Raw genomic sequence first — 52,840 nt, forward strand, 5'->3', positions numbered from 1 at the left:
GCGCCGTCGGTCAGCACTTCGATCCGACCGATGCCGGCCATTGGAATGAAGCCGAGGTCGGCGGCGGCGGCGCCTTGGTAGACGCCGGACAGAACGGCGAGGTTGCCCGTGGTGTGGCGGCGCTTGCCGTTGACCAGCACCAGGGCCTGGTTGGGCGAGAGGCCGCGCAGGCGGGCCGAAAGGGTCAGGTTGGCGGTGTCGCCGCCGAAGGCCTGGGCGTTGAAGGACGGCACCAGATTGGCGAGGCCCAGGCGCAGGTCCACCTGGCCGGTGCGTTCAAGCGTGCTGGTGTCGACCACCTGAACGGGGGCCGGGCTGTCGACGACGCGCAAGCCCGTCTGGCGCGTGCCGGTGACAATGACGGTGTCGACTTCGGTCCCCGGTGTCGGGGCCGCGGCTGGCGCGGCGGCGGCCAGAGCGCTCGCCGAGTATCCGAGAGTAATGGATAGAACGGAAATACCCGCCAACAGCGCGGGTTTAAAGCCTTGAGTCATTAATAGCCCCCTCATTGTGTTTATTGGCGCATGCCGGATTCCTTCTCCATGACGTTTTTCTCCCCGAGTTTATCGTTTTTAACGCGGGCACTAAAAATACATCGGGTACTGTCCGATCTATTCATGGGATCAGAGTTTCGGCGTTCGGCAATGGCGGGCTGTCAGAAAAGCGCCACAGCCGCGCGAGCGCCCAATGGGCGCCCCTTTGCGCGGCGATCGGTCTCGGATTTTAGGCAGAAGCGTGGCCTTGGCCGCGCGCTGAGGTGGCGAAGGCGGAGGCCGCGACGTCCGCGTCAGGCGACCAGGCGCATCGGTTCGGCCGCTTCGTCGGTCTCTTCGGTCTCGAACAGGTCGAAAGCCTCTTCCCAGGCCGTCAGGCGCGACTCGCGCAGTTCGGCGTCGTCGATGACGCGGACGATCTGATCCTCGCGGTCGTTCCAGACGAGACCGATATCGGTGACCCGTTCCACGTCGCGACCCAGCAGCAGGAACATGTCGGCCTTGGCGGCCCGCTCGTGGCTGATCCGGCGAAGGGTGCGGCCGCCACCGAGTTCGCGATGGATGTCGGCGAAGTCCATCACGGCCGAGATCAAGGCCTGGCTGACCGGCGCGACCGCCCAGGCGGGGCAGGCCCAAGAGGGGCTGGCGAAAGAGGAGCGGGCCAAAGCGGAGCGGATTTCGCGGGACATCGGGTTCTCCAGTGTCGATGCCTGAAGAATGTGCGGGTCTTGCGACAGAAACGGTCGTATAGAGTGCCGCTCATGAGACACGAGAAAGCAACCCGCCTGCTGGACCTGGCCCGTATGCTGGCTGGCTCGGCCGAGGGCATGACCCTGGACGAGATGGCGCGCGCCCTGGACGTCGGCCGCCGCACCGCCGAGCGGATGCGCGACGCGGTCTGGGCGGCCTTCCCGCAGATGGAGGCGATCGACGACCCGCCGACCAAGCGTTTCCGCATTCCCTCGGGTCTGGACGGCGTGTTCCAGACCCCGACCGCCGAGGAGCTGGCCGCCCTGCGCACCGCCGCCGACGGCTACAAGGCCTCCGGCGCCGAGGCCCGCGCCGCCTCGCTGTACGCCCTGGAGGGCAAGCTGTTGTCGGCCTTGCGCGGCGCGGCGCGTCGGCGCGTCGCCCCCGATGTCGAGGCCCTGGTCCAGGCCGAGACCATCGCCGTCCACGCGGGTCCGCGTCCGTTCGAGGACCAGCAAGTGCTCAGCGCCATTCGCGCGGCGATCAAGGGCCTCTCGGGGCTGTCTTTCCGCTACGAGGGCGGCAGCACGCCGGGACGCCGGCGCGAGGTTACGCCGCTGGGCGTCTTGTTCGGGCGCAGCAACTATCTGGTCGCGCTGGAGGGCGCGGGCGGCAAGCCGCGCTCTTGGCGCCTGGACCGGATGAGCGACTTGAAGGTGCTGGACACCCCCGCGCCGCCGCCCGAGGACTTCTCGCTGCAGGCCTTCGCCGACGAGAGCTTCGGCATCTATCACGACGAGATCCAGGACGTGGTCCTGCGCATCAAGCCCAGCCGGGCCGAGGACGCGCTGCGCTGGCGCTTCCACGCGACCCAGAAGGTGACCCAGGATCCGGACGGCTCGGTCACGGTGACCTTTCGGGCCGGCGGGATGCGGGAGCTGGCCTGGCATCTCTTCACCTGGGGCGGCGACATCGAGATCGTGGCGCCCCAGACCCTGAAGGACACGATGATCGCCGAACTGCGCGAGGCTGGCCGCGCGCACGGGGCGTGGTAGGGAGCGGGCCATGAACTACCGCCACGCCTTCCACGCCGGCAATTTCGCGGACCTGCACAAGCACGCGATCCTTCTGGCCCTGCTGTCGGCGCTGCAGGCCGAGAGCGAGGCGCTGGCGGTGATCGACACTCACGCCGGCGCGGGCGCCTACGACCTGGCCGGCGAGATGGCGCGGCGATCGGGCGAGGCGCAAGCGGGGATCTCGCGCCTGCGGCGGGCGACCGACGCGCCGGCGGTGTTCGCGCCGCTCCTGGCGGCGGTCGCGACGATCAGCCGATCGGACGCCGACCTCTATCCCGGCTCGCCGTTACTGCTCGGGGGGCATCTACGCAAGAGCGATCGCTACACCGGCTGCGAGCTGCGTGCGGACGACGTCGCGCTGCTGCGGCGGACCTTGGCGACCCTGCCGACCTGCGCGGTCGCGCAAGCTGATGGCTTCGAGACCGCCGCGCGCCAAGCGGGCAAGGGCGGCCGCGCCTTCGTGGTCATCGACCCGCCGTTCGAGCGGCCAGACGACTATGACCGCATCGTCGCCACGACCCGCGAGGTTCTGAGGCGCGCCCCGGACGCGGCCCTGGCCATCTGGCTGCCGATCAAGGATCTGGAGACGTTCGACGCCTTCCTGCGAGACATGGAGACCGTCACCGGAGACCTGCTCGTCGCGGAACTGCGCCTTCGGCCCCTGATCGATCCCATGAAGATGAACGGCTGCGCGATGGTGATGATCGGCGCGCCGGCCGCCGTCGACCTAGCGGCGGGCGAGGCGGGAGACTGGATCGCCGCGCGCCTGGGCGAGCCCGGCGGCCGATCGTGCGTCTGGCGGACGTAGGGCCGTGCGCGAGCGTTCGCCGCCCGCCTTCGGTGAAGCCCTGCGGGTCTGGCTGAAGATCGGCCTGCTCGGCTTTGGCGGGCCGGCGGGCCAGATCGCCCTGCTGCATCGCGAGACCGTCGAGACCCGCGCCTGGATCGACGAGGACGCCTTCGCCCGCGCCTTGAGCTTCTGCATGTTGCTGCCGGGTCCGGAGGCTCAGCAACTGGCCACGTGGATCGGCTGGCGGCTGCACGGGATCCGGGGCGGCGTCGCGGCGGGCCTGCTATTCGTGCTGCCGGGCCTTGGGGTGATGCTGGGCCTCTCGGCGCTGTACGTCGTTCACGGCCGGTCGAGCTGGGTCGGGCCGGTGCTGCTGGGCCTGAAGGCGGCGGTGGTCGCCCTGGTGCTCCAGGCGCTGCTGCGCATGGGCAAGCGCGCGTTGAAGGACCGGATGGCCGTCCTCGTCTGCGCCGCCGCCTTCGTGTTGCTGGCCTTCAGCGGCGTTCCGTTTCCGCTGGTGGTGCTCGGCGCGGGCCTGCTGGGCTGGCTGACCGCGCGAGGCGGCGAGGGCGAGGCGCCCGCGTCCGATGGCGCGCCGGTCGCCGGACGTCGCCGCACGGCGCTGGTCTGCCTGGCGTTGTGGCTGGCGCCGATCGCCTTGGCCTGGGTCCTGGCGCCGGGCTCGCCGCTGGCCTGGATGGGCCTGACCTTCGGCGGACTGGCGGCGGTCAGCTTCGGCGGCGCCTATGCGGCGCTGGCCTATCTGGGGCAGGCGGCTTCGGTGTTCGGCTGGCTTACGGCGAGCCAGATGCTGGATGGCCTGGGCCTGGCCGAGACGACGCCGGGACCGCTGATCCTGGTCTTCGTCTTCGTCGGCTTCGTCGGCGCGTATCAGACCGCCGCGCCCGAATGGGCGTGGACGCTGGGATTGCTGGGTGGGCTGATGGCGGCCTGGACGACCTTCGCGCCATCGTTTCTGTGGATCTTCGGCGGCGGGCCGCTGTTCGAGCGCTGGGGCCGCCGGCCGCGACCGGCCCGGGCCTTGGCCCTGATCTCCGCCGCGTCCGTGGGAGTGATCGGCCAGCTGGCCTTCTGGTTCGCCGTCCACCTGTTGTTCCGCAGCGGTCGGACGGTGACGCTGGGACCGCTGCGCGCGCTGGCGCCGGACTTCTCCAGTCTGGACCCCGCGGCGGCGGGTCTGACGATCCTGGCCCTGATGCTGACCTTCGCCACGCGGCTGCCGATGCTGGGTCTCGTCGCCGCGCTGGTGGCGGCGGGCGTCGCCCTGAAGGCCGTCGGACTGGCTTGAGGTCGCGAGTTGCCCTTACGGCAATATTTTTGCACTCGCGAACGTATTTTCCGTGTTATGCTGCACCGCAATAGATCGGGGTTTCACCTATCGCCTGCGGAGCGCGCCATGGTTTCGATCTTCAGCTTTCTTCCTGAGTATTCCAGCGACAAGGTCCAGCCCGAGACCGCGCCGCGCGTGGCGGTCGGGGCGATCTCGCCCCTGTGGGCGATGTTCGGCGGCGCGGCGGCGGCCGGCGCGGCCTATTGGTGGTGGGCGTCCCGCTGGCGCGAGGCGGTGAACCTCGAGGCGCTGATGGCCGTGGCCCCCGAACCCGTGGCGCCGCCGGTCGAGGCTATGCCGCTCGCCGAGCCCGAGCCGGTGATCGAGGCGGCCGCCGCGATCCCCGAAGCGGTTCACGAGACTGTCGAGCCGGTCGCGGAGCAGGCCGTGGAAGCCATCGCCGCCGCCAATGAAGATGTCGCCGAGGCGGTGGTCGAAGCCGCCGAGACGGTGGAAACGGTCGCGGTCGAGCCGGTCGAACCGGCCGTGGAAGCCGCCGCCGAAGCGGTTCAGGCCGCCGTGACCCAGGTCGGCGACGACCTTACGCGCCTGGTCGGCGTCGGCCCCAAGCTGGCCGCTTCGCTGGGCGAGCTTGGCGTGACGACCTTCAGCCAGATCGCCGCCTGGACTCCCGACGAGTTGGCCTCGTTCGACCAGTTGCTGAACCTCAAGGGCCGCGCCGAGCGCGACGCCTGGATCGCCCAGGCTAAGCGCTTCGTCGAGGGCGTTGAAGCCTAGCCGTTAAAGGCCGGCCGGAACGCCGTTGCTGACCGGCGGCGGCTTGCAGCGGCCGGCGCGGGCCTCGACCACATAGAGCAGGGCGCGGCCCTGGGCGAAGGCGTTGTGCTCGGCCAGCGGGTTGGTCGGCTGGCCGGTGGTCAGGCTGAGAGCCTGCTCGGCCCCCGGCGCGGTCTGGCCCAGCGAGGCCTGGTTCCATTTGCCGAGCGCCGGCGCGCACGCGGCGACCACGGCGTCGGCCACCACCTCGGCGCTGTCCTTCGAGCCGGCCAGGCTATAGGCCCAGCGGCGCGCGCATTCCTCGACCGGGGTCGAGGGATCGGCCGCCGCCGACGCGCCGGGATTGGTCTTGAAGTCGGCGCAGATCTTGGGATTGGCCATGGCTTCGTGGCGGTCCTCGCAGGCGGCGAGTCCTAGGGCGGCGATAGCCAGGGCGGCCATCACGGGCTTGCGGATCATCTGGGTTTTCCGTGGCGGTTGAAGGTCAGCGGGGGCAGATCTGGACGTCGCGATGGTCCAGGCGACCACGATCGTCGTAATAGGAGATCGTCGCGTTGCGGCAGGCGCCGCCCGGCGGGCTGGTCGAGACCGTCTGATAGGTCCCGCCGTCGGCGGCGACCGGATTACCCCGGGCGTCATAGTAGACTTGGCGCACGGGCCGAGGCTCGACGGACCTCGCGGCCGGGCGCGGCGCGGGCGCGTAGTAAGCCGTGCGAGTACGGCAGCCGCTCTTGCCGATCTCGCGACCGACCAGCGCGCCGCCGACGCCGCCGATGATCAGGCCGCCGCCGCCCTTGGAGACGGCGTTTCCGAGCAGAGCGCCGCCCAGGCCGCCCAGCACCGTGCCGGTGGCCTTGCGTTCTCGGCACGAGGCGGCGTCGGCCGCGGTGGGCGCCATGACGGCGGGCAAGGCCATGGCCGCGACGGTCAGGCCGACGATGATGAGACGGGGCATGTTGTCCTCACCGGTTAAGGTCCCTCGAGCGACACAACGCCGTTGTGTCGGGAAGGATGCTTAAGCGGCCACGGATGTGATCTGGAGCAAGCCGCGGGGGCTTGCTCCAGACTTTTGTTTTCGCATCGCTTTGGCTGAAAGCCGGCGGCCGCGCGTTTCCGCGCGTTGTTTCAGCCGCCCCGCTTCAGGCTTTCTTGCACCAGGGCGTGGATGTCGATGCCAAAGATCGTCAGGCCCTCGATATTGGCGTTGTCGATGGTCACGCCCGAGAGGTTGACGTTCTCCAGTCGCGCGCCGGCCAGGTTGACGTCGGAAAAGCGCGCGCCGCCAAGATTGACGTCCTCAAACACGGTGTCCGCCAGTCCGACATTGCGGAAGGTCGAGCCCGGCGCCCGGCGGCGCTCGACATGGAGGGCGGCCTCGGCGACCGGAGCCATGGGCTGGCCGACGTCGATACGGTTGCCGTCGGGATCGGCGAAGACGAAGGCGCGCAGGCCGTAGTCCTTGTCGGCCAGAGACTTGATGATCCTCACGCCGGCGGCGACCAGCACATCGTGCAGGGCGTCGACGTCGTCGACGATCAGATGGGCGATGTTGGCGGTCGAGGGCTTGTGGTCCCTGAGCAGGCTGAGATGCAGCTCGGCCTGGTCCTTCACCAGGATCATGAAGCCGACGGGGTCGCCGTTCTGGAACACTGTCTGGAAGCCCAGCACGTCGCGATAGAAGGCGAAGGACGCCTGGATGTCGCGCGTGAAGGCGGACGCGGCCAGACGGCCGAACCGAATGGTCGAGGTCGATGAGGTCATCGCTCTGTCTCTCTAACGGGATGGGGCGGGAGCGGCGGTGCGCGCGCCCTGTGCGGAGCGGTGTCCGCCGTCACCGTGCCATGGCGGCGCTCGCGTTCCAAGACCGCGATGCGGCGCGAACAGCCGTCATTCACAATTAACGCGGATTCACCAAGCCTGGGGACATCGCCTTAACCAAGCGGCCCCATCCTGTGTGTCGAAACGGGATTTGCCCAGAAGCGGCATTTGGAGGGGGGCCATGGCCCAGCACGTTGAAACCCTGGTGATCGGCGCCGGTCCGGCCGGCCTGACCACCGCCTACACCCTGGCCAAGGCCGGGCGCGGCGTGACCGTGCTGGAAATGGACCCGGTCTATGTGGGCGGCATCAGCCGCACCGTGGACTACAAGGGCTTCAAGTTCGACATCGGCGGCCACCGCTTCTTCTCGAAGAGCAAGGAGATCGTCGACCTGTGGAACGAGATCCTGCCCGACGACTTCATCGACCGGCCGCGCCTGTCGCGCATCTATTATCGCGAGAAGTTCTACGCCTATCCGCTGAAGGCCTTCGAGGCCCTGGCCAATCTGGGCGTCTGGACGGCGACCAAGTGCATGGCCTCGTTCGGCTGGGCCAAGCTGAACCCGATCGAGAACCCGACCACCTTCCACCAGTGGGTCCGCAATCAGTTCGGCGAGAAGCTGTTCTCGATCTTCTTCAAGACCTACACCGAGAAGGTGTGGGGCATGAGCTGCGACGAGATCTCGGCCGACTGGGCCAGCCAGCGCATCAAGGGCCTGGACCTGGGCGCGGCGATCATCGACGGTCTGAAGCGCTCGCTGGGCGTCAAGGCCAAGGCGACCGGGGAGGGCTCGCCCAAGACCCTGATCGAGAGCTTCCGCTACCCCCGCAAGGGCCCCGGCATGATGTGGGAGGCCTGCGCCGAGAAGATCACCGCCCTGGGCGGCGAGGTCCGCATGGGGCGCAAGGTCGACGGCCTGCATTATGACAAGCTGGCCGGGATCTGGACGGTCTCTGTCACCAGCCACGACGGCAAGACGGAAATCTACACCGCCGACGACGTCGTCTCCTCGGCTCCGATCCGCGAGCTGATGAGCGCCATCAGCCCGACCCCGATCAGCCTGTTCCACGCCGGTGAGCTGATGTACCGCGACTTCCTGACGGTCGTGCTGATCGGCAAGCCGCAGAAGGAACTGCCGGACAACTGGATCTATATCCACGATCCGTCGGTGAAGGTCGGCCGGGTGCAGAACTTCCGTTCGTGGTCGCCGGAAATGATCCCGGACGGCGTCTCGACCTGCCTGGGCCTCGAATATTTCTGCTTCGAGGGCGACGGGCTGTGGACCGCTTCGGACGAGGAACTGGTCGCTCAGGCCAAGCGCGAGATCGGCAAGATCGGCCTGATGGACCCGGCCGACGTCTACGACGCCTGCGTGGTGCGTCAGCACAAGGCCTATCCGGTCTATGACGACGCCTATGCCGAGCACATCAAGATGATCCGCCTGGATCTGAAGATGCACTTCCCGGGCTTGCACCTGGTCGGCCGCAACGGGATGCACAAGTACAACAATCAGGACCACGCCATGATGACCGGCGTCCTGACCGCCGAGAACATCATCGCCGGCGAGCTGATCCACGACGTCTGGGAGGTCAACGAGGACGCCGAGTACGGCGAAGCCGGCGTCTCGGGCGCGCGCGAGGCCCTGCGCAGCGAACGCGCGGTCCCCAAGAAGGTCGCCGCCTGATCATGGACGAGCTGACGCGGCTCTGGAGGCGTCTGCCCGAAGGGCTGCGCGAGCTCGTTCTCTACGGCTTCGCCAGCGCCCTGGCGCTGGGGCTGGACTGGGGCCTGCTGTTGCTGCTGACACGCCTCGGCGTGAACTACCTGGTCGCGTCGGCGACGGGCTTCCTGAGCGGGATGGCCGTCACCTACGTCCTGTCGGTCTCCGTGGTCTTCCGTCATCGCGCGGTCGCCGACCGCCGGAGCGAGTTCGCCGGCTTTCTGGCCGTGGGCTTGGCCGGTCTGGTCCTGACCCAGGGGCTGATGGCGCTGTGGGTCGGGGGACTGCATATGGGGCCGGGGCTGGCCAAGATCCCGACGGCCGGGATCGTCTTCGTCTTCAATTTCGTCGTCCGCAAGGCGCTGCTGTTCCGCGCCGAGCGCTCGCCCGCCATCCAGCCGTGATCGCGTCGCGCCAACGTCTCCAGGGTCTGATCAAGGGGCCGTGGCTTGGGATTCTGGCCGCGTTCGGCCTCTTCCTGCTCAGCCGGCCCTATCAGGGCGTGCGCCATGACGCGCGGCTGTACGTCGCCGACGCCATGGCCAAGGCGGGCTGGGGCGACATCGGCAAGGACCTGATGTTCGTCAACGACGGCCAGTTCGGGTTCAGCCTCTACACGCCGATGCTGTCCAAGCTGATCCAGGGCCTGGGCTTGCAGGCCGGGACCCTCGCCATCGTCGTCGTCACCCTGCTGCTGTGGTTCGCGGCCGCGACCTTCCTGGTCCGGCGACTGCTGGCCGATCGTCCGCCAGCCGTGCGCTGGGCCGCCCTGGTCTTCCTGGTCGCGCTGCCGCCGCTGTACGGCCCGATGGACGTGATCAGCTTCGGCGAGCCGCTGGCGACGCCGCGCGGCCTGGCCGAAGCTGCGGGCCTGGCGGGCATGGGCGTCTATCTCTCCGGCCGGCGGTTCTTGGCCCTGGCGGTCTGCGGCCTTGGCATGGTGTTCCATCCGATCATGGGGCTGTGCTCGGCCGCCGCCATCGCCATGGCCATGTCTGTCGAGGACCGCCGCTGGCTTTGGGCCGGTCTGGCCGGCCTGGCGCTGCTGACCGTCGCGGGCCTGCTGCATCTGCCGGTCGCCGAGCGGATCGTCACCGTCATGGATCCGGACTGGCGCGCGGTGGTCGAGGCGCGCAGCCCCGTCCTCTTCCCGACGTTCTGGAAGCCCGAGGCCTGGAGCCGCATGGCCGCTCAGGCCTGCACGGTCGGGGCGGGCGCCCTGCTGCTGAGCGGCGCGCCGCGTCGCCTGGCGCTGGGCGCGCTGATCGCCGGCCTCGTGGGCGTCGCCGCCGTGGAGATCCTGGCTGATCGCCTCTCGCTGCTGCTGTTTCTGCAAGTCCAGACCTGGCGGATGCTACAGCCGATGGCGGTGCTTTCGACGATCTGCCTGGCGCTGCTGGCGATCGAGCTGCCCCGGCGCGGTCCCGCCGGCTGGCTGAGCCTGTCCTTCCTCGTCGCGGCCTGGCTGTTCCGGGACATGGGGGACCTGGGTCTGATCTTCGCGCCGGTCGGACTTCTGTTGGCGCTGCTGGGCGACAGGCTGGTGTTCAGCCGGCCCAAGCTGTTCACCGGCATCGCGATCGGGTTTCTGGCCTTGTCGATCGCGTTCTATGGCGCCGTGCGCGGCCTTGGGCTGCTTCACGCCCTCTCGAACATGCCGGCCGCCTGGCCCTTCAGCCAGGGGCTCGTCTGGAACAGCGTCGCGCCCGGTCTCGTCGTCGCCACGGTCATCGCCTTATGGATCGGTCGCGGTTGGCGCGCGCCTTCGCCGGGGCTGGCCATCCTCGCGGTCGTCGCGATCGGCGGGCTCGCGGCCCTGACTTGGGACGACCGCTCGGACTATGTCCGCCATCGCGACGAGGGCCTTGATCCCGCGCTGGCGGCCATGACCGCCGGGAAGCCAGGCGAGGTTCTCTGGCTGGTCGGGGACATGGAGCCTTGGGAGTTGATCGGACGCCCCAGCTGGGCCAGCAAGGTGCAGAGCGCCGGGGTGGTGTTCTCCCGGCCGCTGGCGATGGGTTTGCGCGACCGCGTGGGCCGGCTGCGCGCCGCCGGCTTCGTGGGCGAGGACTGGATGCGGCCGCTCAGCGTGGATCCGACGAGGCCGCCCGCGCCCAGGCTGGATCAGGTGCGGGCCTTCTGCGCGGCGAAGGACGCGCCGGCCTGGATCGTCTGGCCACGCTGGACGCCGGCGGCGCTGGACCAAGGTCTTCAGGCTCGGGACTGGACGCCCAAGGCGCCCTACGCCTTGGAACTGGTCGGCAATATCGGGGGCAATAGCTGGCTGATCGCTCCGCGCTACGCGGTGATCCCCTGCGCGGGGGGCTGAACCGGCCGCTCGGATTTCGGCGTCCTCAGTCGGCCGATGATCCACAGGATCAGATGCAGGAAAGCGTCCGCCAGGCCGACCATCGCCGCGAGCACGAAAAATCCCGAAATCATGAGGATCGCCAGTACCGACATGCGGATCTCCTGTTCGCTGGAACAAGCGGACGGAAGAACGATCGGTTCCTCCAGCGGCGTTTCCGGGGCGGCTCCCAAGCAAGATTTTGTTGACAACGTTGTCACGCATCCGGTGAATGGCCGCGTCCGCGCTAAGACGGACTCGGTAACGATGCACTAGGGAGACGTCGGGCGATGGCGGGCATGGGCGGCGCGGTCGCGCCTTCGGGCGAGACAGGTCAAAATGGCGCGGGCAAGTCAGGCGGCGTGCTGCTGCCGTTTGTCATCCTTCTGTTCTTCGCCTGGGGCTTTTCGACCTGTCTGGTCGATCTGGTGGCCCCGGCGCTGAAGTCGCTGTTCAAGCTGAACAACTTCCAGACCGCCCTGACCCAGACCTGCTTCTTCGGCGCCTATTTCCTGATGTCGCTGCCGTCGAGCTGGGTGCTCAGCCGCCTGGGCTATCTGCGCGCCGTCGTCGTCGGGCTGGTCGTGATGATGGTCGGCTGCCTGCTGTTCGCGCCAGCCGCCAATACCGGCGTGTACTACGGCTTCCTCGGGGCGCTGTTCATCCTGGCCTCCGGTATCACCCTGCTGCAAGTCGCGGCCAATCCCCTGGTGGCCCTGCTGGGCAAGAGCGAGACGGCCTCCAGCCGCCTGACGTTCGCTCAGTTCCTCAACTCGTTCGGCACCTATCTGGCGCCGTTCGTCGGCTCGGCCCTGATCCTCAAGCACATCGAGAAGGCGCCGGACGCGGCCGTGCTGTCGCCGGCCCAGCTGGAAGCGCTGCGCCACACCCAGGCCCACGCCGTCCAGACGCCTTACATGATCATCGCCTCGGGACTGCTGGTCCTGGCACTGCTGTTCTGGGTCCTGCGCAAGAACGACAAGGCCCCGCAGGCCGAGGCCGCCGCCGGCCTGGGCGAGATGCTGGCCCTTCTGAAGTACAAGCGCCTGGCCTTCGCGGTGCTGTGCATCTTCGTCTATGTGGGCGCCGAGGTGTCGATCGGCACTTTCATGACCAGCTATCTGGCGCAGCCCAGCACGCTGGGCCTGTCGCTGTCGGCCGCCGGCAAGATGCTGTCCTGGTACTGGGGCGGGGCCATGGTCGGCCGTCTGCTGGGCTCCGTGGTGCTGGCCCGCGTCTCGCCCGGCAAGGTGCTGACCTGCTGCGCCCTCGTCGCCGTGGCCCTGATCACCACCTCGGCCCTGACCTCGGGCGTGACGGCCGGCTACGCCCTGCTGGCGGTGGGCCTGTTCAACTCGATCATGTTCCCGACCATCTTCACCCTGGGCATCGACGGCATGGGCAAGAAGACCCCGGCCGCCTCGGGCCTGCTTTGCATGGCCATCGTCGGCGGAGCGGTGATCCCGCCGGTGACCGGCTTCACCGCCGACCACATCGGCAGCCTGGGCCTGGCGATGTTCGTTCCGGCCGTCTGCTATCTGGTCATCGCCGCCTTCGGCTGGTCGGCGCGCGAGCCGGCCAAGGCCATCGACGGTCTCGACGCCGCGCAGACCGTGCATTGAGTCTCTAGAGCACCGCGCGCCGGCTTTCCGCCAAGGCCGTGCGAAAACAAGAACCTGGCGCAAGAAGCGCGTTTCCTATTCGCGCTTCTTGCCCCTAGCTTGCGCCTAGAGCCTTCTCCGCTCGAATGGAATCATTCGAGCGGAGAAATAAGGCCCTAAATCAAATATTTAGAGCGTGATAACCGCCGAAACCGCTTACACTTTCGGCTATCACGCTCTAGGAAGCCTTTCGGGCGCGAGGGCTGGTGCCCGTCCAGCGCCGGAACGCCCGGGAAAAGGCGCTGGCCTCGGAGAAGCCGACCAGATAGGCGGTCTCGTTGACCGACAGCTGTTCCAGGTAATCGAGCGCCATCCGGTGGCGGAGAGCGTCCAGCACCTGGTCGAAGCTGACGCCTTCGCGCTTGAGATGGCGATAGAGGGTCTGACGCGACAGGCCCATTCTCGCGGCGATATCGGCCATGGCCAACTCGCCCGTGTGGAGCAGGGGGATCAGCAGGGCCTCGACCTGGCCTCGGCTGGTCTTGGACGCGATCAAGCTCTTCAGCAGCTGGTCGGCGCGGCTGTTGAACAGGCCGAAGGCGTAGGGATTGGGCCGGTGGATCCGCAGGCTCAGCCAGGTCGGTTCGATCCGCAAGGCGTTCCAGGCCGCGCCGAACGTGACCGGCGCGCGCAGGATCCGTTCGTACTCGGCCGCGTGGGCGGGCCGTTCACGAGTCAGGCACACCGCGCGGACGAACGCGAAATCGGGATAGTGGCGGGCCATCTCGCAGACAAAGCGACCAAGCGCCGCCTCGACCAACTGGGGAAAGTCGTCGGCGTTGGCGCAACGATCCTCGAGCCAGAGTTCGCCGTCCTTTGAAATCAGTTGGAAGCGCGGACCGTCCGAAACCCCATCGACCTCGACCACCAGCCGCGAGAAGCGGTTTAGCTGCTTCAACGCCCCGCCCATGGTGTCGGCCGACTGACAGATCAGGCCAACAATCGAGATGTGCTCGAAGCGCGTGGCCTCTGGAAATTTCAGAGCGAGGGCCGGCTCCCCGGTCAGCGCTTCGCCGGCGCGATAGAGCGCCTTGTAGGCGGACAACGGGATACGGGCGTCCGGATCCGCCAGATCGTCGGATGTCACCTGGGCGCGCGCCAAGAGCGTCTCGCGGTCGGCGCCCAGCGAGACGGCGAATTCCAGCAGGGCCCCGAAGAACCCGCCTGAAACCGTCGCCTGAATCTCCGCGCTGACCATGGTCGAGCGGTATCAGGGTGATCGCGGAGGTCAAGTTCGTGTCGCCAGGCGTCATGGCTCGCTTCCTGCTCGATCTCTAAAGCGAGAGGGGAGAACGACGGGAATGAGCGAGAATGAGCATGGAGAAGATCGCCGCCAAGGCGCTGAGAACCACGACCGTGGCCTGGTTCGTCGCTCTGATGGCCGGGCTTTGGGCGTTCGGAATGTATATCGTCGGCCTCTACGGCGTGGGCGCGGTCACGGGGCGTTGGGACCGCTGGAACGTGATGCTTCCCAAGGGGCACGGCTACACGCCTGGCGACGTCTCGGGAAACCTAGCGCTGGGCGTCCATCTGCTGATGGCGACGTTCGTGACCTTCATGGCCGCCCTGCAGTTGATCCCCGATATCCGGACGCGAGCGCCCGGCTTCCACCGATGGAACGGCCGGGTGTTCGTCGCGGTGGCCTATGCGATCGCGGGATCGGGGGTGTTCATCGCCTTCACGCGCGGGGCGGTGGCCGGCGTCTACATGGCGATCGGCAATACGCTGAACGCGGTGCTGCTGACGGCCTGCGCGACCCAGGCCCTGCGTCTGGCGATGGCGCGGCGGTTCGAAGCTCACCGACGCTGGGCGTTGCGAACCTTCGTGCTGATGCTGGGCGTGTTCTTCTATCGGTTGGGCATGATGCTGTGGTTCACCGCTCATGGCGGGCCGGTCGGCCACACCAAGGCGTTCGATGGGCCCTTCGATATCTTCCTGGCCTTCGCGCACGTGCTGCTGCCGCTGGCGGTGCTGGAGCTCTACCTGCTGGCGCGCGAGCGAGGCGGGCCCTGGGCCGCGCTGGCGATGGCGGGGGTGATGGCGGTGGCGGCCCTGGCCACGGCGGCGGGAGGGGTGCTGGCCGTGGTCGGTCTCTGGCTGCCCAGTCTTTGAGCCGAACCTGGCGCCGCCGCCGAATGGGCGAGCGCGGTTGCTTCCGGGCGCTTTAGCGGCGAGTTTGCCGGCCTCGTAAGCGTCCGGGGGATTCTCGATGGCTTTGAACACGACCAACGGCGGCCCGGTCGGGCCGAGCCGGCGCGGCTTCCTGTCGGGCGCCGCAGCGGTCGCGGGCCTCGCCGTCACCGGTCCGGCCTGGGCGCGCGAGCCCGCCGGCCGCGCCTCCGGTCGCGTCGAGGCCCTGTTGGCCCAGATGACCATCGAGGAGAAGGCCGGCCAGCTGTCGTGCTTCGCCGACATGATCCGGCCGCCGATCGGCGACATGAACCCGCTGGTCAATATCCGCAACGCCCAGACCCTGACCGCCGAGATCAAGGCCGGGCGGATCGGCGTGCTGATGAACGGCGTCGGGGCCCAGGCGGCGCTGGACACTCAGAAGGCCGCGGTCGAGGGCTCGCGCCTGAAGATCCCGCTGCTGTTCGCCGCCGACGTGATCCACGGCTTCCGCACGGTCTACCCGATCCCGCTGGCCGAGGCGGCCAGCTTCGATCCGCATCTGGCCGAGCGCACCGCGCGCGCCGCCGCTTTAGAGGCGTCGGCTTCGGGCCTGCACTGGACCTTCGCACCGATGGTCGACGTCGCGCGCGACGAACGCTGGGGCAGGGTGGCCGAGGGCTCCGGCGAGGACGTGTTCCTGGGCGAGATCCTGGCCGCCGCCCGGGTGCGCGGCTTCCAGGGCAAGGACCTCAAGGCCGATGACAGCATGTTGGCCACGCCCAAGCACTTCGCGGCCTATGGCGCTGTGACGGCGGGTCTGGAGTACAATTCGGTCGAACTGTCCGAGGCCACGCTGCGGGAGGTGCACCTGCCGCCGTTCCAGGCCGCGTTCGCCGCCGGCGCCCAGACGGTGATGACCGCCTTCAACGACATCAATGGCGTGCCCTCGACCGCCAACAAGCGCCTGATCACCGACATGCTGCGCGGGGAGTGGGGCTTCAAGGGCGTGGTGATTTCCGACTATACGGCCGACCAGGAACTGGTCGCCCACGGAGTCGCCGCCGACGATCGCGACGCCGCGCGCCTGGCGATCCTGGCCGGCGTCGACATCAGCATGCAGAGCGGGCTCTATATCCGCTACCTGCCCGAGCTGGTCGCGTCGGGCGCCGTGCCGATCGAGATCGTCGACGCGGCGGTGCGCCGCGTGCTGTCGCTGAAGGAAGCGATCGGCCTGTTCGACAATCCGTACCGCTCGCTGGATCCCAACGCCGAGCGCACCCATACCGCCACGCCGGCCCTGCGCGCGTTGAGCCGAGAGGCCGGCGCGAGATCGATCGTGCTGCTGAAGAACGACCAGAATCTGCTGCCCTTGCCCAAGGCCGGCAAGCGGCTGGCGCTGATCGGTCCATTCGCCGACGACCGCGACAACGTGCTGGGAGCCTGGGGAGGGTTCTTCGCCGACCGCCGCCTGAACGTCGACCTGGCCAGCGGCCTACGCGCCCAGATGGCCGATCCGAACGGTCTGGTCGTCGAGCGCGGCTGCGAGGTCGAGACCACGATCGCCGGCGGCTTCGAGCGCGCGGTGGCCGCGGCCCAGAGCGCGGACATCGTGCTCCTGGCCATCGGCGAGAGCCAGGACATGACGGGAGAGGCCAAGTCCCGCACCGATATCCGCATTCCGCCGGTCCAGATGCGTCTGGCCGAGGCGGTCGCCGCCACGGGCAAGCCGCTGGTGATCCTGCTGCGCCATGGCCGCGCCATCCAGCTCGAAGGTGTCGTCCGCGACGCGCCGGCCATTCTGGCGACGTGGTTCCTGGGCAGCGAGATGGGCAACGCCGTGGCCGACGTCGTCTTCGGCGCGGTGAATCCCTCGGGCCGACTGCCGGTCAGCTTTCCGCTCGACAGCGGCCAGGAGCCGTTCTTCTACAATGGCCGCACCACCGGGAGACCGGCGCCCGCCGATCCCAACGCCCAGGAGTACAAGTCGCGCTGGCGCTCGATCCGCAACGAGGCGCTCTATCCGTTCGGCTTCGGCCTCGGTTATGCGAGCTTCGCGCTCAGCGACGCCAAGCTCTCCACGCAAAGCCTGGGCTGGAACGACACGCTGCGCGTCACGGTCAAGGTCAAGAACACCGGCCAGGTCCACGGCGACCACGTCGTACAGCTTTATATTCGCGACCGCGTGGCCAGCCGCACGCGGCCGGTGCGCGAGCTTAAGGGCTTCCAGCGCGTATCGCTGGCGCCGGGCGCCGAGCGGGAAGTGCGGTTCGATCTGGCGCGACAAAACCTGATGTTTGTCGGCGATAACAATTACTGGATCGCCGAGCCTGGGATGTTTGAGGTCTATGTCGCCAACTCATCCGTGGACGGTCTTCCGCTGAGCTTCGAACTACTGGCGCCGCCGACCTGAGATCCGAATCAGGGTGCGGCTATAAACCCGCCAAAGTGGCGCGCCGCGACGTTTCGTCTCGGGTTGTTAATGGCTCGATAAGACGAGCAGAGGCGAAGCGGCGTCAAGGCAGGGCGTGGTCTTCGCTCGACTTAACCTTTGACTTCTCTTGGCTTTCCGCAATTCCAGAGCCCGCCGGCAACGGCTCGGACCGAGTCTTTCCGCTCCACCTGACGCTGCGTCCGCATGTCCCGTTGAAAGGTGTTGGAAAGGAAATAAGGTTACGAAATTGAGGCCGTGGTGTGGCTGAATGGGGCGCTTGCGTTGGGGGGCGTCTCCGCGTTGGCTTTGGGCGCGCTCCGGATCGCGTCCGCCCAGCAAGGATGGATGAATGTCGATCTCGAGCCTTTCCGCCGCCCAGATTGGCGCCCTGTCGGTCACCGCGATCCAGGGATTGTCGACGACCGAAATCCAGTCGCTCAACGGCACTCAGATCGCCGCGATCAGCGCGACCGGCATTGGCGCGCTCGCCAGCACCCAGGTCGCCGCGCTTTCGACCACCCAGGTCAAGGCGCTCACCGCCACCCAGATCCCGAAGTTCGCGACGTCGGTCAGCTTTGACGTCACTCAGCTGACCCAGCTGTCGACCCAGCAGGTTTCCGCCCTGACCTCGACCCAACTGGCGTCGATGGACACCTCGCATATCTCGGCTCTGAGCTCGACCCAGCTGAGCGCCCTGTCGGCCACCAACCTCTCCGGTCTCGACGCCACGCAGATCGGGTCGCTGAGCACGACTCAGGTCCAGGGCATCACCGCGACCCAGGCCAAGGGCCTCACCACCACCGATATCGGTGAGCTGGCCAACACCCAGGTGGCCGCCCTGGCCGCCGCCAGCTTCGCCGCGCTCAGCGCCGCCAGCGTTTCGGCCTTGAGCAGCACGCAGGTCGCGTCGCTGAGCACGACCCAGGTCACGAACCTGAACGTGACCCAGCTGAAGGGTCTGACCACCACCGATATCGGCGAGCTGTCGGCCACGCAGGTCGGCGCCTTGTCTGCCGCGCAGCTGGGCGCGCTGTCGTCGTCGAACATCTCGGCGCTGAGCAAGACGCAGGTCGCCGCGCTCTCGACCACCCAGATCAAGGGTCTCACGCCGGATCAGCTGAAGGGCTTGACCACCACCGACATCGGTGAGCTGGCCAACACCCAGGTCGGCGCGCTCGCCACCTCGCAGATCAGCGCGCTGAACGCCACCCAGACCCAGCAGCTGGCCACGACCCAGCTGTCGGTCCTCAGCTCCACCCAGATCGCCGCCCTTGGCGCGACCAATTTCTCGGCGTTGAACGCCACGCAGGTCGGCGCGCTGAGCACGACCCAGATTCAAGGCCTGACGACCGCTCAGCTGGGCGCTCTGACCAGCACCGACATCGGCGAGCTGGCCGACACCCAGATCGCGACCCTGTCGTCCACCCAGATCGGCGCGCTGTCGCCGACCGCCTTCTCGGCCCTGAGCCAGACGCAGGTCTCGGCGCTGAACGCCACCCAGATCCGCGGTGTGACCTCGACCCAGCTGAAGGGTCTGTCGACGACGGATATCGGCGAGCTGGCCGACACCCAGGTCGCCGCCCTGAGCGCGAGCCAGGTGGCCGGCCTGACCGCCACCGGCGTCTCGGCCCTGAGCCGGACGCAGGTCGCGGCCCTGTCTTCGACCCAGGTCAAGGCGCTGACCGCCGACCAGCTGAAGGGTCTGACCACCACCGATATCGGCGAGCTGGCCGATACGCAGGTCGCCGCCCTGACCGCCGATCAGGTCAAGAACCTGTCGGCGACCAATGTTTCGGCCCTGAGCCGGACCCAAGTCGCGGCCCTCTCGAGCACGCAGGTCGGCGCCCTGACCTCGACCCAGCTGAAGGGCCTGACGACCACCGACATCGACGAGCTGTCGGCCACTCAGGTCGGCGCCCTGTCCGCCGCCCAGGTCGGCGCTCTGGCCTCGACCCAGGTGCAGGAATTCTCGACGACGCAGATCGGCGGGCTGTCCTCGACCCAGATCGGCGCGATCGCGACCGGCAACATCTCGCTGCTCAACGCCACCCAGGTCGGCGCTCTGACGACCACCCAGATCAAGGGTCTGACGACGGCCCAGTTGGGGGCGCTGACCACGACCAACATCGGCAACCTCGCCGATACCCAGGTGGCGGCTCTGAGCGCCTCGCAGCTGGCGGCCCTGTCGGCGACCAACGTCTCCGCCCTGAGCCAGACCCAGATCTCGGCCCTGAACGCCACCCAGATCAAGGGCCTGACCGCGACCCAGCTGAAGGGCCTGTCGACCACCGACGTCGGCGAGCTGGCCGATACCCAGGTCGCCGCCCTGACCGCCTCGCAGCTCGGCGCCCTGTCGGCGACCAATGTTTCGGCCTTGAGCCGCACCCAGGTCGCGGCGCTCAACGCCACCCAGATCAAGGGCTTGACCGCCGACCAGCTGAAGGGCCTGTCGACCACCGACATCGGAGAGCTGGCCGACACCCAGGTCGCCGCCCTGACGGCCGACCAGATCAAGAGCCTGTCGGCCACCAATATCTCCGCGCTGAGCGCCACCCAGACGGCCGCTTTGTCGACCACCCAGATCAAGGGTCTGACCGTCGACCAGCTCAAGGGTCTGTCGACCACCGACATCGGCGAATTGGCCGATACCCAGGTCGCCGCCTTGGCGACCTCGCAGATCGCGGCGCTGTCCGTGACCAACGTGCAGAAGCTATCGACCACCCAGATCAGCGCCCTGAGCTCCACCCAGCTTGGCGCTCTGTCGGGGACGGCGGTCTCGGCCCTGAACAGCACCCAGGTCGCCGCGCTGAACAGCACCCAGATCTCGGGGCTGACGACCCAGCAGTTGGGCGCGCTTTCGGCGGCTGACGTCGGCGAACTGGCCACCACCCAGGTCGCGGCCCTCAGCGCGACCCAGATCGGCGCGCTGTCGTCGACGGCCTTCTCGGCGCTGACCCAGACCCAGGTGGCGGCGCTGAACGCGACCCAGATCAAGGGGCTGACGGCCACCCAGCTGAAGGGGCTGACCACGACGGACGTCGGCGAACTGGCCGGCACCCAGGTGGCGGCGCTGGGCGCGACGCAGATCGGCGCCCTGGGCGCCACCAACTTCTCGGCGCTGAGCCAAACGCAGGTCGCCGCGCTGTCGACCACCCAGATCAAGGGCATTTCGGCTGACCAGCTCAAGGGTCTGACGACGACCGACGTCGGCGAGTTGGCCGACACCCAGGTCGCCGCGCTGACCGCCGACCAGCTGAAGAGTCTGTCGGCGACCAACGTCTCGGCCCTGAGCCAGACCCAGGTCGCGGCTCTGTCGACCACCCAGGTGCAGGCGCTGTCGACGACCCAGCTGAAGGGGCTGTCGACCACCGACATCGACGAACTCTCGGCCACCCAGATCGGCGCGCTCTCGGCGGCTCAGATCACCGCCCTGGCCTCGACCCAGGTGCAGGAGCTGTCGACCACCCAGATCGGCGGTCTGTCGGCCACCCAGATCGGCGCGATCGCCACCGGCAATATCTCGCTGCTGAACGCGACCCAGATCGGGGCGCTGTCGTCCACCCAGCTCAAGGGCCTGACCAGCGCTCAGCTCGGGGCGCTGACGACGACCAATATCAGCAAGCTCGCCGACACCCAGGTCGCGGCGCTGACGGGCACCCAGATCGGCGCGCTGTCGGCGACCAATGTCTCGGCCCTGAACCAGACGCAGGTCACGGCGCTCACCGACACCCAGATCAAGGCCCTGACATCCACTCAGCTGAAGGGCCTGTCGGCGGCCGACATCGGCGAGCTGTCCAAGACCCAGGTCGGCGGCCTGACGGCGAACCAGATCGGCGCCCTGACGGCCACGGCGGTCTCGGCGCTGACCCAGACCCAGGTCAGCGCGCTGAACACCACGCAGATCAAGGGCCTGACCGCCGACCAGCTGAAGGGTCTGACGACCACCGACATCGGCGAACTGGTCGACACTCAGATCGGCGCGCTGACGGCGGACCAGATCAAGAGCCTCTCGGCCACCAACGTCTCGGCCCTGGACGCGACCCAGACGGCGGCGCTGTCCTCGACCGTGATCAAGGGCCTGACCACGACCCAGATCGCGGGTCTGACGACGACGGATATCGGCGACCTGTCCAATACCCAGATCGCGGCCATGGCGGCGACGCAGGTCGCCGCGCTGAACGTCCAGAACCTGACCACCACGCAGATCTCGGGCCTCAGCTCGACGGTGATCGGCGCCATCGGCGCGACCAAGTTCTCGGCCTGGAACGCCACCCAGGTCGGCTCGCTGAGCACGACCCAGATCCAGGGCCTGACCGCCGACCAGCTCAAGGGGCTGACCACCACGGATATCGGCGAGCTGGCGAACACCCAGGTTGGGGCGCTGTCGCCGACCCAGATCGGCGCCCTGAGCGCGACCGGCGTCTCGGCCCTGAGCCAGACCCAGGTCGCGGCGCTGTCCTCGACCCAGATCCAGGGCCTGACCGCGACCCAGCTGAAGGGGTTGACGACCACCGACGTCGGCGAACTGGCCGCCACCCAGGTGGCCGCCCTGGCCTCGACTCAAGTCGGCGCGCTGTCGCCGACCGCCTTCTCGGCCCTGAGCCAGACCCAGGTCGCCGCGCTTTCGGCGACGCAAATCAAGGGCCTCACGGCGAGCCAGCTTCAGGGTCTGACGACCACCGACATCGGCGAGTTCTCGACGACCCAGGTCTCGGCCCTGACAGCCGACCAGTTGAAGAGCCTCTCGGCGACGAACATTTCGGCCCTGGTCAACACCCAGGTCGCCGCGCTCAACAGCACTCAAGTGCAGGCGCTGAGCACGACTCAGTTGAAGGGCTTGTCGGTCAGCGACATCGATGAACTGTCCGCGACCCAGGTCGGCGCGCTCTCGGCGGCCCAGATCACCGCTTTGGCTTCAACCCAAGTCCAGGAGCTGTCGACCACCCAGATCGGCGGTCTCTCGTCCACTCAGATTGCCGCTCTGACGACCGGTAATGTGACCGGGCTGAGCGCGACGCAGATCGGGGCCCTCTCCACGACCCAGGTCAAGGGTCTGACGACCTCGCAGCTGGGCGCCCTGACGACGACGAATGTCGGCAATTTCGCCAACACCCAGATCGCGGCGCTGGCCTCCACCCAGATCGGCGCCTTGTCGGCCACCGCGTTCTCGGCTCTGAACCAGACCCAGGTCGCGGCCTTGGCCGACACCCAGATCAAGGGGCTGACGACGACGCAGCTGAAGGGATTGACGACCACCGACGTTGGCGAGTTGTCGACGACCCAGGTCTCGGCCCTGACGGCCAGCCAGATCGGTTCGTTGACGCCGACGGCGTTCTCCGCGCTCGACACCACCCGGGTTGGCGCGCTGAGCGCGACCCAGATCAAGGGCCTGTCGGCCGATCAGCTCAAGGGGCTGACGACCACCGACATCGGTGAGTTCTCGACGACCCAGGTCGCGGCTTTGACGAACGACCAACTGAAGAGCCTGTCGGCGACCAACATCTCGGCGCTAAGCAGCACCCAGACCGCGGCTCTGTCCACGACCCAGATCGCTGGTCTGACGACGAGCCAATTGCAAGGGTTGACCACGACCGACATCGGCGAACTGGCGGCCACCCAGGTGGCGGCGCTCGCCGCGTCTCAGGTCTCGGCGCTGAGCCAGGCCAATGTGCAGCAGCTGTCGACCACCCAGATCACCGCACTGAGCTCGACCCAGCTCGGCGCGCTCTCGGCCACGAACTTCTCGGCTCTGAACGCGACCCAGGTCGGCGTGCTCACCACCACACAGGTGCAAGGCCTCACGACCCAGCAACTGGGCGGCTTGACGACCACGGATGTCGGCGAACTGGCGAACACCCAGGTCGGCGCGCTGAGCTCGACCCAGATCGGCGCCCTGTCGCCGACGGCTTTCTCGGCCCTGAACCGGACCCAGGTCGCGGCGCTAAGCTCGACCCAAATCAAGGGGCTGACGGCGACCCAGCTTAGGGGGCTGACCACCACTGATGTCGGCGAATTGGCCGACACCCAGGTAGCGGCGCTGGCTTCGACCCAGTTGGGCGCGCTGTCGCCGACCGCCTTCTCCGCGCTGAGCCAGACGCAGGTCGCGGCGCTGTCGGCGACCCAGGTCAAGGGCATCGCCAGCACCCAGCTGCAAAGCCTGACCACGACCGATATCGGCGAGTTCTCGACCACGCAGATCGCGGCCCTGACCGCCGATCAGCTGAAGAGCCTGTCGGCGACCAATATCTCGGCCCTGGCCAACACCCAGGTCGCGGCGCTGAGCAACACCCAGGTGCAGGCGCTGAGCGCGACGCAGTTGAAGGGCCTGTCGGTCACCGACATCGACGAGTTCTCGGCGACGCAGATCGGGGCCCTCGCGGCCGCCCAGATCGGCGCCCTGGCCTCGACCCAGGTGCAGGAACTGTCGACCACGCAGATCGGCGGCCTCTCGGCCACGCAGATCGGCGCGATCGCCACCGGCAACATCACCCAGCTGAACGCGACCCAGATCGGCGCGCTGAACTCGACCCAGATCAAGGGCCTGACCACGGCCCAGATCGGCGCCCTGACGACGGCCAACATCGGCAACCTCGCGAACACCCAAGTCGGGGCGCTGACCTCCACCCAACTGGGGGCGCTGACGCCGACGGGCTTCTCGAACCTCAACACCACCCAGATGGCGGCGCTGAGCTCGACCCAGCTGAAGGGCCTGACGACCACCCAGCTGAAGGGGCTGACGACCACGGATGTCGGCGAACTGGCCGACACCCAGGTCGCGGCGCTTTCGGCGGCCCAGATCGGCGCGCTGGCGCCGTCCAGCTTCTCGGCGCTGAGCCGCACCCAGGTCGCGGCGCTGAACGCAACTCAAATCCAGGGGCTGACCGGCGATCAACTGAAGGGCCTGACGACCACGGATATCGGCGAATTCGCCGACACCCAGGTCGCCGCCCTGACCACCAGCCAGCTGACGGCGCTCTCGGCGACGAACGTCTCGGCCCTGACCGCCACGCAGACGGCGGCCCTGTCGACCACCCAGGTCAAGAGCCTGACGACCGATCAGCTGAAGGGTCTGACGACGACGGATATCGGCGAGCTGGGCAACACCCAGATCGGCGCGCTGACCACCTCGCAGATCTCGACCCTGGCCTCCACCCAGGCTCAACAGCTGTCGACGACGCAGCTGAACGCTCTCAGCTCGACCCAGATCGGCGCCCTGACGGCCACGGCCTATACGGCGCTGAACAACACCCAGGTCGGCTCGCTCAGCACGACCCAGGTGAAGGGTCTGGCGACGACGCAGCTGGCCAATCTGACGACGACCAATGTCGGGCAGCTGGCCAATACCCAGGTCGCGGCGCTGAGCATCCTGCAACTGGCGGCCATCTCCTCCAGCGGCATCTCGGCGCTGAACGCCACCCAGACAGCGGCGCTGTCGACCACGCAGGTGATGGGCCTGACGACGACGCAGCTGAAGGGCCTGACCAGCGCCGATGTGGCCGACCTGGCCAATACGCAGCTCGGGGCCTTGGCCTCGACCCAGCTGGGCGCGCTGTCGACGACGGTGATCAACAGCTTCACCACGACCCAGATCGGCCAGCTGCAAGCCACGCAGCTGTCTGGCTTGACGACCACCCAGCTGGACTATCTCTCGACCACCAATATCGAGCAGATGAGCAAGACCCAGGCGGCCGCCCTGACGCAGACCCAGGTGCAAAGCCTGAGCGACGCCCAGGTCGCCTCCTACCTGAAGGTCATCTGACCCTGATGATCGCCGTCCGCGCCTCGCCGCGCGGACGGCGGCGCCCTTTCGACCGTTGGTCGGGATCGTCGGCTCATGCCATGATCGCGAGGGGCTGACTCGCACCCCATCACGTGTTTTCCGCTCATCGGTTTCGGGAAGACTATGGCCGACGTCGACACGCTGAACCTCCTCAGTACACTGACCGCCGACGGCGCCTCGCTCGGCGACGCGATCTTGATCGCCGTTCGTTTGGGAGATCTCGGACAGCCCGCCCTGGCCGACCAGGCCTATAAGATCTGGATCCGCTTCAATCCAGAGCATCCGCAGCTCTGCGTAGCGCACTTCAACCGGGCCGTTCTGCAGTCGGCGCTGGGCGACAACACCGGCGCGGCGGCCTCATTGGAAGCGGCCATCGCCCAGAACGCCGATTTCCTGCCCGCCTACATCAATCTGGGCGGCTTGCAGGAGCGGGCGGGCCTGCAGGAGATGGCGATCGCCACCTGGGAGGCCGGAGCCAATCGTCCAGGCGTGATGAGCGGGGTCTCGGTCGGCTATGCCTTCACCTGCCTGAAGCAGATCGCCCGGGTGCTGGGCGACATGCATCAGACGGCTCGCGCCGAGCTTGCGCTGCAACGCGCCGCCGACCTCGATCCGCGTCAGATGGACGTCATCGGCCAGCTGGTCGCCAACCGCTTGGCGCAGTGCAAATGGCCGGCGCTAGCGCCCAACGATCGCGTCGATCGCAAGACGCTGCTGCTGGGCGTCAATCCGCTGTCCGTCGCGGCCTATTCCGACGATCCGTTGCTGCAACTGGGCGCGGCCAACGCCTTCATCGAGCGCGAAGCCAAGGTCACGCCCGACCAGGTCCGTCAGGATCGTCGCGACGCGCCGATCGACCTGACGGGTCGTCGTCCGCGCATCGGCTATATCTCTTCGGACCTTCGCGACCACGCCGTCGGCTACCTGATGGCCGAGCTGTTCGAGGTGCACGACCGCGAGAAGATCGAGGTCTTCGCCTACTACTGCGGGCCCGAGTCCAGCGACGGCCTGAACACCCGCATCCGGGCCGCGGTCGAGCACTTCATCGACATTCGTCCGATGTCGGATGATGAAGCGGTCCAGCGCATCGTCGATGACGGCATCGACATCCTGGTCGACGTCAACGGCCACACGCGCGACGCCCGCACTGCCGTCTTCGCCCGCCGTCCCGCGCCGATCCTGGTCAACTGGCTGGGCTATCCCGGCACCATGGGCAGCGATTATCATCACTACATCATCGCCGATCCCTGGATCATTCCGCCGGAGATGGAGCTCTACTACTCCGAGGCCGTGCGGCGCATTCCCTGCTATCAGCCCAACGACCGCCGCCGGAAGGTCGACGAGACCGTTCCGACCCGCGCCGAGGCGGGCCTGCCCGAGGACGGCTTCGTGTTCTGCTGCTTCAACGGCACGCAGAAGATCACCCCCCACGTCTTCGATCGCTGGATGGAGATCCTCAAGCGCACGCCCGGCAGCGTGTTGTGGCTTCTCGACAGCAATCCCGAGACCAACGCGCGCCTGCGCGACGCGGCCGAGGCGCGGGGCGTCGACCGCACGCGGCTGGTGTTCGCCCAGAAGCTCCAGAACGCCTATCACCTGGCGCGCTACGCGCTGGCGGACCTCTTCCTTGACACTACGCCCTACGGCGCCCACACGACGGCGTCCGACGCGCTGTGGATGGCCGTGCCGGTGCTGACCTGGTCGGGGCGGTGCTTCGCCTCGCGGGTCTGCGGCAGCCTGGTGCGCAGCGCGGGCCTGCCCGAACTGGTGGTGGACAGCGCGCGGGCCTATGTCGAAAAGGCCGTCGAGATCGGCGCCGATCGCCAGCGCGCCAAGGCCCTGCGGGCGACGCTGCAAGCCAACCGCGACAGCTGCGTGCTGTTCGACATGGACCTGTTGGCCGACAAGCTGGAAGACCTGTATGGCGAAATGATCGCCGAGCATCAGGCCGGCGCTCGACCGCGGCCCAACCTGGCCAATCTGGCGACCTATCTGGACATTGGCGTCAGCCTGGACCGGGACGACCGCGAGAGTCAGGCCGAGCCCGACCTGCACGGCCTGTACCGCCGCGAGCTGGAGCTGCGGCAGCGGATCAAGGCCATGCCCGCCGACGGCCGCCTCTGGGAAGGCGGCGACCGGTGAACCGCCCGCGGCTGGAGGCCTTGAGGTTCGACGGCTACGCTCCGCGCACGCTGCTGGATGTCGGGGCGCACCTGGGCAGCTTCACGCGCAACTTCCTGCAGGTCTTCCCGGACTGCCTGCCGACCCTGGTGGAGCCAAACCCGTTCTGCGAGGAGGCCTTGGCCCGCACGCCCTACGAGCGGCACATGGTCGCCGCCTCCGACGAGAACGGCGAGGCCGAGCTTCACCTGACCAAGGAATGGCTCCAGTCCACCGGCGCGTCGATCTATCGCGAGACCACCGAGTACTTCCGCGACGAAGTTTTGATCCGCAAGACCGTGCCGAAGGCCCGGCTGGACGACCTGTTCGCCGGTCGCCGCTTCGACTTCGTCAAGATCGACACCCAAGGCGCCGAACTGGACGTCTTGCGCGGCGGAGCGACCGTGCTGCGCCAAGCCGACTACATCCTGCTGGAGATCTCGGTCGTCAATTTCAACGAGGGCGGCGCGCCCGCCGAGCTTGTGTTCCAGCAGATGGACGCGCTCGGCTTCGCGCCCGTCGACGTCACCGACTTCCACCGGCTGCTGGACGTCCAGGAAGGCGGCCTTCTGCAGATGGACGTGCTGTTCAAGCGTCGCGCCGCGCGGCCGAAGCAGTCCGGACGTCTGACGTCGCTGCACGATCTGTCGGGGCTGATCGGCCATCTCTATGAACGCCGGGCCCGCGATCCGGAGTTTCGCATCCTGCTGATCGGCGGCGGTCCGCCGGGATGGCCCGAGGATCTGCGCGACGCCGTCCTGGGCGGGCCCGGCGCCGACTTCCCCGGCGACCTTTCGGATCCGGACGCCTATCGCGCGATCCTGGACCATGTCGCGCGGGAGGGGCGCTTCGACTATGTCGTCGTCCCGCACGTGGCGCAGCTGCTGGCGCGGCCCTTGACCCTATTGCGACGCCTGCCGCTGCTGGCCGAGGCCGGCTGGCTGACGGCGCCCTCGCGCTTCCTGGAATTGATGAAGATCGAAGGGCCGCATCGCGGCTACGCCCATCACGGCTGGATTCTGGACCACCATGGCGACACCCTTGTCCTGGCTCCCAAGACGCCGCTGATCGAGCACCTGACCTATCCGGGCGAGGCGGAATGGCGGCAGCGTCCCGATCGCTTGGAGCTGCAGGTCGGCTGGCGCGGCGCCCTGCGGTTCGAGGTCCTGGGCGGGGAGGGCGGCCTGCCGCCTCGCGACGAGGCCCTGTCGCTCTTGGGAGGCTTCCTGGAGGGCGTGACCGCCGACGCGGCGGCGGAGGCCGAGACGGCCGAGGCTTCGCCGATCGCCGCCGAGCTGGCTCAGACGGTCGCCGCCGCCCGCGACCCGGATCCGGGTCTGCACGCGCTGGGCCGGTTGAAATTCTACCACGACGCCGTCAGCCTGATCCTGTGCGAGCCTCTGTCGCCCGATCGGCTGGCGCTGTTCGAGGCTCTGCTGGCCGAAGCCGAGGCTCTGGAGGTCGAGCCGCCGGCGCCCGAATGGGAAGGCTGGGTGATCCATTACCGCATCGTGCTGGAGGCCCTGACCGCCGCGGGCCTTGCCGCCCCGACCCCGCCGCCGCCCGCCGAAGCGCCTGCGGTCTTCCTGACCGGCGATGGCCAGACCCTGGACGCCGAGGGTCTGAAGGCTCACGCCGACGCCCTGGACGCGCGGGTGGTGTTCTTCGCCGCCGCCGACGCCCGCTATGTCGAGCTTTATGCCCGTTGGCTGGCGCTGTCGGTGCTCAAGTTCAGCGACACGCCGTTCCTGGTGGTGATCCATGTGATCGGCGGCGCCGACCGGCTGGCCGAGGCCGCCGCGACGGTGCGGATCGCGGATCCGCGCATCGTCTTCACCGGCGACGACTTCGACGCCTCGGCCGTGACCACGCGGTGCTACGAGGCGCCGCCAAAGGGCCTGATGGACATTCCGGTCGCCCACTACCAGTCGGTGCGGTTCCAGCGTCTGGGCGGCCTGCTCGACCTGTTGCGGCGACCGGTGTTCGTGTCCGACATCGACCTCTTGCTCCAACGGGGCGTCGCCGACCTTCTGGAGCGCTGGGCCGACGCCGATCTCGTTTTGAACGAGAACGAGGCCAACACCCAGGCCGGCTCGCGCATCACCGCCAACCTGTTGTTGGCCCGGCCGACCCCGGCGACGGCGACCTTCCTGAACTGGCTGCGCGCCTATCTGGACGAACGTCTGTCGCGCGAGACCGTGACGCGCTGGATCGATCAGGTCGCTCTGAACCTGGCGCGTCATCACGTGGCGCTGCGCGCGCCGGACGTGAAGATCGGTCTGTTCGACACGAACAGCGACATCAACAATGTGATGTTCAGCCAGTACGTGCCGGGGCACCCGTTCCGGTTCCTGTCACTGTACCATGGGTTCGATACGTCGACCCTGGAGGAGTAGGGGCTAGAATTTCGCCCGCGCCCTCATCACCACGGCGCCTTGCACCTCGGCCCAAAGCGCCGCGCCGCCGTCGATCCAGCGTCCGCGCGCCAAGACGGTCTCGCCGACATAGGTCGGTTTCAGCGCCCGGAAGGAGAACCGCCGGACGGGCCGCGCGGGCATCGCCTCCAGCAACAGCAGGGCGATGAGCGGGCCGTGGACCACCAGGTCGGGATAGCCCTCGACCTCGGTGGCGTAGGCGCGGTCGTAGTGGATACGATGGGTGTTCGAGGTCGCGGCCGAGAAGGCGAACAGTAGCACGGGGTCGGTCGCGGTCTCGCGGCTCCACTCGGCGGTCGGCGGCTCGCTTTCGTCCGGAGTCCGAGGCGCCGGCGGGGCGTCGGTAAAGACGATCGTCTGGCGTTCGCTGAGGCGGACGGCTCCGGACTGGCTCAGCGCGCGGTCCACGGTGACGAAGGTCAGGGGGCCGCTGGCGCCGGCCTTTTCCTCGACGCTGGCGATCGTCTCGACCAGTTCGGTCTCCTGACCCGCGCGCAGCGGGCCGGAAAAGGTGATCTCGCCCGACGCGAACATCCGGCGCGTCGCGGCGATAGGCGGGATGAAGAGACCGCGTCTGGGATGGCCGTCGGGGCCCAGATCGGCCTGGCGCGTGGGCTCGGCCAGACACGCCCAATGCCAGGCGGGCGGAACCTCCAGCGGAACGCGGGGACGGTCCAGCACCGCGCCCAGGCGCGCCAAGTCTCCGGCGGCTAGCACCGCCGTTCGCCGCCGTTGGCGACCCACCCCGTCCATCAGTAGGACCGAGGCAGGCCGAGCACGTGCTCGGCGACATAGGCCAGGATCAGGTTCGTCGAGATCGGCGCCACCTGATAGAGGCGCGTCTCGCGAAACTTGCGCTCGACGTCGTACTCCTCGGCGAAGCCGAATCCGCCATGGGTCTGCAGGCACATGTCGGCGGCGGCCCACGAGGCTTCCGAGGCCAGCATCTTGCCGATATTGGCTTGCTCGCCGCAGGGCTGGCCGGCGTCATAGCGCGCGGCGGCGTCATAGATCGTCAGGCGCGCGGCGTGGGTCTGGGCGTAGGCGCGGGCGATCGGGAATTGAACGCCCTGGTTCTGGCCGATCGGGCGGCCGAACACGACGCGGCCGTTGGCGTAGTCTCGCGCCTTGCCGATCAGCCAGGCCGCGTCGCCCAGGCACTCGGCGCCGATCAGGATCCGTTCGGCGTTCATGCCGTCGAGGATGTAGCGGAACCCCTTGCCCTCCTCGCCGATCAGGCTGTCGGCCGGGATCACGAGGTTGTCGAAGAACACCTCGGTGGTGGCGTGGTTGAGCATAGTGGCGATCGGCTTGATCGTGAGGCCCTTGCCCCTGGCCTCGCGCATGTCGACCAGGAACACCGAGAGGCCGTCGGCCTTGCGCGCGACCTGGTCCTTGGGCGTGGTGCGGGCCAGAAGGACCATCAGGTCCGAGTGCTCGGCGCGGCTGGTCCAGACCTTCTGGCCATTGATGACATAGGCGTCGCCCTCGCGTCGGGCGAAGGTCGAGATCGAGGTGGTGTCGGTGCCGGCCGTCGGCTCGGTGACGCCGAAAGCCTGAAGGCGGATCGAGCCATCGGCGATCTTCGGCAGCCAGGTTTCCTTCTGCGCCGTCGAACCGTGCCGCAGCACCGTGCCCATGGTGTACATCTGGGCGTGCAGGGCCGCGGCGTTGCCGCCGCTGGCGTGGACCTCCTCGAGGATCGCCGCCGCCGCCGTCAGGCCCAGGCCGCCGCCCCCATAGGCCTCGGGGATCAGGACGCCGAGCAGACCGGCGCGGGTCATGGCGGCCACGAAGTCCGACGGATAGGCCTTTTCGCGATCCAGGCCGCGCCAATAGGCCGGCGGGAAGTCGCGACACAGCGCCCGCACGGTCTGGCGCAGGGCTTCGATCAGTTCGGGGTCGGCGGCGATGGACATGCCGCGCCAGCTTCGGGCCTGGCGCGGGCGACGTCCAGCTTGCCGTTAGGTCTGCCGCCAGCCGCCGCCCAGCGATTGGATCAGCGCCACGGCCGTGGTCTGGCGCGCGACGGCGGTCTGGATCAGCGTGCGGCGCGCGGCGAAGGCCGTGGCCTGCGCCGCGACCACGTCGGTATAGGCCACCTGGCCGGCGCGGTACTGGTTCAGCAGCATCTGTTCGGTCTGATCGGCGGCCTGGGAGGCGGTCAGCTGGAAGGCGTACTGCCGCTCCAGCGCGCGGGCCGCCGCCAGCTGGTTCTCGACGTCCGAGAACGCCGAGAGCGCCGTCTGGCGGTAGTCGGCGGCGGCCGCGTCGTAGGCCGCTCGGGACTCGGCCACGCGCGCCCGGCGCGCGCCGGCGTCGAACAGGGTCTGGGCGACCGACAGGCCCAGCGACCAGGTATTGGCCGAGCTCTGGAAGAGGTCGCCCAGACGGCTGCCGGTCGAGGATCCATTGGCGGTCAGGTCGAAGGTCGGGAAAAAGGCCGCGCGGGCCACGCCGATCTGGGCGTTGGCGGCGGCCACGCGGCGCTCGGCGGCGGCGACGTCCGGACGGCGCTCCAGCAGGGTGGAGGGCACGCCGACCGGGATGTCGGGCACGACCGGCTTCCAGGCCGGATCGGCCGCCAGGTGGAAGCCGCTGGCCGGCTCGCCCACCAGCACGGCGATGGCGTTCTCATAGGTCGCGCGGGTCTGGGCCAGGCCCTCCAGCGTCGCCTGGGCGTTGGCCAATTGGGTCTGGGCCTGCAGCACGTCCGACTTCGGAGCGATGGCGGCGTTGTAGCGGTTCTGGGTGATGGTTAGCGCGCGCTGATAGCCCTCGACCGTGGCCTTCACCAGAGCGATCTCGGTGTCGGCGCGGCGAAGCCCCAGATAGTTCGTGGCCAGCTCGCCCTGCGCCGACAGCTGGGCGGCCGCGAGGTCGGCGGCGCTGGCTTGCGCGCTGGCCGACGCGCCGTTGACCGTGGCGCGGACCCGGCCCCAGACGTCGGGCTCCCAGCTGGCGCCGATGCCGACCTGGTAACGCTGATCGCCGCCGCCCGTCGTCGTTCCGCCCGCGGTCGTTCCCCCGGCGCCGGTCGTTCCGCCGGTGAAGGAGCCGTTCCTGGCGCCGCCGCCGCCCGACTTGCTTCCCGAGCCGGTCAGGTTGACCGTCGGGAACAGGCTGGCGCGCTGCTCGCTGACCAGGGCGCGGGCTTGGCGATAGGCGGCCTCGGCCTTGGCGATGGTCTGGTTGTCGACCTTCACCCGCTCGGCGAGGGCGTTCAGGGTCGGATCGCCCAGCAGGGCCCACCAGTCGCCCCGGTCGATGTGATCGGACGGCGCCGCCGTCTTCCAGCCTTCCAGCGCTTTGTAGGCGACCGGGGCGGGGGCCTTGAGCTTCGGCGTCTCGTAGGCCGGCGTCATCGAGCAAGCGCCCAGGAGCACGATCAGGGAGGCCGAGCCGGCGAGGCGGAAGGAACGGGACATCAGGCGGGCTCCGGCGCGTGCGGATGGTGGGAGAGGTTGCGCTCGTCGCGGCGCTTCTTCCCCCGCAGTCGGTCGAGATAGATATAGACCACCGGGGTGGTGATCAGGGTCAGCAGTTGGCTGGCGATCAGGCCGCCGATGATGGCCACGCCCAGCGGGCGGCGCAGCTCGGCGCCTTCGCCAAAGCCAATCGCCAGAGGCAGGGCGCCCAGGGCAGCCGCCAGGGTGGTCATCAGGATGGGCCGGAAGCGCAGCAGGCTGGCCTCGCGGGCGGCCTCCTGAGCGGTCAGGCCTCGGCTGCGCTGGGCGTCCAGCGCGAAGTCGATGATCATGATGGCGTTCTTCTTGACGATCCCTAGCAGCAGGAAGACCCCGATCAGGGCGATGATCGAAAACTCCATCTTGAAGATCAGCAGGGCGATGACCGCGCCAACGCCGGCGGCGGGCAGGGTGGACAGCACCGTGATCGGGTGGATGTAGCTTTCGTAGAGAATGCCCAGCACGATGTAGATCGCCACGATCGCCGCCAGGATCAGCAGGGGTTGCTGGTTATTCTGATCGCCCGCCTGTTTGGCCTGGCCCTGGAAGCTGCCTCGGACATTGGTCGGCATCCCGATCTCGGCCTCGGCCTGCTGAATGGCGACGCGCGCGTCGGCCAGGGTCTTGCCCTCCGCCAGGTTGAACGAGACCGTCGTGGCCAGCTCGCCGTTCTGGTGGTTGACCGAGGTCGGGGTGGCGTTCTGCGATACGCTGGCGATGGCGGGCAGCGGCGTCATGGCGGCGGCGGAGGTGTTGAGGGCCGAGCCGGTCGACGGATCGCGCAGGGCCGGATTGACGCTGCGGGTCTTGGTCGTGGTCGTCGTCGTGGGCTTGGTGGGCACCCGAACGTCATTCAGGGCTTCGGGACCCTGGGCGAACTTCTGGTTCCATTCCAGGATCACGGCGTACTGGTTGACGTCCTGATAGATGGTCGCGACCTGTCGCTGGCCGAAGGCGTCATAGAGCGCGTTGTCGACCGCGCGGGGCGTGATCCCCACGCGCGAGGCGCTGTCGTGGTCGACCGTGACCAGGGTCTCGACCCCGTTCTCTTCCTGGTCGGAATCGACGTCGGTGAGCACATCGTCGTGGGCCTTCATCGCCTCCGCCAGCTTCGGCGCCCAGGTTTTCAGGGAGTCGCTGGAGTCGCTGGTCAGGGTGTACTGATAGGTCGAGTTGCTTTGCCGTCCGCCCATCCGCAGGTCCTGGACGGGGTTGAGGAAGATGCTGAGGCCGGTGACGCGCTGCAGCTTGGGCCGCAGGCGGGCGATGACCTCCGAACCCTTCTCCTTGCGCTCGCCCATCGGCTTGAGCGTGACGAACATGAAGCCGCCGCCGGCGCGGCCGCCGCCGGTGAAGCCGACCACGGTCTCGACGGCGGGATCCTTGCGGATGATGTTCACGACCTGACGCAGCTTCTGCTGCATGGCCTGGGACGAGACGGACTGGTCGGCGCGCAGGCCGGCCTGGAGCTGGCCGGTGTCCTGCTGCGGAAAGAAGCCCTTTGGCACGGCGATATAGAGCCAGGCCGTCATGCCGATCACGGCGAACAACAGGCACAGAACCAGCGGCTTGGCGTCCAGGGCCCAGTCGAGGCTATGTTCGTAGGCCCGGTGCACGTGGTCGAACAGGCGCTCGAAGACGCGGGCGACGGGCCCCTCCTTCTCCTTCTTCTCCGGCCGCAGCAGATAGGCGCACATCATCGGCGTCGTGGTCAGCGAGATGACCAGCGAGATCAGCACGGCCGCCGACAGGGTGACGGCGAACTCGCGGAACAGGCGGCCTACCTGGCCGCCCATGAACAGCAGGGGAATGAACACCGCGACCAGCGAGATGCTGATCGAGAGCACCGTGAAGCCGACCTCGCGCGCGCCCAGCATGGCGGCCTGGAAGCGGTCCATCCCGCGCTCGATGTGGCGCGCGGTGTTCTCGAGCACGACGATGGCGTCGTCGACCACGAAGCCGGTGGCGACCGTGATGGCCATCAGGCTCAGATTGTTCAGCGAGAAGCCCAAGAGGTACATCACGCCGAACGTGCCCAGCAGCGACACGATAGTCGCCGCCGCCGGGATGAAGGTCGCCCGGGCGCTGCGCAGGAAGGCGCTGACCACCACGATCACCAGGATGATCGAGATCAGCAGCGTCACCTCGATCTCGCGCAGCGACGCGCGGATCGAGTTGGTGCGGTCGCTGGCCAGGGACACGGTGATGTCGCTGGGCAGCTGGGCGCGCAGCTCGGGCAGCACCGCTTTGACGCTGTCGACGGTCTGGATGACGTTGGCGCCGGGCTGGGCGGTCAGCAGCACGATGATGGCCGGCTTGCCGTTGAAGAGGCCCAGCGTGCGGGTGTCGGCGACGCTGTCGGTGACATCGGCGACGTCGGAAAGGCGGATGCCCGCGCCGTTGCGCCAGGCGACGATCAGGCCGGCATAGTCGGCGGCCTTGCGGCCCGCGCCGGTGGTGTAGACCTGGTAGCGCTGGCCGCCGCCCTCGATCGCGCCCTTGGGGCGATTGGCGTTGGCGGACTGAATGGCCGCTCGGATGTCTTCCATGCTGACGCCGTATTGGTTCAGCAGGAACGGGTTGGCCGAGATCCGCACCGCCGGCAGGGAGCCGCCGCCGATCTCGACGTCGCCGACGCCGGTCACCTGGGACAGGCGCTGGGCGACGATGTTGGACACCGCGTCGTAGATCTGGCCCGGCGTCTTGGTGTCGGACGTCAGGGCCAGGATGACCACCGGCGCGTCCGACGGGTTCATCTTGCGATAGGTCGGGTTGCTGCGCAGCGTCGCCGGCAGATCGACGCGCGCGGCGTTGATCGCGGCCTGAACCTCGCGCGCCGCGCCATCGATCTTGCGGTTCAGGTCGAACTGCAGGGTGATCTGCGCCCGGCCCGTGGAGCTCTGCGAGGTCATCTCGTTGACGCCCGAGATCACCCCCAGGCGGCGCTCCAGCGGCGTGGCCACGCTGGACGCCATGGTCTGCGGGCTGGCGCCGGACAGGTTGGCCTGCACCGAGATGGTCGGAAAATCCACCTGCGGCAGGGGCGCGACGGGCAGCACGAAGAAGGCCGCTATGCCCGCCATCGCCACCCCGATGGTCAGCAGGACCGTCGCGACGGGGCGGCGGATGAACGGCGACGAGAGGTTCACGACGGCGCCCCTGGGATCGGCTCGGGTTCGCCATCCAGCGGCGTCGTGTCCGCGCGGCCCTTGCGACCGCTGGGCAGCAGGCTGTCGAAGGCCAGATAGACGACCGGGGTCGTGAAGATGGTCAGAAGCTGGCTGACCATCAGGCCGCCGAAGATGGCCACGCCCAGCGGACGACGCAGCTCGGCGCCCTCGCCAAAGCCCAGCATCAGCGGGATGGCCGCGAACAGGGCCGCCAGGGTGGTCATCAGGATCGGACGGAACCGCAGGACGGCGGCCTGGAAGATCGCCTCGCGCGGCGACTTGCCCTCGTTGCGCTCGGCGTCGATGGCGAAGTCGATCATCATGATCGCGTTCTTCTTGACGATGCCGATCAGCAGGATGATGCCGATGATCCCGATCACGCCCAGGCCCGCGCCCGTGATCCACAGGAACAGCAGGGCGCCGACGCCGGCCGAGGGCAGGGTCGACAGGATGGTCAGCGGGTGGACATAGCTCTCGTAGAGCACGCCCAGCACGATATAGACGCAGACCACCGCCGCCAGGATCAGCCACAGCTGGTTGGACAGCGAGTTCTCGTAGGCTCCCGCGGCGCCCAGGAAGGTGTGGGTCACCGACGCGGGCATCTTGATGTCCTTCATCGCCTTGCGGATCTCGCTGACCGCGTGACCCAGCGAGACCCCCGGCGCGGTGTCGAAGCCGATCGTGGTGGCCGGGAACTGGGCGACGTGGGTTACCTGCAACGGCGCTTGGCGCGTGCTGATGGTCGAGAAGGCGTTCAGCGGCGCGGGCTGGCCGCTCCCGGTCTTCAGGTGCAGATCGCCCAGGTTGCTCGGATCGGTCAGGACGCCGGGCTTGGCCTCCAGGATCACGCGGTACTGGTTGGTCTCGGTGAAGATGGTCGAGACGATCCGCTGGCCGAACGCGCTGTACAGGGCGTCGTCGACGTCGGATGCGGTGATCGACAGCCGCGCCGCGGAGTCGCGGTCGATGTCGACATACGCGGCCTGGCCGGTGGCCGAGGCGTCCGAATAGACGTTGCGGACGGCCTTGACCTTGTTCAGCTGGGCCACCAGCTTGCCGGCCCATTCCTTGATGGTCGGGGTGTCGGCGCCTTCCAGCGAGACGCGGTACTGGGTCGGGCCGGTCTCGGCGTCGATGGTCAGGTCCTGGGTGGGCTGCAGGTACAGGGTGACGCCCGGCACATGGGCGACCCGATCACGCAGCCGCTGCATGATCTTTTCCTGCGAGCCGGAGCGGTCGGCTTTCAGGTTGATCTGCATCTGGCCGGTGTGGAGCATGGCGTTGTTGGCGCCGTCGACGCCGATGAACGAGGCGACGCTCTCGACCGCCGGATCGTCCAGGATCGCCTCGGCCGCCTGTTGCTGCAGGGCCGACATGCGGTCGTAGGAGACCGACTGGCTCATCTCGGTCCGGGCCAACAGTTGCCCGGTGTCCTGGGTCGGGAACAGGCCCTTGGGGATGACGATGTAGAGCAGGGCCGTCAGGGCCAGGGTGGCGATCGCGACCAACAGGGTGGCGCGTTGATGCTCCAGCACCCAGGCCAGGGCCTTCTCGTAGCGGCCTTCGACGCGCTCGAAGAGGTCTAGCGCCTTCTTGCTGACGCCCTTGGGCTCCTGCTCCGGATGCGAGCGCAGCCAGCGGGCCGACAGCATCGGGGTCAGGGTCAGGGAGACGACGGCCGAGATCAGGATGGTGATGGCCAGGCTGATGGCGAACTCGCGGAACAGGCGGCCGACCACGTCGCCCATGAACAGCAGCGGGATCAGCACCGCGATCAGCGAGATGGTCAGCGAGATGATCGTGAAGCCGATCTCCTTGGCGCCCTTCAGCGCCGCCTCCATCGGCTTTTCGCCGCGCTCCAGATGGCGGGTGATGTTCTCGATCATCACGATGGCGTCGTCGACCACGAAGCCGGTGGCGATGGTCAGGGCCATCAGGCTGAGGTTGTTGAGGCTAAAGCCCAGCAGGTACATCACCCCGCACGAGCCGATCAGCGAGATCGGCACGGCCAGGCTGGCGATCACCGTGGCCCGCAGGCTGTGCAGGAAGAAGAAGATCACCAGCACCACCAGCGCCACGGCCAGCAGCAGCTCCATCTCGACGTGGTGGACCGACGCGCGGATGCCCGTGGTGCGGTCGGCCAGCACGCGAACATCCAGCGTGGCCGGCAGGCCGGCTTGAAGCTCGGGCAGCTTGGCCTTGATGGCGTCCACCGTCTTGATGACGTTGGCGCCGGGTTGGCGCTGGACGTTGACGATGATGGCCGGCGTCTTGTCGGCCCAGGCGCCCAGGCGGGTGTTCTCGGCGCTGGAGATGACCTGGGCCACGTCGGAAAGACGCACCGGAGCGCCGTTCTTGTAGGTGACGATCAGGTTCTTGTAGTCGTCGACGCTCAGTAGCTGGTCGTTGGCGTTGATCGTGTAGGCGCGGGTCGGGCCGTCGAAGCTGCCCTTGGCGCTGTTGGCGTTGGCGGCGCTGATCGCCGTCTGAACGTCGGACAGGGCCAGCCCATAGCTGGACAGGGCCTGGGTGTCGGCCTGGATCCGCATGGCCGGCCGCTGGCCGCCCGACAGGGTGACGAGACCGACGCCGGAGACCTGGCTGATCTTCTGGGCGAGGCGGGTGTTCACGAGGTTCTGCACCTCGGTCAGCGGCAGGGTGTCCGAAGTCACCGCCAGGGTCAGCACCGGCGCGTCGGCCGGATTGACCTTGGCGTAGACTGGCGGCGCGGGCAGGTCGGCGGGCAGCAGCGAGCCGCTGGCGTTGATGGCCGCCTGCACCTCCTGTTCGGCGACGTCCAGAGACTCGCCGAGATTGAACTGCAGCGTGATCACCGACGCGCCGGCCGTGCTGACCGAGCTCATCCGGGCCAGGCCCGCCATCTCGCCCAGCTGGCGCTCCAGCGGAGCGGTGACGGTCTGGCTCATCACCTCGGGGCTTGCGCCCGGATAGAGGGTCTGGACCTGGATCGTGGGGTAGTCGACCTGCGGCAGGGCCGACAGCGGCAGCAGCCGGAAGCCGACCAGGCCCGCCAGGACGATGGCGACCATGAACAGGGCCGTGGCGACCGGCCGCTCGATAAAGGGGCGCGAGGGGTTCATCGCTGCGGGGTCCGCTTAGCCCTGGGGCTGCGGCTGGCGGTGGCGACGGTTCTCACCGCCGCCCTGGCCTTGGCCGTCGGCCTGTCCCTGACCGCCCTGTCCCTGAGCGCCCTGACCGTGGCCTTGGCCGTGCTGGCGGTGTCCGCCCTTGCCGCCGCCCTTGCCGCCCCACTGGCCGGGACCCTGGGGCTTGTCGCCTGGCAGTTGGACGCGGCTTCCATCGCGCAGGCGGTCGCCGCCCTCGGTGATGACCTTGTCACCGACCTTCAGGCCGTCGGTGATCTGCACCTGAACGCCGGTGGCCTGGCCGGTCTTAACCGGGGTCTTGGAGACGGTGTGGTCGTCGTTCAGCAGCCACACGAAGGGACCGTTCGCGCTCTGGCGCACGGCCGTGGCCGGCACGACGATCGCACCCTTGATGGTATCCAGCGTCATGCGGACATTGACGAATTGGCTCGGGAACAGGGCGCCGCTGGCGTTCGGGAAGCGGGCCTTGGCCTTGACCGTGCCGGTGCCGGCGTCGACCACGTTGTCCAGGGTCGAGAAGGCGCCGGTGTCCAGGGTCTGGGTGCGGGTGCGGTCGAGCGCGGCCACGGGCACGTTGGCGCGGCCCTGGCGGGCGGCGATGCGCGGCACGTCGTCCTGCGGGACCGTGAACTCCACATCGATCGGCGAGAGGGTGGTGACGACCGCCACGCCGTTCGTGTCGCCCGCGCCGATATAGTTGCCGACATCGGTGACCCGCAGGCCCACGCGACCGGCGACCGGGGCGACGATGCGGGTGTAGCCGAGATTGATCTGGGCCGTGCCGACGGCGGCGCGATCGGTCATGACCACGCCTTCCAATTGCTTGACCGTCGCGGCCTGGGTGTCGACCTCCTGGCGGGCGATCGAGTCCTGGCTCAGCAGGGTCTGGTAGCGCGACAGGGTCAGCTTGGCGCTGGCCAGCTGGGCCTCGTCCCGAGTCAGGTTCCCCTGCGCCTGCAGCAGGGCCATCTTGAACGGGCGGGGATCGATCTGCGCCAAGGGCTGGCCGCGCTTGACGATCTGGCCTTCGCGGAACAGCACCTCGGTGATCACGCCGGAGACCTGCGGACGAACCGTGACGGTCGCGGCCGGCTTCACCGCGCCCAAGGCGTCGATGATGATGGGCAGGTCCGTGCTGGTCGCGGCGGCCACCGCCACCGTGCTCGCCGGACCGCCGCGACGACCGCCGCCGAAGCCACCCGGGCCTCCCGGGCCGCCGCTATCCTTGGCGTTATGCAGCAGAACCCAGGACAGACCGCCGACGCCGGCCAGGACGGCTACGGCGATGACACCGCCGATAATCCGCGTCCGGCGGCGCGGCGAGGTGCGCGAGGCGGGGGGCGTGGAGTCGATCATCATCAGCCTTCGGTCCGGCCGCGACGCGCGCGGCGTGTTCGTTCGGGACGGCGACTCGCCAACCCAGGGTCGCTGTCGTCGGAGGACAGCCAGCGAGCCGTAAGAGTCGAACATGTGCGCCGGTTTTCAGTGCTGAAATGATCTAGCCTCGATATGGCTCCGCTTCGATAGGGGAAAGTGTCGGACTCGCGGCGGAAAGGCGCGTGGCCAAGGTTCCGGGACGCCGAAGAACGCCAAAAGCCCGACGTCGCGATCCGACGCCGGGCTTGGGCTTGAAGCCGCTGGTTGCGGGGCTATCGCGCGCCCAGCACGGGATTGCGCCGCGCGACGCCGCCGCCCGGCAGTTTCACCACATACGGCGTGCCATAGGCGTTGCCCGGATGTTCGAAGTCGGTCGACACCACCTGGGCGCCGCTGGCGAAGGCGGCGTTGGCGCGGGTCATGTCGTTGATCTTGGCTTCGTAGGTCTCGATGTCCGAGCGCGTGCGCACGATATAGCCCTGGCGGACGTAGGTCTTGATGTCGTCGGCGCGCACCAGGGCGTTGTCGAACATCAGGAAGGCGGCGTGGTCCTGGCCGGGCTCGGCGCGCACGAACGCCATGCGCCCCTTCAGCGACGGGTGGCCTTCCAGATAGCCTCGCGTGGCGGCTTCGCCGGTGGCGGTGATCATCAGGATCACGATCTTGCCGCGCGCCGATTTCAGCGTCGGCCAGGCGCCGGCCCGGATCGCTTCGTTCAGCGTCGCGTGCGCGCCGCGCACGTCGTCTGGCGTGATCAGGCGCTCGCGTCCCAACACCGAGACGATCTCCTGGTCCAGGTCGTCGAACAGCGCTGGGGTGAACGGCACCGTGTGGGTCGGGTTGGGGAAGATCGGAATGTCCGAGACCTTGGCCTCGACCACCAGGAACAGAGGAATGTGGCCGGGGTGGGCGTCGGACCATTCGCGCACCTGGGTCAGGCACAGCTTGAACGTCGGACAGTGGCTGCGGAAGTCGATGTCCGGCATGTGCAGCACCTTGTAGCCGGGCGCGTCCAGGCCCGTCTTGTCGAAGGGCAGCAGATCGGTCACGCCCTTCTCGCGCAGCACGCGATAGCCGGCGGGGTCGAGGAAGTTGCCGCCCTTGGGATCGGGATTGACGTCGATCTCCAGGCTGCGCATCCCCTCGTCGAGCTGTGTCTTCAGGTCCGGATGCTCATAGCTGAGCCCTTCACTCATCTTGACGTCGTTGGGGTGCTCTTCCTTGAACAGCGCCGCCATCGAAGCCGGCATACGGGTCCCGATGTCGCTCATCATGCGGCCAAGGATCGGATCGACGATGGCCAGCAGCCGCTTGTCGACCGGCATGGCGTAGCTGTTGTGGGTGCCCAGCACCTGGATCTCGTTCAGCTTGAGATCGGGCGAAAGGGCGGGGCTCTCCTGGGCCATCACCGGCGTGGCGGTGGCGAGGAGCGCGGCGCAGAGGCGCGCGGAGAAGCGGGGCATGGGGAACCTTCGGAAAAGAAAAAGGCCGCCCGGATCGCTCCGGGCGGTCTGAAGTCGAGGGGATCTAGTAGGCGTACTTGGCGAACACGCCGACGGTCCGGTAGGCGTCTCGGGCCGTGTAGTGCAGCAGGCCCAGCGCGCCGTACTGCTGGTAGCCGGTCGAGTAGTACTTGTTGAACAGATTGCGGCCGTAGAGGCCGAACTCGATCTGGCTGTTCTCCGGCGACAGGCTGATCCGCCCGTTGGCCAGGCCGTAGGCCGGGACCTCCGAATAGGCGGGCTGGCCGACCACGGTCCAGCTCTTGCTGCGATAGGCGTAGTCGAGGTTGGCCCTGAAGCGCATCGTCCCGACGGTGCGTTCGTACTCGGCGCCCAGATGGGCTGACAGGCGCGGCGCGTTGGTCAGGCGCGTGCCGGTGTAGTTGGTGGTGGCGTTGTAGACATAGTCGGTGAAGTGGGCGTCGGCATAGGTCACCGCGCCGGTCAGGCTGAGCGCCTCGTTGACCCGCCAGGCGACATTGGCTTCCGCGCCCGAGCTCTTCAGGCCGCCGGCGTTGCCGATCACCAGCTGCTGCAGGACGTTGCCCGGGATGTTGGTCAGGATCGTCGCCTGGAAGTCGGTGAACTCGGAGTTGAAGACGTCGACGTTCAGGCGCACGCGGCGATCGAACAGCTCGGATTTGACGCCCGCTTCCAGGCTCTTGACGGTCTCGTCGGCGAACGGCGCGTACTTGTTGCCGACGAAGGCCACGCCGCCGGGCTTGTAGCCGGTGGAGTAGGTCGCATAGGCCATGGCGTGGTCGGAAAGCTGATACTGGCCCGCGATCCGGTACGAGAAATTGTGGTCCTTGACCCGGCCGCGGTTCTGATAGGGCTGGGCGCTGGTCGCGGTGAAGGTCGCGTTGACCCCGGTGATCGGGCGCGGATCGATCCACACGTAGTTCAGCGACTGGCCGTTATGGTCGCTGGTGTAGCGGCCGCTGATCGCCAGGCTGGCCTTGGACGTCAGGTTGAACTTGAGCTGTCCGAAGACGGCGCCCGTGGTGTTCTGAGCCTTGAAGAGCGAGGCGTTGCCCGCCGCGCCGATCGCGCCGGTCAGGGCGTAGAAGTTGGTCAGCTTGACGCCGGTCGGCGAGACGATCGGGGCGCCCAGGGTGGCCCATTGCAGCTGGGTCTGCTCGGCCAGCAGCCGATTGTAGAACAGCCCGGCCAGATATTCGACGAAGCCGCCGGTTGGCGAGGCCCAGCGCAGCTCCTGGCTGACCTTGGAGGTGTTCAGCCGGCCGCTGTTATAGGGGATGTAGGCGAACTGGGTCGCCGGCACGAGGTCGGCCGGGGTGTCGTTGTCGTAGGTCGTCTTACGATAGGCGGTGATCGAGGTCAGGGTGTCGCGCCCGACCTGATACTGGACCCGCAGCGAGTCCCCTTGGGTCTTCGTGCGGATCATGCCCATCGACGAGTCGGCGTCGTCGCCGTTCTCCGGGCCTTGGGTCACGCCATTGGCGATCTGCAGCGCGTTGACGGCCGGCGAGGCGACCGCGACGGCGGTGCGGATGCTGTTGTCCCAGTGATACTCGTCGTCGTGAGTGTAGATCGCCTCCAGGCCTTCGAACGGCTTGAACAGCAGCTTGGCCCGGTAGCCATGCTCCTTGAAGGTATTCAGGTTCTGATTGAGCGTCGTATAGCGCCCGTGACCTTCCTGGCCTTGGGTGAAGGCCGCGACCCGCAGGGCGAACTTGTCGCCCAAGGGCGCGTTGACGATCAGGTTGGCGTTGCGGTCCTCGCGCTCGCCATAGCTGGCGCTGGCCTTGACGGCCCACTGGCTCAAGACTGGTTTGGCCGTGGCGATCGAGATCACGCCCGAGGTGGCGTTCTTGCCGAACAGCGTGCCCTGCGGACCCATCAGCACATCGACCTGCTGGATGTCCGAAAGGCCGGTCATGCCGTTGTCGCGCTGACCGTCCATGACCACGTCGTCGACGACCAGGCTGACGGACTTTTCGTTCGAGAAGTCGAACGAGGTGCTGCCCACGCCGCGGATCTGGAAGGCCGCGCCATTGGTTGGATCGAACTGCACCCCCGGGACCACGTACTGAAGGTCGGTGACCGCCTGGAAGTTGGACGCCTCCAGCGCCTTGCCGCTGACCGAGGTTATGGCGACCGGCACCTGCTGCAGGTTCTCGCTGCGCCGCTGGGCGGTGACCACGACGGCCTCCAGCTCGACGCCCTGCGTCGGCGCGGCTGGCGCGGCCTCGGCATACGCTTGTGCGAACGGCGCGAGGCTGGTGCTCGCCAGCAAGGAAAGCCCGAAACGAAGGTTGTGCGTCGAAATCATTGCGGTGCGTCCCCGAACCATTGAATGGTTGGGGCGATTAGCACCCGTCCATGACGCGCTTGCGACAGTTGTGCGAAAAGCGTCGGCCGCCCCCTGAGGGCATTCTTGGTGCGGATTATACAGTTGTGCGATATTCGCGCGGAGGTTTCGGACCTGCCGCCAGGGCGGTCGTCCGCATCCGGCCGATCAGTTCGAAGTCCGCTCCGGCGCCGCCGACCTCGCCCGCTGTGAGCATCAGTTGCCCGATGCTGGTGATTGACATCACCTGGGCGCTCAGCAGGTCGAAGGGTGTGGCGCCGCCGCCCTCGCGCTTCAGATAGACATAAAGGTTCTCGCCGCGCCGTCGGCGCATGTCGGCGGCGATGCCCTTGAGGCTGGCGTTCCGCGTGGCGGCCAGGGCGACGGCGAAGGTCGCGCGGGCGATCTCTTCGCGGCTGCGGTTGGGCTCGGACGTCGAGCCTGGAGAGGCTGGGCGGTCCACATGGCCCTGAAGTCTGATGATGACGTCGTCGAGGCCCGATCGCAGCAGGTCATCCTGGCGCGGGAAGTGATAGGCCAGGGTCGAGCTGGCGACGCCAGCGCGCTTGGCGACGGCCCGGTGGGTCACCGCGTCGGCGCCCTCGGCGATGATCAGCGCCGAGATGTGCCCGGCGATCCGAGCCTGCCATTCGCTCATCGGTGCGGCTTGATAGCGCCCGTCCGGCGTCATCAGCAGATCGCCCAGGGCCGCGTGGAAGACGGTGAACAGTTCGCCGTCGGTGTCGCCCTCGGCGGCGACCAGGTCGCCGCAAAGCCGCTTCAGGCCCAGGCGTCGAAGCCAGCGATAGGCCGCCTGGTCGCCGAGGGCGAGGCCATGGACAACCTCGTCGGCGCTGTAGGCATGAAGGGTTTCGGCCAGGTCGGGACGCTCAAGGCGCTCGGTCGCCGCGCGCCAGAACGCCAGACGCTGGGCGCGCCAAAGGCTGAGCGGCGCCGCGATTTCCGGGCGCGACGCCGCGCCCTGCAGCAGCTCGCAGTAGAATTGGCCGCGAATGGCGTGTCCGCGCGCCATGTCGTCCAGGATCGAGTCGGCGAACTCCGCCATGATCGCGGGGGTCATTGACCTCACGGCGCGTATCCGCGCGAGCCAGAGATCCAGAAAGGCGCTGTCCTCTTCGCGCGCCGCGTCGATGATCGCGGCGACCAGATCGTCCTTGCGGCCAAATTTGTAGGACAGGATCGAGACCGTCGTGCCCAGCCGTTCCGCCAGGGGGCGCAAGGTCAGGGCGCTCAGGCCATCGGCTGAAACCAACGCCATCGCCGCGCGCAGAACCTGAAGGATGTCGGCTTCCAGTCGCGCGGTCATCGCGGATCCATGTGGTTGAGGGATCGCGTATACTGACGACCACGCGACGCCCACAAGTCCCCGCCTGGGCGCTCTGGCTCGTGGGACTCGGCGCGACGGCCCGGGCGAAAGCTCCGTATCCGAACCATCTCGCGCGCGTTCGGAGCCGACGTGTCCCGCCGTTCTAGCGCGTTTTCACGCGCGCCCGCCACGACCGGAGCCCCGGAGGGCTGATCGCTAGATCATTGAAAAAAGCGGAGAATGGTGGGTGTACAAGGATTCGAACCTTGGACCCGCTGATTAAGAGTCAGCTGCTCTACCAACTGAGCTATACACCCATTCGCGTTTCCGAAGCACTTGCGAGCCCCGGCGGCGAGGCGCGGAACATACGCAATGATTTTGGGAGCGCAAGAGCTTTTTTCATGGCGAGACGAGATATCAGCGGGGCCGTGGATTTTGGCTATCTGGAAGGGTTCGCGGCCGGGGATTCGGCCCTGGTCGACGAGGTGCTGGCGCTGTTCCGCGAACAGGCCGCGCTGTGGACCCCGATGCTGGATCCGAGCCATCCCGGCTGGAGGGACGCCGTGCACACGGTCAAGGGCGCCGCGCGGGGCGTCGGGGCCTTCGCTTTGGGAGAGGTCTGCGAACGCTGCGAGGCCGGCGAGGAGGGGCTGGAGACGGTCAGGACGGCCCTGGACGCCGCGCTGATGGATATCGCCGCCTACGCCCACGAGCAGGCCCTGAGGTCGCTGAAGGGATAGGCTGGCGTCAGGCCGAGATGTCGACCAGCGCGCCGGCCAGATCGCTGGTGGCTTGGCCGAGCGCCGCGCCGGCCGCCGCGGCCATCTTCTGGTTGGTCTGGGCCGCCGCCAGCGCGGTCAGGTCGGCGATCTTGGCCGAAGCATCGCTCGCGGCGCCGGCCGGCGCCGGGACATAGCGGGTCACTGGACTGGCGGCGGAGAGCTGCACGGCGGCGTCCTTTGGGGGCTGCCAGCAATCTGGCCGCCCGGCCTTAAGCGTGTCTGATCAAACAGGGTTAAGCCCGGCGTCCGAAAAAGAAGGGCCGAAGCGCTTGCTCCGGCCCTTGGCAGGGGAGGTCGGTATGTTCGGGTCTAGAAGGTGGCGCGCATCGTGACCTGATAGGTCCGGCCGTCATAGTCGATGCGGCGCGGCAGCATGGGGTCGTTCTCGTATTCGGACCGGGTGGCGTCGGTCAGGTTGAACGCGTCGACCGAGACCGTCAGGCGTTCGGTGATCTTGTATGAGGCCGAGGCGTCCAACTGGCTGCGCGCCTTGACGGTGCGGGCGTCGCCGACGAACGAGTTGCCGGCGGCCAGGTCGTACTTGTCGCGCCAGTTATAGACCAGGCGGACGCCGCCCCACTTGGCCTCGTAATAGCCGATGAGGTTGATGTTGTTTTTGGACACGCTGGGCAGGGTGATGGCGTTACCCGCCGTGTCCTTGCCCTCGATCTTCGTATACGAATAGTTGAACGCGCCGCCGAAATTCTTCCAGAAGCCCGGCAGGAAGTCGAAGTTCTGCTGAACGTTGAACTCGACGCCGGTCACGGTCATCGGCGATTGGTTGGTCTTGCCGCTGACATTGACCTGAGCATTTTTCAGCACGCCGCCCGCCCCGATGAACTGCTTGGAGCTGACGCACTTCGGCGTTCCGCCTGAGTTGTCTATGGTCAGCGTGCCCAGGTCGACATCGATGCCGGGAAGCTTGCCGTTGGCGGGGCAGAGCGCCGACTGATCGGTGATCGGGCCGATATAGCCGTCGATCTTCTTGCGATAGGCGGCCAGCGAGATCATCCCGCCGGGACGATTGTACCATTCCAGCGACAGATCGTAGGAGTCGGCGGTGTAGGGCTTGAGATTGGTGGCGCCCAGCGTGACCGTATAGACCGGATCGGTCGGCGGGTTCACGTCGGTCGGCACCTGCACGAAGCTGGTCGGGGCGTTGTCGCGCGGCTGCGGACGAACATAGGTGCGGTAGGCGGCGGCGCGCAGCACCAGGTCGTCGCGCAGGTCGGCCACGACGATCGCCGACGGCAGCCAGTAGTGGTAGTCGTTCTTGGTCGTCGCGGTGCTCAGCGCGTGGTTGATCGGGCCGGCGATGGCGGCGAGCGTGCTGGCGCAGTTCACGCAGTTCAGAGCGACGATCTTGTTCTTGGTCGACTCGTAGCGCGCGCCGACGCTGCCGCGGACCGGGATCGACAGCAGATCGGTCTTGAACTTCGCCGAGCCGTACAGTGACAGGACGTCGTTCTGATTGCTGAAGTTGTTGTTCCAGTAGTTGCCGTCCGTGTAGTTGTTGACCACGCCGTAAGGGGTCAGGAACACGCCCGGCGCGCCGAGCAGGAACTGGTCGGGCAGGCCGTTCGGATTGGTCGCCGTCCGCAGGTTGGTGTTGACCGGCGTGATGGCCTTCAGGATCCGGTTGATGTCGACGTTCATCCAGTTGGACGTCGCGCCGGCGGCCTGACCGCCGAAGAAGTCCCGGGCGTAGCCCAGCGGCATGGCCATGTCCGGCGTGATGTTCTGGGTCTGGGCGCCCAGCGCGGTGTTTCGCGAACCGGTCGAGGTGTATTTATTGTGCTCCGCGCGGGCGCCGATCTGTACCGAGGTGATGAACGCGGTGTTGATCGAGCGCTCCAAGTCGAATTGGGCCGCGTTCAGCACGTTGTCGGCGTTGCCGCTCGTGCCGGTGACGCCGAACTTGTCGCCGGCGACGGTGGCCGCCTGGCCCGGCATCACCGCGCCGGCCTGGGTGGCGGCGGTCGCCGTGGACGGGATCACGAAGCCGCCGGTCGGCAGGTGGGTGGCGTGCGGGGTGTTCAGAACGGCGGTGTAGTTCGACAGATCCGTGCCGTTCAGGGCCACCGAGGTGGTGATGCCGTTGAGCCCGGCCGGACCGAGGTTCCGGTAGGGGTTTTCGACGATGTCCAGTTCGATCTGGTTGGCCTGGGCCTTGGCTTTGGACACCGTGAAATTGGCCGTCGCCTTCCAGGCGTCGTTCTTGAACTCGACCGTCGGGTTGATGGCCCAGGTCTGGTTATCGGCCGGTTCGGAGCGGACCGAGTCGAACGTATTGATGTTCTCGGCCGAGAAGTTGTTGACGTAGGCGCGGTCGCCGTTCGGAGTATGCACGATATAGGGCGTGCCGACCTTGGTGATATGCGCGACGGCCGAGGTCGCGGTCAGAGCCGTGTTGGTCCCATTGCCCGGCCCGGCGTCGATATAAAGAATGTTGTTGGTGGCGTCCTTCAGGTTCCGCTTGGTGAGGAACCCATTGGCGCCGACCTTCCAGTTGTCGTTGATCCGCCATTCGAAACCGGTCGCCGCTGATACGGTGGTCCCGCGGTTGTATTTCACCAGCTGCCGGGTCTGGCTGGGATAGTAGACGCCGCCCGGATACTGGGCGACCAGCGCGTCATAGTCGGGGTTCTGGCCAGGAACCTTCTGGTTGCCCAGCTGAATCGAGCCCAGCTTGTTGCCCCAGGAGTTCACGGTGATGGAATCGCGGCGGAACTTCTCGTCCTTCCAGCCGATGACGCCGAACACCGCGAAGTCGTCGGTGATGTGCTTGTTATAGCCCATCGAGGCCAGCGGGCTGCCCAGCTTGCCGAGGTCGTCATACTCATAGGAGGCCTTGGCGAAGCCGCCGTCCTTGCGCTGCAGGGCCGGGGCGATGCGCAGGTCGATATTGCCCGAGAGCCCGCCGGCCAGATCGTTGGACATCGGCGACTTGATGACGTTGATCGACGTGAAGATGTCCGAGTTGAAGGCGCCGAGCGGGGTCGAGCCGTTCAGGATCGGATCGGCAAACGCGCCGCCGTTCAGCGTCGTGCGCGCGAACGAGCCCGGCAGGCCGCGCAGGCTGATCGTGGCGTTGCGGCTATCGGCCTCGCGATTGATCTGGATGCCCGGGATGCGCTGGATGGCTTCGCCGACGTTCAGGTCGGGAAAGCGGCCCAGGCCATCGGACGAGATGCCGTCCGAGATTTCCAGGGTCTCGCGCTTGGTCGAGATGGCGTTGGCGTAGGCTTGGCGGAAACCGGTTACCACCACGGCGTCGACCGTGGAGGGTTCGGCCTTTTGCTCGGCGCCGGTCGGCGCCGTCGTCTGGGCCTGGGCGGATGCGCCCAGCGACAGGGCCGCGCAGGACGCCATCAGCGCCGTGCGAAGAGCGAAACGGTTGCGTGCATGGTTCATCGGAATCCTCCCCCGGCGCACTGACTTGGCGCCCTTGAGAGGATTTATCCGACCGGTTAGGGCGGTTGTCAAGAAATTGGTAATGCCAGTTTTCGCCGGGTAACGACCACCTGGTAAGGCCATCTGGGGCTCGCATAGGCGATCATCCAGTCTTGCCGCGCTCTCAAAGGCCATCGGCTGGCCTGTTAGTGGGCGAAATAGGTGATCATGACGGGCCAGGCGCGCGGATTGGTCCGGGTCTTCCGTCACATTTGTCTGACGAATGGTAAGACCAGATTTCCGTTCCGACATGACCGCCCGGCGCGAAACATGTCATTCAAACTAAGGTTGAGTTTGGGGATGCGCGAAAAGCTGGGGGCGCCGCGGGAAACGCCTTCGCCTCAGCCCTTCGTCTTGTCCCAGCTGTCGTATTCGTAGGCGATGCAGCGGTCGATCAGCGTGCGCCAGACCGGTTCGGCGATCGCTTCGGAGAGTCCCGACGCGCGGGCGGCGGCCTTGACCTTGTCGACCACGTCCTCGATCCGCGCGCGGTCGAAGACCTTGGAGCGGTCGGCCTTGATGCGGGCGGCGGCGTCCATGAAGCCCTGACGCTCGGTCAGGAGCTGGACCAGGGCTCGGTCCAGGGCGTCCACGCCCTGGCGCACATCGGCCATGGTTCGGCAGTCGGCGGGAGCCAGGTGCTCGTCGACATTGAGAGTCGTGATTTTCATGGGCTCCTTTAAGCCGGTTCCCATGACGGAAACCAGTGCTCCGACCCCTAAATTCCGGCGCCGTTGTCCAGGGTCCGCAGCGCCGCCTCGTGGGCCTCGGCCTCGGCGCGCAGCCAGTTCACGAAGGCCTTGACCTGAGGCAACCGCCCTTTGGCCTTCGGGTGAACGACATAATAGGCGAAGTCGACGGCGGTGGAGGCTTCGAACGGAATGACCAGGCGTCCCGCGTCGAGGTCGGCCTGGGCCAGGGTGCGCTTGGCCAAGGCGATCCCGCGGCCGTTGGCGGCGGCTTCGATGACCAGGCTGGACTGGTTGAAACGCGGCCCCCGCGCGCCGTCGACGCCCTTGATCCCGCGCGCGGCCAGCCACATCGCCCAGTCGGGGCAGCTGTCGTCGGCGTCGGGCGAGCCGTCGTGCAGCAGGATGTGGTGGGCCAGGTCCTCGGGGCGTTCGAGGGCGTTCTGCTCCAGCAATTCGGGGCTGGCGACCGGGACGACGGTCTCCTGCAGCAGGCGGATGACCTCCAGGCCCGGATAGCGGCCCGAGCCGTAGCGGATGGCCATGTCGACCTCGCCGGTGGCGAAGTCGACGACCTCCATGCCGGCCGACAGCCAGACATCGACCTGCGGATGGGCCTGTTCGAACTTGCCCAGGCGCGGCACCAGCCACTTGGCGGCGAACGAGGGCGCGGCGGTCAGGGTCAGGCGACGACCGTCCACGGCGGCGGTGAGCAAGCTGGCGGCCTCGGCCAGACGGTCGAAAGCCTCGCGCAGGGCGGGCAGGGCGGTCTGGGCCGCGTCGGTCAACAGCAGGCCCTTGGGCGTGCGCTTGAACAGGGCCGCCCCGACATAATCTTCCAGATTTTGGATCTGCTGGCTGACGGCGCCCGGCGTCACCGACAACTCGTCGGCGGCGCGGCTGAAGTTCAGATGTCGCGCGGCGGCCTCGAACGCGCGCAGGGCGTTCAGCGGCGGCAGGCGACGGCGCTCGTTGGGTCTTTCCATAGTTTTACTGAACGCCCCGGCAGAAGTCCTTGTTTGCGAATTGGCCCCTTCGCGCCGAGTTTGCAAGCGCTCGCTGACGGATAGGCCCTTTTCGTCGGCGTGCTGAGCGGGGTCGTCTTCAGGGGCGACCCCGCCTTGCGTTTCACGGGTTTATTCCGACCGCGTTGATAGAGGTTCTAAACCGCATGGCCCGCTCGCCGATCCGAAACGTCGCGAACGCCAAGCCTGGCCTCGTCGTGGTGGGCGGGACGCGCGCCAACCGCGCGCTTGGCGCGGTGTGGCTGGTCGGCGCGGGGCCGGGCGATCCGGACCTGCTGACCTTCCGGGCCTTCAACGCCCTGCGCGGCGCCGATGTCGTCGTGCATGACGGCCTGGTCTCGGACGAGATTCTCGACCTAGCGCCCAGCCGCGCCCGCCGCATCAACGTGGCCAAGCGCAAGTCGCGCCACACCCTGCCGCAGGACGGGATCAATCAGCTGATCGTGGCCCTGGCCCTGGACGGTCTGAACGTGGTGCGCCTGAAGGGGGGCGACCCGTTCCTGTTCGGCCGGGGCGGCGAGGAGCTGGCCGCCTGCCGCGAGGCCGGGGTCGAGTGCCATGTGGTTCCCGGCGTCACCGCCGCCCTGGCCGCCAGCGCCAGCGCCGGCGCGCCGCTGACCCATCGCGGCGGCGCCCAGGCCGTCACCTTTGTCACGGGCCATGCCGCTCACGGCGAGCCGGATCTGGACTGGGGCGCCCTGGCCCGGCCGAACCAGACGGTTGTCGTCTATATGGGCGTCTCGACGGCTGGCCTGATCGCCGAGCGCCTGATGGCCGCCGGCCGCGCGGGATCGACCCCGGCGCTGATCGTCGAGAACGCCAGCCGCGCCGACGAGCGCCGGATCCTGACCACGCTGTCCGGCCTGGCGCAGGCCGCCCAGAACGTGAAAGGCCCCGCGCTGCTGATGGTCGGCGAAGCCATGGCCATGGCTCAAGTTCAATCTCCTCCCCCGTTGACGGGGGAGGGGGACCGCGAAGCGGTGGAGGGGGCGCTAGCCGCCGA

The 52,840-nt window shown here is 67.9% G+C and carries 35 protein-coding genes and 1 tRNA gene (1 of these 36 only partly in view); 15 read left to right on the forward strand and 21 right to left on the reverse strand.

Features of this window, described 5'->3' with window-relative positions; all coding sequences use genetic code 11:
* Together OR37_RS10760 and OR37_RS21040 are read right to left on the reverse strand one after the other, a co-directional pair.
* A protein-coding gene (locus OR37_RS10760) for a TonB-dependent receptor plug domain-containing protein (protein WP_004619508.1) crosses the window boundary here: on the reverse strand, nt 1-494 show its beginning. It extends 2,035 nt beyond the left edge of the window; only the first 494 of its 2,529 coding nucleotides appear in the window; the start codon lies at nt 492-494; its stop codon lies beyond the left edge, outside the window.
* A 293-nt stretch (nt 495-787) separates the two neighbouring features.
* The gene (locus tag OR37_RS21040; protein ID WP_004619510.1) at nt 788-1,183 is read right to left on the reverse strand and encodes a hypothetical protein; all 396 of its coding nucleotides are present in this window, start codon (nt 1,181-1,183) and stop codon (nt 788-790) included.
* Nucleotides 1,184-1,255: 72 nt separating this feature from the next.
* Here OR37_RS21040 and OR37_RS10770 point away from each other — a divergent pair, with 72 nt between their 5' ends.
* From OR37_RS10770 to phaH, 4 genes are all read left to right on the forward strand, one after another.
* The gene (locus OR37_RS10770) at nt 1,256-2,239 is read left to right on the forward strand and encodes a helix-turn-helix transcriptional regulator (RefSeq protein WP_004619511.1); all 984 of its coding nucleotides are present in this window, start codon (nt 1,256-1,258) and stop codon (nt 2,237-2,239) included.
* A 10-nt stretch (nt 2,240-2,249) separates the two neighbouring features.
* Complete coding sequence (gene rlmJ / locus OR37_RS10775; RefSeq protein WP_004619514.1) at nt 2,250-3,068, forward strand: 23S rRNA (adenine(2030)-N(6))-methyltransferase RlmJ; 819 nt, start codon at nt 2,250-2,252, stop codon at nt 3,066-3,068.
* A gap of 4 nt (nt 3,069-3,072) precedes the next feature.
* Nucleotides 3,073-4,359, forward strand: coding sequence for a chromate efflux transporter (gene chrA, locus OR37_RS10780; protein WP_004619515.1), 1,287 nt, complete (start codon nt 3,073-3,075; stop codon nt 4,357-4,359).
* A gap of 108 nt (nt 4,360-4,467) precedes the next feature.
* A complete protein-coding gene (gene phaH, locus OR37_RS10785) occupies nt 4,468-5,139 on the forward strand; it encodes a phasin PhaH (RefSeq protein WP_004619517.1) in 672 nt (223 codons plus the stop codon).
* Nucleotides 5,140-5,142: 3 nt separating this feature from the next.
* Here phaH and OR37_RS10790 read toward each other — a convergent pair whose 3' ends face one another.
* The 3 genes from OR37_RS10790 to OR37_RS10800 all read right to left on the reverse strand — a co-directional run bounded on the left by OR37_RS10790 (nt 5,143) and on the right by OR37_RS10800 (nt 6,900).
* Nucleotides 5,143-5,598 carry a hypothetical protein gene (locus tag OR37_RS10790; protein WP_004619519.1) on the reverse strand — a complete coding sequence of 152 codons (456 nt, stop codon included), beginning with the start codon at nt 5,596-5,598 and terminating at the stop codon, nt 5,143-5,145.
* A gap of 25 nt (nt 5,599-5,623) precedes the next feature.
* Nucleotides 5,624-6,094 (reverse strand): hypothetical protein, encoded by a 471-nt coding sequence (locus OR37_RS10795; protein ID WP_004619521.1) that lies wholly within the window; start codon nt 6,092-6,094, stop codon nt 5,624-5,626.
* 170 nt (nt 6,095-6,264) lie between these two features.
* Nucleotides 6,265-6,900 carry a bleomycin resistance protein gene (locus OR37_RS10800; RefSeq protein WP_004619523.1) on the reverse strand — a complete coding sequence of 212 codons (636 nt, stop codon included), beginning with the start codon at nt 6,898-6,900 and terminating at the stop codon, nt 6,265-6,267.
* A 238-nt stretch (nt 6,901-7,138) separates the two neighbouring features.
* Here OR37_RS10800 and OR37_RS10805 point away from each other — a divergent pair, with 238 nt between their 5' ends.
* The 3 genes from OR37_RS10805 to OR37_RS10810 are packed head-to-tail and all read left to right on the forward strand — an operon-like array spanning nt 7,139 to nt 11,006.
* Nucleotides 7,139-8,641 (forward strand): NAD(P)/FAD-dependent oxidoreductase, encoded by a 1,503-nt coding sequence (locus OR37_RS10805; RefSeq protein ID WP_004619526.1) that lies wholly within the window; start codon nt 7,139-7,141, stop codon nt 8,639-8,641.
* Between the two features lie 2 nt (nt 8,642-8,643).
* Nucleotides 8,644-9,081 carry a GtrA family protein gene (locus OR37_RS20750; RefSeq protein ID WP_004619527.1) on the forward strand — a complete coding sequence of 146 codons (438 nt, stop codon included), beginning with the start codon at nt 8,644-8,646 and terminating at the stop codon, nt 9,079-9,081.
* Nucleotides 9,078-11,006: a hypothetical protein gene (locus OR37_RS10810; protein WP_004619530.1), complete on the forward strand. Its 1,929-nt coding sequence runs from the start codon at nt 9,078-9,080 to the stop codon at nt 11,004-11,006. Before OR37_RS20750 ends, OR37_RS10810 begins: the two co-directional genes overlap by 4 nt.
* Here the strand turns inward: OR37_RS10810 and OR37_RS21810 are convergent.
* Nucleotides 10,976-11,140, reverse strand: a complete 165-nt coding sequence (locus OR37_RS21810) for a hypothetical protein (RefSeq protein WP_004619533.1) — start codon at nt 11,138-11,140, stop codon at nt 10,976-10,978. The genes OR37_RS10810 and OR37_RS21810 overlap by 31 nt on opposite strands.
* A 174-nt stretch (nt 11,141-11,314) precedes the next feature.
* On the opposite strand from OR37_RS21810, the gene OR37_RS10815 reads away from it, so the two are divergent.
* A complete protein-coding gene (locus OR37_RS10815) occupies nt 11,315-12,646 on the forward strand; it encodes a sugar MFS transporter (protein ID WP_004619534.1) in 1,332 nt (443 codons plus the stop codon).
* A 217-nt stretch (nt 12,647-12,863) separates the two neighbouring features.
* Here OR37_RS10815 and OR37_RS10820 read toward each other — a convergent pair whose 3' ends face one another.
* Nucleotides 12,864-13,883, reverse strand: coding sequence for an AraC family transcriptional regulator (locus OR37_RS10820; RefSeq protein ID WP_004619536.1), 1,020 nt, complete (start codon nt 13,881-13,883; stop codon nt 12,864-12,866).
* A 113-nt stretch (nt 13,884-13,996) separates the two neighbouring features.
* Here OR37_RS10820 and OR37_RS10825 point away from each other — a divergent pair, with 113 nt between their 5' ends.
* The 5 genes from OR37_RS10825 (at nt 13,997) to OR37_RS10845 (ending at nt 29,564) form a co-directional block, all read left to right on the forward strand.
* A complete protein-coding gene (locus OR37_RS10825; RefSeq protein WP_004619538.1) occupies nt 13,997-14,797 on the forward strand; it encodes a DUF2306 domain-containing protein in 801 nt (266 codons plus the stop codon).
* A 97-nt stretch (nt 14,798-14,894) separates the two neighbouring features.
* Complete coding sequence (locus tag OR37_RS10830) at nt 14,895-17,207, forward strand: glycoside hydrolase family 3 N-terminal domain-containing protein (protein ID WP_004619539.1); 2,313 nt, start codon at nt 14,895-14,897, stop codon at nt 17,205-17,207.
* Nucleotides 17,208-17,577: 370 nt separating this feature from the next.
* Nucleotides 17,578-24,987: a beta strand repeat-containing protein gene (locus OR37_RS10835; protein WP_004619541.1), complete on the forward strand. Its 7,410-nt coding sequence runs from the start codon at nt 17,578-17,580 to the stop codon at nt 24,985-24,987.
* Nucleotides 24,988-25,131: 144 nt separating this feature from the next.
* A complete protein-coding gene (locus OR37_RS10840; protein WP_004619544.1) occupies nt 25,132-27,150 on the forward strand; it encodes an O-linked N-acetylglucosamine transferase, SPINDLY family protein in 2,019 nt (672 codons plus the stop codon).
* Nucleotides 27,129-29,564 carry an FkbM family methyltransferase gene (locus tag OR37_RS10845; RefSeq protein WP_035017252.1) on the forward strand — a complete coding sequence of 812 codons (2,436 nt, stop codon included), beginning with the start codon at nt 27,129-27,131 and terminating at the stop codon, nt 29,562-29,564. Before OR37_RS10840 ends, OR37_RS10845 begins: the two co-directional genes overlap by 22 nt.
* A gap of 3 nt (nt 29,565-29,567) precedes the next feature.
* Here the strand turns inward: OR37_RS10845 and OR37_RS10850 are convergent, their stop codons facing one another.
* From OR37_RS10850 to OR37_RS10895, 10 genes are all read right to left on the reverse strand, one after another.
* The gene (locus OR37_RS10850; protein ID WP_235046569.1) at nt 29,568-30,320 is read right to left on the reverse strand and encodes an FAS1-like dehydratase domain-containing protein; all 753 of its coding nucleotides are present in this window, start codon (nt 30,318-30,320) and stop codon (nt 29,568-29,570) included.
* Nucleotides 30,321-30,355: 35 nt separating this feature from the next.
* Nucleotides 30,356-31,522 (reverse strand): acyl-CoA dehydrogenase family protein, encoded by a 1,167-nt coding sequence (locus OR37_RS10855; protein WP_004619550.1) that lies wholly within the window; start codon nt 31,520-31,522, stop codon nt 30,356-30,358.
* 45 nt (nt 31,523-31,567) lie between these two features.
* Complete coding sequence (locus OR37_RS10860; RefSeq protein ID WP_004619551.1) at nt 31,568-33,031, reverse strand: efflux transporter outer membrane subunit; 1,464 nt, start codon at nt 33,029-33,031, stop codon at nt 31,568-31,570.
* A complete protein-coding gene (locus OR37_RS10865) occupies nt 33,031-36,219 on the reverse strand; it encodes an efflux RND transporter permease subunit (RefSeq protein WP_004619553.1) in 3,189 nt (1,062 codons plus the stop codon). Before OR37_RS10865 ends, OR37_RS10860 begins: the two co-directional genes overlap by 1 nt.
* On the reverse strand, nt 36,216-39,341 hold the full coding sequence (locus OR37_RS10870) for a multidrug efflux RND transporter permease subunit (RefSeq protein ID WP_004619554.1): 3,126 nt from the start codon (nt 39,339-39,341) through the stop codon (nt 36,216-36,218). The genes OR37_RS10865 and OR37_RS10870 overlap by 4 nt, the downstream gene beginning before the upstream one ends.
* Before the next feature lie 15 nt (nt 39,342-39,356).
* The gene (locus OR37_RS10875) at nt 39,357-40,727 is read right to left on the reverse strand and encodes an efflux RND transporter periplasmic adaptor subunit (RefSeq protein WP_004619557.1); all 1,371 of its coding nucleotides are present in this window, start codon (nt 40,725-40,727) and stop codon (nt 39,357-39,359) included.
* A gap of 290 nt (nt 40,728-41,017) precedes the next feature.
* On the reverse strand, nt 41,018-42,208 hold the full coding sequence (locus OR37_RS10880; protein ID WP_004619558.1) for a Ca2+-dependent phosphoinositide-specific phospholipase C: 1,191 nt from the start codon (nt 42,206-42,208) through the stop codon (nt 41,018-41,020).
* A 64-nt stretch (nt 42,209-42,272) separates the two neighbouring features.
* Nucleotides 42,273-44,507, reverse strand: coding sequence for a TonB-dependent receptor (locus OR37_RS10885; protein ID WP_235046570.1), 2,235 nt, complete (start codon nt 44,505-44,507; stop codon nt 42,273-42,275).
* Nucleotides 44,508-44,658: 151 nt separating this feature from the next.
* Nucleotides 44,659-45,888: a TetR/AcrR family transcriptional regulator gene (locus OR37_RS10890; protein ID WP_004619562.1), complete on the reverse strand. Its 1,230-nt coding sequence runs from the start codon at nt 45,886-45,888 to the stop codon at nt 44,659-44,661.
* A gap of 241 nt (nt 45,889-46,129) precedes the next feature.
* Nucleotides 46,130-46,205, reverse strand: a tRNA-Lys gene (locus OR37_RS10895).
* A gap of 84 nt (nt 46,206-46,289) precedes the next feature.
* Between OR37_RS10895 and OR37_RS10900 the strand changes: the two genes are divergently transcribed.
* The gene (locus tag OR37_RS10900; protein WP_035017241.1) at nt 46,290-46,628 is read left to right on the forward strand and encodes an Hpt domain-containing protein; all 339 of its coding nucleotides are present in this window, start codon (nt 46,290-46,292) and stop codon (nt 46,626-46,628) included.
* Nucleotides 46,629-46,635: 7 nt separating this feature from the next.
* Here OR37_RS10900 and OR37_RS10905 read toward each other — a convergent pair whose 3' ends face one another.
* From OR37_RS10905 to gcvA, 4 genes are all read right to left on the reverse strand, one after another.
* Nucleotides 46,636-46,836, reverse strand: a complete 201-nt coding sequence (locus OR37_RS10905; protein WP_004619564.1) for a hypothetical protein — start codon at nt 46,834-46,836, stop codon at nt 46,636-46,638.
* Between the two features lie 143 nt (nt 46,837-46,979).
* Nucleotides 46,980-50,084 carry a TonB-dependent receptor gene (locus OR37_RS10910; RefSeq protein WP_004619567.1) on the reverse strand — a complete coding sequence of 1,035 codons (3,105 nt, stop codon included), beginning with the start codon at nt 50,082-50,084 and terminating at the stop codon, nt 46,980-46,982.
* Nucleotides 50,085-50,464: 380 nt separating this feature from the next.
* Nucleotides 50,465-50,794, reverse strand: a complete 330-nt coding sequence (locus OR37_RS10915) for a chorismate mutase (RefSeq protein WP_035017242.1) — start codon at nt 50,792-50,794, stop codon at nt 50,465-50,467.
* Between the two features lie 47 nt (nt 50,795-50,841).
* Nucleotides 50,842-51,798: a transcriptional regulator GcvA gene (gene gcvA / locus OR37_RS10920; protein WP_004619571.1), complete on the reverse strand. Its 957-nt coding sequence runs from the start codon at nt 51,796-51,798 to the stop codon at nt 50,842-50,844.
* Nucleotides 51,799-51,983: 185 nt separating this feature from the next.
* Here gcvA and cobA point away from each other — a divergent pair.
* Nucleotides 51,984-52,840: uroporphyrinogen-III C-methyltransferase (cobA, locus tag OR37_RS10925; protein WP_004619572.1), on the forward strand; the 857-nt coding region annotated here is incomplete at its 3' end.

This window comes from Caulobacter vibrioides OR37, assembly GCF_000372645.1.
GTDB lineage: Bacteria > Pseudomonadota > Alphaproteobacteria > Caulobacterales > Caulobacteraceae > Caulobacter > Caulobacter vibrioides_E.

What these genes read in the sequence shown, in the direction of transcription:
- OR37_RS10915 (WP_035017242.1), bottom strand. Translation starts at nt 50,794, where the DNA reads ATGAAAATCACGACTCTCAATGTCGACGAGCACCTGGCTCCCGCCGAC.
- OR37_RS10795 (WP_004619521.1), bottom strand. Translation starts at nt 6,094, where the DNA reads ATGCCCCGTCTCATCATCGTCGGCCTGACCGTCGCGGCCATGGCCTTG.
- OR37_RS10825 (WP_004619538.1), top strand. Translation starts at nt 13,997, where the DNA reads ATGAGCATGGAGAAGATCGCCGCCAAGGCGCTGAGAACCACGACCGTG.
- OR37_RS10840 (WP_004619544.1), top strand. Translation starts at nt 25,132, where the DNA reads ATGGCCGACGTCGACACGCTGAACCTCCTCAGTACACTGACCGCCGAC.
- OR37_RS10820 (WP_004619536.1), bottom strand. Translation starts at nt 13,883, where the DNA reads ATGGTCAGCGCGGAGATTCAGGCGACGGTTTCAGGCGGGTTCTTCGGG.
- OR37_RS10860 (WP_004619551.1), bottom strand. Translation starts at nt 33,031, where the DNA reads ATGTCCCGTTCCTTCCGCCTCGCCGGCTCGGCCTCCCTGATCGTGCTC.
- OR37_RS10900 (WP_035017241.1), top strand. Translation starts at nt 46,290, where the DNA reads ATGGCGAGACGAGATATCAGCGGGGCCGTGGATTTTGGCTATCTGGAA.
- OR37_RS10805 (WP_004619526.1), top strand. Translation starts at nt 7,139, where the DNA reads ATGGCCCAGCACGTTGAAACCCTGGTGATCGGCGCCGGTCCGGCCGGC.
- phaH (WP_004619517.1), top strand. Translation starts at nt 4,468, where the DNA reads ATGGTTTCGATCTTCAGCTTTCTTCCTGAGTATTCCAGCGACAAGGTC.
- OR37_RS20750 (WP_004619527.1), top strand. Translation starts at nt 8,644, where the DNA reads ATGGACGAGCTGACGCGGCTCTGGAGGCGTCTGCCCGAAGGGCTGCGC.
- rlmJ (WP_004619514.1), top strand. Translation starts at nt 2,250, where the DNA reads ATGAACTACCGCCACGCCTTCCACGCCGGCAATTTCGCGGACCTGCAC.
- OR37_RS10880 (WP_004619558.1), bottom strand. Translation starts at nt 42,208, where the DNA reads ATGCCCCGCTTCTCCGCGCGCCTCTGCGCCGCGCTCCTCGCCACCGCC.
- OR37_RS10815 (WP_004619534.1), top strand. Translation starts at nt 11,315, where the DNA reads ATGGCGGGCATGGGCGGCGCGGTCGCGCCTTCGGGCGAGACAGGTCAA.
- OR37_RS10870 (WP_004619554.1), bottom strand. Translation starts at nt 39,341, where the DNA reads ATGAACCCCTCGCGCCCCTTTATCGAGCGGCCGGTCGCCACGGCCCTG.
- OR37_RS10790 (WP_004619519.1), bottom strand. Translation starts at nt 5,598, where the DNA reads ATGATCCGCAAGCCCGTGATGGCCGCCCTGGCTATCGCCGCCCTAGGA.
- OR37_RS10770 (WP_004619511.1), top strand. Translation starts at nt 1,256, where the DNA reads ATGAGACACGAGAAAGCAACCCGCCTGCTGGACCTGGCCCGTATGCTG.
- OR37_RS10875 (WP_004619557.1), bottom strand. Translation starts at nt 40,727, where the DNA reads ATGATGATCGACTCCACGCCCCCCGCCTCGCGCACCTCGCCGCGCCGC.
- OR37_RS21810 (WP_004619533.1), bottom strand. Translation starts at nt 11,140, where the DNA reads ATGTCGGTACTGGCGATCCTCATGATTTCGGGATTTTTCGTGCTCGCG.
- OR37_RS10835 (WP_004619541.1), top strand. Translation starts at nt 17,578, where the DNA reads ATGTCGATCTCGAGCCTTTCCGCCGCCCAGATTGGCGCCCTGTCGGTC.
- OR37_RS10890 (WP_004619562.1), bottom strand. Translation starts at nt 45,888, where the DNA reads ATGACCGCGCGACTGGAAGCCGACATCCTTCAGGTTCTGCGCGCGGCG.
- OR37_RS10800 (WP_004619523.1), bottom strand. Translation starts at nt 6,900, where the DNA reads ATGACCTCATCGACCTCGACCATTCGGTTCGGCCGTCTGGCCGCGTCC.
- OR37_RS10855 (WP_004619550.1), bottom strand. Translation starts at nt 31,522, where the DNA reads ATGTCCATCGCCGCCGACCCCGAACTGATCGAAGCCCTGCGCCAGACC.
- OR37_RS21040 (WP_004619510.1), bottom strand. Translation starts at nt 1,183, where the DNA reads ATGTCCCGCGAAATCCGCTCCGCTTTGGCCCGCTCCTCTTTCGCCAGC.
- OR37_RS10830 (WP_004619539.1), top strand. Translation starts at nt 14,895, where the DNA reads ATGGCTTTGAACACGACCAACGGCGGCCCGGTCGGGCCGAGCCGGCGC.
- OR37_RS10910 (WP_004619567.1), bottom strand. Translation starts at nt 50,084, where the DNA reads ATGAACCATGCACGCAACCGTTTCGCTCTTCGCACGGCGCTGATGGCG.
- gcvA (WP_004619571.1), bottom strand. Translation starts at nt 51,798, where the DNA reads ATGGAAAGACCCAACGAGCGCCGTCGCCTGCCGCCGCTGAACGCCCTG.